This is a genomic window from Micromonospora sp. NPDC049204, assembly GCF_040647935.1.
In the GTDB taxonomy this organism is placed as follows: domain Bacteria; phylum Actinomycetota; class Actinomycetes; order Mycobacteriales; family Micromonosporaceae; genus Micromonospora.
The window spans coordinates 113,793-171,463 of record NZ_JBEZDC010000012.1; the positions used below are offsets into that span (position 1 = coordinate 113,793).

Below are 57,671 nucleotides of genomic sequence, written 5' to 3' on the forward strand. Positions count from 1 at the left end.
TTCGGCTTCGCGACCGCGCCGCTGATCGTCGAGGGCTGCGTGATGATGCGGGTGTGTCACCTGGACACCTGCCCGGTCGGCATCGCCACCCAGAACCCGGTGCTGCGGGAGCGGTTCACCGGCAAGCCGGAGTTCGTGGAGAACTTCTTCCTCTTCCTCGCCGAGGAGGTCCGGGGTTACCTGGCCGAGCTGGGTTTCCGGTCGATCGAGGAGGCGATCGGGCAGTCCGAGGTGCTCGACGTGGCCCCGGCGCTGACGCACTGGAAGGCGCACGGGTTGGACCTGGCGCCCGTCCTGCACCTGCCGGAGCTGCCCGCCGGTGCGGCCCGACGCGGGGTCCGCGCGCAGGACCACGGCCTGGAGCAGGCGCTCGACAACGAGCTGATCGCGCTGGCCCGTCCGGCTCTGACGGACGGGGCGCCGGTGCGGGTCGAGGTGGCGGTGCGCAACGAGCACCGCAGCGTCGGCGCGATGCTCGGCGGCGAGGTGACCCGTCGTTTCGGCGGCGCCGGCCTTCCCGAGGACACCATCGAGTTCGTGCTGCACGGCACGGCTGGGCAGTCGTTCGGCGCGTTCCTGCCGCGCGGGGTGACCCTGCGCCTGCACGGCGACGCCAACGACTACGTGGGCAAGGGCCTCTCCGGGGGCCGGCTCGTCGTCCGTCCGGACGCCGCCGCGCCGTTCCTCGACCCGGACGCCGCGCCGGGGCAGCGGGCCGAGGATCAGATCATCGCCGGCAACACCATCCTGTACGGGGCCACGGCGGGCGAGGTCTTCCTTCGTGGCCGGGTGGGGGAGCGGTTCGCGGTCCGTAACTCCGGCGCGATCGCCGTGGTCGAGGGTGTCGGCGACCACGGCTGCGAGTACATGACCGGCGGCACGGTGGTGGTGCTCGGCGCGACCGGCCGGAACTTCGCGGCCGGCATGTCCGGCGGCACGGCGTACGTGCTCCACCTGGATCGTTCGCGGGTCAACGGGGAGATGGTCGACCTGGCGCCGCTGGGCGAGCAGGAGCAGTCACTGCTGCACGAGCTGGTCCAGCGGCATGTGGCCGAGACCGGCTCGGCGGTCGCCGAGGAGTTGCTCAAGCGCTGGCCGGAGGCGGTGGCCGAGTTCACCGCGGTGGTACCCCGCGACTACCGCCGGGTGCTGGAGATCATGAAGGCCGCCGAAGCCGCCGGCCGCGACGTCGATGACGCGGTGATGAGCGCGCTCAGCGTGCCGTCCGCCGCGCCGGTGCCGCCCGCCCCGCGGGTGGCGGCCCAGGAGGTGGCACGTGCCTGACCCGAACGGTTTCCTGCGCTACGACCGGCGTCTGCCGGCCCGCCGCCCGGTGCCGGTGCGGATCAGTGACTGGCGCGAGGTGTACCCGCCGGCCGGCGAGGAGCTGGTCCGTGAGCAGGCCACCCGCTGCATGGACTGCGGCATCCCGTTCTGCCACGACGGATGCCCACTGGGCAACCGCATCCCGGACTGGAACGACCTGGTCCGCACCGGCAACTGGGACGCCGCGGTGGAGTCGCTGCACGCCACCAACAACTTCCCGGAGTTCACCGGCCGGCTCTGCCCGGCGCCCTGCGAGGCGGCCTGCGTGCTCGGCATCTCCGGCGGGCAGCCGGTGACCATCAAGCAGGTCGAGGTGGAGATCGCCGACGCCGCCGCGGCGCGCGGGTTCGTCCCTCGGCCGGTGCCGGCGCCGTCCGGTCGGTCGGTCGCCGTCGTCGGTTCCGGGCCGGCCGGCCTGGCCGCCGCCCAGCAGCTGGCCCGCGCGGGTCACGCGGTGACCGTGTACGAGCGGGACGACGCGATCGGGGGCCTGCTGCGGTACGGCATTCCCGACTTCAAGTTGGAGAAGCGGCACATCGACGCCCGGCTGGCCCAGCTCGCCGCCGAGGGGGTGCGCTTCCGCACCGGGGTGAACGTCGGGGTGGACGTCACCGCCGAGCAGCTGCGCGCCGAGCATGACGCGGTGCTGCTGGCCGCTGGTGCGTTGCAGGGGCGGGACACGCCGGAGACTCCGGGACGGGCGCTGCGGGGCGTACACCAGGCCATGGCGCATCTCGTCGCGGCGAATCGCGCGGTCGCCACCGCGGCCACCGGCGAGCCGGGCGTCCCGGCCACCGGCGAGGGCCGGCCGGCGCGTGCGCTGCTGCCGGACGGCACCCCGATCGACGCGGCCGGCAAGCACGTGGTGATCATCGGTGGCGGTGACACCGCGGCCGACTGTCTGGGCGTGGCGCACCGGCAGGGCGCCGCTGGCGTGCACCAGCTCGACCTGTACCCGCAGCCGCCGCAGGGGCGCGACGAGGCACGGGACCCGTGGCCGACCTGGCCGTGGGTGCTGCGCAGCTACCCGGCGCACGAGGAGGGTGGCGAGCGGGTCTTCGCCGTCGCGGTGCAGGAGTTCGTGGACGACGGCACCGGCCAGGTGCGAGCGGTGCGGATCGCCGAGGTGACCGTGGAGAAGCGCGACGGCCGGCGGGTCGTCACCGTGGTGCCGGGCTCCGAGCGGGAGCTGCCGGCCGACCTGGTGCTGCTGGCGATCGGCTTCGAGGGCACCGAGCAGCAGCCGTTGCTGGCCCAGTTCGGCGTGACCCGCAATCCCCGGGGCGCCGTCGACGCCCGCGACGACTGGCAGACCGACTCCGACGGGGTGTTCGTGGCCGGTGACATGCACCGGGGCGCGTCGCTGATCGTCTGGGCCATCGCCGAGGGGCGGGCGGCGGCCGCCGCCATCCACGGCTATCTGGGCGGTGTCGGTACGCTGCCGGCCCCGGTGGGTCCGGCCGCGCAGGCTCTCGCCGTTCGCTGAGGTGCGGGCGTCCGGTCGGTGGGGCGGTTCTGCCGCCGCACCGGCCGGGCATTCCCGCTGGTGAAGCCACTCACAAAGGTGGGCAAAGAGGTTTAGGCCGGCAAGACTTGCCGGCTGCCGAACCGCACTGCGATCGGCATGAATGATCATGCTGCCGATCGCTGGAGGTCCGTCGTGGCCAGAGGTGCCACCTTCGCCGCGCTGCGCCACCGCAACTACCGGATCTGGGCGCTCGCCGGTTTTGTCTCCGTCATCGGCACCTGGATGCAGGTCCTCGGCGTCAACTGGTACGTCCTGAAGGAAACCGGCTCCGCGACGTCCATGGGCTTCGCCGTGCTGCTCCAGGCGGCGCCCACGCTGCTGCTCAGCGTCTGGGGCGGTGTGCTGGCCGACCGCCTGCCCGCCCGTCCGCTGCTGATCGCCGCCCAGGTGGCCCACGCGACGCTCGCCGCCGGACTGGCGGCGGTCGCCCTGACCGGGGTCGGCGGCCTGCCGCTGATCTTCGCGATCTCCCTGGGCACCGGTGCCGTGTCCGCGATCGAGGGCCCGGTGATGGGGCGGTGGGCCGCCACCCTCGTCGACCGGGAGACGCTCGGCAACGCCCTGGCGCTCGGGTCCCTCACCAACTCCGCCGGGCGCATCCTCGGCATGAGCCTCGGGGCCGTCGTGGTGGCCGCCGTCGGACCCGCCCTGCTGTTCGGCATCAACGCGGCGAGCTTCGCCGCCGTGGTGGTGGCGCTGTTCGCGGTACGTCCGGGAACCCCACCGACGCTGACGGCGACCGGCCGAACCCACGACGGCGTCCGCGCCGGCTTCGCGTACCTGCGCGGGCAGCCGGTGCTGCTGCTCGCGCTCGCCCTGGCGTTCGTACTCGGCAGCCTGGGCCGCAACTACCAGGTGACGATGGCCGCGATGAGCGACGGGCCACTGCACGCCGGTGCGTCCGGCTACGGTGTCCTGTCGACCGTGTTCGCGGTCGGGACCGTGCTGGGCGCGCTCGTCGCGGCCCGCCGAGGTTCCCTGGGCTACCGGACCCTGGTCGCCGCGGGTCTATTCGCCAGCGGGCTGGAGATCGTCGCCGGCCTGGCACCGGGGACCTGGAGCTTCGCCGCGATGATCCTGCCGATCGCCGCCGCCGCGGTGGTCATCGACACCACCGTCGGCACCCGCGCCCAACTCGACACCGACGGCGCGATGCGGGGCCGGGTGCTCGCCGCGCTGGCGGTCACCGGCTCGGTCTCGGCCGCGGTCGGTGCTCCGCTGCTCGGCTGGCTCGCCGAACATGCCGGGCCGCGCCAGACGCTCGTGCTCGCCGGGTCCACCGCGGCGATCGCAACGGTGGCGGCGGCTGTCGCCCTGGACCGCCAGCACGCCCGCGCGGCCCTCGCGCTGGTCGCGCCACGGCCTCGTCATCCGGTACGGCGAGTGGCGTTCCGGGCCGCCCGCATCGTCCGACCCGCCGGGGCGGTGTGTGTCATCGCGCCCGCCGGCGTGGGGCTGGGCGCGTCCCGGCTCGGGGAGTTGGCCACGGCCGGACCGGCGGCGCGTCGCTGAGACAGCGGTCACCCCCGGTGGCCCGCGCACGGGACAGGACGACACGAAGATCATCGTTACGCTGCGATCATGGACATCGAGGAGCGGCTGCGACGGACCCGTCGGTGGCTGTGGATCGTGCTGATCGGGCTCTTCCTGAGCGGTGCCACCGCATTTCCGCTGGAGATCGAGGTGCGCTGGCTGCTGCGCGTACTGGACCCGCTCTCCGACCAGCTTCCCGCCCTGGTCGACTGGATCGAGCGGGTGCACACCGGGCTGGTGACGGCCGACGAGGACTACCCGTTCCTGCTCTACGGCACCGACTGGCTGGCGTTCGCCCACCTGGTGCTGGCGGTGGCGTTCTGGGGGCCGCTGCGTGACCCGGTGCGCAACGTCTGGGTCGTGCAGGTCGGCATGATCGCCTGCGCGGGCATCGTTCCACTGGCGGTGATCTGCGGCCCGATCCGGGACATCCCCTGGTTCTGGACGCTCATCGACCTGTCCTTCGCGGTCGGCGCGTTCCCGCCGCTCTGGTTCGCCTACCGGCACATCCGCGCCATCGAGGCGAGCACCGCCGGTGCGGTGACGCCGACGTCCTGAGCCGCGGGCTCCCCGCCCGTCGTCTTGCGCCGCCGTCACCCCTGCTGCTGCCGGCGCCGGCTCGGGGCGCGGTACTGGTGGCGGCCGCCTCTACCCGGCAGGACCACCGTGGACCGACGGAAGGGCCGCCGCGTCAGCGACGGCCCTTCCGGTCGGTGCCTGGTCTGCCTCTAGTGCGACAGCAGGTCGTGGGACTCGCTGATCTTGGCCCAGGACTTCGGTGCGGTCGGCGCGGCGGTGGCCTTTCGTGCGGTGGTGGCCACGTCGGGTCGGCCGGCGGTGAACAGCCAGGTGGTGAACAGGTCGTCCAGGTCCAGCCCGGAGATCTGTTCGGCGAGTGCCTGGAACTGCTCGATGGTGCCGTTGCCGTACCGGTGCTCGGCGGTCCAGGCCGGCAGGATCTCGAAGAACGCGTCGTCGCCGACGGCCAGCCGCAGCTGGTGCAGGGTCATCGCGCCCCGGTCGTAGACGGCGTTGTCGAAGATCCGGGCCGCGCCCGGGTCACCGGGCAGCACCTGCCAGAACTCGTCGTCGGCCGGGTAACTGGCGTAGGCGAAGTCGAACACCTCCTGCGCGGTGCCCTCGCCCTGCTCCTCGGACCAGAGCCACTCGGCGTACGAGGCGAATCCCTCGTTGAGCCAGATGTTGCGCCAGTCGGCCACCGAGACCGAGTCACCGAACCACTGGTGCGCGAGCTCGTGCGTCACCACGTACGTGTTGGCGCCGCGCCGCCAGAAGCCCGGCCCGTACACCGGTCGGGTCTGGGTCTCCAGCGCGAAGCCGATGCCGTCCACCGGACCGGCCACGCCGCCCTGCGCCTCGAACGGGTACGGGCCGAAGATCCCGCTCTCCCAGTCGACGATCTCGGCGGTCCGCTCGATGCTGGCCCGTGCGGCCGGACCGAGCGCACCCAGCGAGGTGCTGTAAGCGTTGACCACCGGCTGACCGCCGGGGGTGGTGTCGGTGACGATGTCGTACTGCCCGATGGCCAGGAAGGCCAGGTAGGGGGCGGTGGGGGAGGTGGTCCGCCAGATCCAGCGGGTGCGGTTGCCCGCCTCGGCGGCCGGCGGCCGCGGCTGCACGCCGTTGCTGATCACCTCGACGCCGGTGGGCACCGACACGGAGATGTCGAAGGTGGCCTTGTCCAGGGGGTGGTCGTTGCTCGGGAACCACCACCACGCCGACTCGGGCTCGTTGACCGCCATCGCCCCGTCGTCGGTCCGGGTCCACCCGGTGTAGCCGCCGACCAGGGTCTCCGACGGGACGCCGGCGTAGCGCACCACGATGGTGAGCTGCTGGCCCCGGGTCACCGTGCGGGTCGGGGTGACCACCAGCTCGTGGGCGCCCGCCGTGCTGGTGCTCGCCGCCCACCCGTTGACCCGCACCGACTCGACGTCGAGCAGGAAGTCCAGGTTGAACGCCGAGAGGTCCTGCGTCGCCGTGGCGAGGATCGTGGTGGTGCCACTGAGCTGGTCGGACGCCGGGTCGTAGCGCAGCCGGACGTCGTAGTGCTCGACGTCGTAGCCACCGTTGCCGTAGTCGGGAAAGTAGCTGTCGCCCAGGCCGGGTGCGCCGGGTTGCGGCGCGGCGGTGACGACGGGTCGGCCCCAACCGGTCGGGGCGGCCTGGGCGGGGGTGCCGGCGAGCATGGTGCCGGCGGTGGTGAGGGTCAGGGCGGCGGTGGCCGCCGTGAACATTCGTCGCACGGGGTGGACTCCCTCCATCGGGTGTTCGCCACGCCAACCTAATAGACAACCGTGAGCGTCGCCGGCCTGCCGCGCCCGACCTGCCGTCGCCGTCCCCGGTGGACCGTCGGCCACCGGTCACTGGCGTGCCTTGCGCCGCAAGGTCACACTGTGTGGATCGGAGGTGACGCGTGCCGCGGTCCGAGGTGCCCAAGCGGGAGTTGATCGGCCAGCGACAGTCGCCCGGAGGTCGGGACCGGCTGCCGGCCGGTGGGCTGGAATTCTTCGCGCTGCTCGCACGGCTGCTGCGGCGACCCCGCCGCGGTGACCGGAGACTGCCACTGCTCTGGCTGGTCCGTTCCGACACCTCGGATCTGATGGTGCCGCTGCGCCGATTCCTCGGTCAGGGGCCCCGGCGGCGGGTGCCGCACGCCGTGCTGGACGCCGACGCGCCGCCGGGCGCCGGGGACGTGCCGGCGCTGCTGCGCGAACTGCACCGACAGCTCTCCCTGGAGGCGTTCGGCGCCGCCCGGCTGCGCTTCCGGCACTACCCGCTCGCGGACTGGCTGATGCACCAGAGCCTCAGCTTCGGCGTCGACGCCGACGACAGCAGGGCGGCCCTGGTACGCCGGCTGCGGGATCGCCGGGGCACGCGTACCCCCGAGGCGCTGCCCTCCGGTGGTGACGCGGTCAGCATCGTCTCGCAGGTGCTGCTCTGGCTGGTCCGCCGCGCCGTGCCGAGCGTGGTCTTCCGGGCCGCCGTCTCCGGCCGGGTGCCGGTCATCGGGCGGCACTACAACTGGTTCATGCGCCAGCAGTACCTGGCGCCCCGGCAGTCGGTCACGTTCCTCGGCTTCGCCGAACGCCTCACCGCCGGGTGGCGCGACGGCGAGCAACCCGACCAGGTCAACAAACTGCTGCTGCACGCGTTCCTGGAGGACCTGCGGCAGGCGTACCGGCGTCGGCCGTGGCGTCCGTCGGACTGGCGGCGCACCGCGTACCCGGCGCTGCTGCTCGACCACGCCGCCCCCGGCAACGTCGGCGGCGAACTGGTCCGCCTGATCGGCGACGTCCGCACCGAAACGGGCCGCAACGACCCGCTGCTCATCGTCGTGTCCGGCGGGCAACCACCGCCGGAACTGCCCGAGCCGCACCCGCTGACCGAGGCCGACGAGGCGTACGACGAGTGGGCTGAGGCGCTGCCGGAGATGCGGCGGCTGCGCCGCCCGGCCGCCTGGCTGGTGGCGTTGCGCCCCGACGACTCCGACACCGGCCCGCCGTCGCGTGGCGGCATGCGACCGTTCTCCGCGCCCGACCCGCCCTGGTGGTCGCGGCGCTTCCTGCCGGCGGCGCTGTGCCTGGTGCTGGTGGCGGCGCTCGGTGTGTGGGCGGGCAGCCGGTGGGCGCCGGGGTGTCACCCGTCGCTGACCGGCGGTCGGGTCTCGGTCGAGGTGGTCGCCAGCGGCGAGTGTGTCGGCTACAGCGACAGCGCCGCGCAGGTGTTCAACGACGACCCCGGTCAGGAGGGTCTGCGAAAGATCCAGCGGCGCATCTTCGCGCAGAACCGCGCCGCCGAGGAGGTCTGGCAGCGCAGCGACCGACGCCGGCCCTTCCTGACCCTGGTCTACCTGGGCACGCTCACCGGCAATCGGACTCGCGCCGACGAGGAGTCGTACGTCTCCGAACGGGAGGAACTGGAGGGGATGGCGACCGCCCAGTACGCGTTGCTGAAGGAGTCGGCCGGCGCCGACGGTGCCGCGCTGCTGCGGATCGTCGTGGCCAACGGCGGCCGGCAGATGATCTACGCAGACCGGGCCGTGTCGATGCTGGCCGAGCTGGCCTCGGACGACCCCACGGTGGTCGGGGTGGTCGGCCTGGTGGAGAGCCGGACGAGCACCGCCCGAGCGCTGCGCGAGCTGAACAAGGTCGGGCTGCCGGTGCTGGCACCCACGCTCTCCGCCGACCGGATGGACGCCAACTCCCGCCTCTACCTGCAGATCTCCGCGTCCAACACCGATCAGGTGGAGATGGTCGACGCCTACGCCCAGCAGGTGCTCAAGGTCGACGAGGCGCACGTCTACTACACGACGTTGGAGGGCAGCACGCTCACCGAGGACCTCTACGTGGGCACCCTCGTCGACGGGCTGCGGCAGCGGTTCGGCGCCCGGATGACCCGGCTCGACGAGTGGCGCACCGGTGAGCGGCTGGTCGACGAGTGCGGCTACCCCGGGCTGCTCTTCTACGCGGGCCGCTGGTCGGAGTTCGACGGTTTCCTGCGGGCGCTGCGCGAGTGCGGCGGCAACCCGCCCCGGCACCTCGTCGCCGACGACTCGGTCAACCGCTACATGGCCAACCCGGGGCTGCGCGCCGCGGCCCCCGGCAACCTGCCGGTTACGTACGTCTCCAAGGCATCCCTGGCCACCTGCGCCGCGCTGCGGGTCGCCGAGGAGCGCCGCGACGACGCCCGAGCCAGTTTCCTGTCCTGGATCCAGGCCGACGACCTGCTGGATCCGCCGCGCTGCCGGCCGGACTCCGGGCACCAGGTCGGCGAGCGGGTCAGCCTCGCCTACGACGCGGCGATGATGATGATCCGGGCGGTGGAGAGCCTCGCCGCCCGGCTGCACCACGCCGACCCGCGACAACGGTGGGAGCCGACGTCGGTCAACCCGGTCGCCGTGCACGCGGAGGTGCTCCGGCAGAACGCTGGCCAGGGCTACCGGGGGGTGGCCGGGCTGATCCGGTTCACGCCCGAGTCGGGCGAGCCGGTCGACAAACGGCTGGCCCTGCTCCGGGTCGAGCAGGTGCCGCAGGTGGCGACCGCGCCGGTGGAGGTGTTCCGCTGCGGGCTGGCCGACGCGCCCGACCCCGTGCCGTGCGGCCCTGCCTGACGGGTCCGGCGGGACACGTCCTCGCAGGACTGTCCGGGTGCCACCGCCGTCCGTTAGGGTTCCTGGGACCAGACGGCCGTCGGCGTTGGGGGCAGAGGGTGGGCAGGCTCGCGTCGGCGTACGGGCAGGCGATCAACTCCCACCGGGCGGCCCGAGCGCACCTCGACGCCGCCCGGAACGCGCTCGGCACCGCACCGGCTACCGTCGCCCCGGCCGGCGTCGACGCGCTGGTCGCCCGCCTCGCCCGCCTCGGCGGCGCCCTGGCCACCCCCGCACCGGGCGTCACCCCGCTGATGGACGAACCGACCGCGGTACGGATCGGCGAGGCGTCCACCTCGGACGGCGGGTTTCCGGTGCTGGTCCCACTGGGCGGCGGCCACCATTTGGCCCTGGACACCGACGCCCGGGACCCGCGGGTCGCCGGGCTGCTGCGGGCGCTGGTGCTACGGCTGGTCGCCACCGCGCCGCCCGGTCAGGTCCGCGTCGCCGGGATCGACACCGCCGCGCTCGGCGCGACCTTCGGCCCGCTGCGACCACTGCTCGACGCCGGGGTGCTCGACCCGCCGGCCACCGCCGAGGCCGAGGTGGCCGCGCTGCTGGACGCCGCCGAGCGGCACGCCCGCGCCGCGCAGCACGCCCAGTCCGCCGCCCGGCACCTGCTGGTGGTGGTGGCCACCGCCGCGCCGCCGCCGCGCGAGCTGGCCCGGCTCGCCGCGCTCACCCATGCCGGCCCGGCCGCCGCCGTGTGCGTGCTGCTCGCCGGCCACCCGTCCCGGCTGCCCGGCGAGACCCCGACGCCGCTGGGCGGCACCACCGCGGTCCGGCTCGACCAGGGGTACGCCTACGTCGGCGACCCGCCCGGCACCCCGTTCAGCGCCGACGGCTCCGGTCTCGCCGCTCCCGTACTGCTCGACGGTGACCCGCCCGCCGCGTCGGTACGCGCGCTCGCCGAACACCTGGCCGCCGCCGCCCGCCGCTCCGACGCGTTGCCCTTCACCGACCTGCTGCCCGAGCGGCGCTGGGTCGAGTCCGCAGGCAACGGCCTGCGCACGGTGATCGGCCGGGCCGGCGGCGCCGCGCTGACGTTGGCCTTCGACGACGCCACCCCGCACTGGCTGGTCGGTGGTCGCACCGGCGCCGGCAAGACCGTCTTCCTGCTCGACGTCCTCTACGGACTGGCGGCCCGCTACTCCCCGGCCGAGTTGCAGCTCTACCTGCTCGACTTCAAGGAGGGCGTGAGCTTCACCGAGTTCGTGCCCACCAGCCGAGACCCGTCCTGGCTGCCGCACGCCCGTGCCGTCGGCATCGAATCCGACCGCGAGTACGGTCTCGCCGTCCTGCGCGAGCTGCGCCGGGAGGCGCAACGGCGGGCCACCGCGCTGAAGCGGCACGGCGTCACCAAACTCGCCGACCTGCCCCGGGACAATCCGCTGCCGCGCATCGTGGCGGTCATCGACGAGTTCCACGTGTTGCTCGCCGGCAACGACACGCTGGCCCGGGACTCCGTGGACCTGCTGGAGGAGTTGGCCCGCAAGGGCCGCTCGTACGGCATCCACCTGGTGCTCGCCAGCCAGAGCATGACCGGCATCGAGGCCCTCTACGGGCGGGCCGAGGCGATCTTCGGGCAGTTCGCGTTGCGGGTGGCGCTACCCGGCGGTGGCGGCGTGCTCGACCAGCTCAACACCGCAGCCGCGGCCCTGCCGATCGGCTCTGCCGTCATCAACACCGCCGCCGGGGCGGTCGGCGCCGACACGGTGCTGCGTTTCCCCGACGCGCACGCCGCGGCGGCGGACCTGGCCGCGCTGCGCCACGACCTGTGGCAGGCCCGGCCGGCGGGCTCGCGGGCACCTGCGGTCTTCCGGGGGTACGAGGCCGCGCGGGTCGAGGACGACCCCACGTTCGCCGGGTTGCGTCCCGGTGGCCGGCGTCCGATGGCCCTGGTCGGCCGGACCGTCGACGTGCACGGCACCACCGCGCTGTTCCTGATGGACGCCACCCCCGGCCGGCACCTCGCCGTGGTGGGCACCGCACCGGCCGGCGCGGACGTGCTGCGCGCCGCGACACTCAGCCTGGCCCGCCAGCACAACCCCGGCGATGTCCGGTTCCAGCTGGCCTCCCTGGTCAGCTCCGCCGCCGGTGTCGCCGACGACACCGAGACGCTGCTGCGGTCCGCCGGGCACCCGGTGCAGCGCCTCGACGCGGCCGGACTGCGCGACCGGATCGCCGCGCTGGCCGCCGAGCCCGCCGGTCGGGAGTACCTGGTGGTGTTCGGGATGGACGCCGCCGCGCCGGTCCTCGGGGCCACCGACCCGGGCACGTTCCGCTCCGGCCTGGACGACCTGCGCACAGTCCTGCGCCAGGGACCCGGGCAGGGTGTGCACCTGCTCGGTTGGTGGCGGGGGCTGCGCCGGCTCGCCGACGACCTCGGCGGCACCCAGAACCGCGACGACGTCGCCTGCCTGGTGGCGCTCAACGTGCCCGGGAGCGAGCTGGCCCTGCACCTCGGGACCCACGACCTGGCCTACACACCCCGCGCCGACCGGGCGCTGCTGATCGACCGGCACGACCAGCGCACCCGGCTGATCGTCCCGTTCGCCGGCGAGGGGGACGAGCCGGACTTCGCCGGCCGGGCGGACGAGCCGGACTTCGCCGGCCGGGCGGACGAGCCGGACTTCGCCGGCCGGGCGGACGAGCCGGACGGGGAGCGGTGACCGTGTCCTTCGAGGAGTACGCGGCGCTGGCCCGACAGCTCGCCGAGCAGCACCGAGCCGGGGAGCAGCACGCCGCCGCCGAGTCCGCGCGCCGCCGTGACCTGCACGCCGCCGTCGACTACCTGCACCAGCGGCTGACCGCCCAGGGGCAGCGCCTCGACCAACTCGGCCAGGCGATCGGCGTCGACCAGCCGGCCGCCGGACCCGCCCCGGGTCGTCCGAGCGAGACCGCCGCCTGGCCCGGCCCGCCGCCCAGCTCCGGCCCCGCCGCCGGCTCCGTCCCCGGCCCCGCTGCGGGGTTCGGTCCTGGCTCGGCCGTCGGGTCCGACCCGTTAACCGCGGCCGGAACCGGGGACGGGGCATCCGACGGCGCAGCCGGCGCGCCGGGGCGGGCGGGTGTTGGGGCGTACCCCCAGGTGCCGGCGGGGGAGGCGCGGCTGGCGTTGCCGACGGCGGCGAGCCCGACGGGCGCCGGGGTGCCGGCGCAGCGGGCGGCGGCGGTCGACCCGGTGGTGGAGCTGGAGTTGGCCCGGCGGATGGCCGACGAGGCCGACCGGCACGGGCAGCAGGCGGAGTTGTTGGCCCAGCGGCCGGCGCTGCTGCCGACGTGGTCGCCGCTGGCGCGGGCGGTCGCCGTCTACGTCGGGTGCGCGGCCGTCGCCGGGGTGGTCATGCTGGCCCTGGTGCTGGCCTCCGGGGTCGGGATGGTCGACGGGTTCACCCTCGGTGCGTGGACCTGCGCGGGGTTGCCGGCGGTGGCGTTCTTCGGCGGCTACCTGGTGCTGGGCCGTTGGGGGCGGCCCGCCATGGTCGCCGGCACCCCGCCGCGCTATCTGCCGCTCGGGTTCCTGATCTGTTTCCTGCTGGTGCCGATGGCCTACTGCGCCTACCTGCTGCTGGTCCGCGGCCTGCGCTGACCCCGACGCGTCCCCTGCGCAGGGTCCTTGCATGATCCACTCGAGATCACTGAAACCGGGTCATCGAGGCCGCTCGGATACCCCGATCTCAATGACTTCGTGACGATCATGGAGGGCTGCGGACGCGGCATACGCAGGTGTTGTGCTTACTGCCACATCCGGGGCCAAATCGAGTCAGGGGAGCTTGCGCCGGGGGACCAGTTGCCCTCTACGGTGCAGCTCAAGGCTCAGCACGGTGTTTCGACGACCGTGGTTCGGCAAGCCATCCTCGTCCTTCAGGCCCAGGGCTGGGTGCAGGGTGTTCACGGGCTCGGGGTGTTCGTCGCCGAGCGCTGAACCCGTGGACGCCATGCGATCTTGGAAGGAAAGTGCCCTTGGAGGGGCCGAATCCTTCCAAGATCTACCGTAGTGGGGTCCCTGATGCGCGATCAGGCGGTCGCGCTGGGTGCGCGGATCTCGTACGCTCCCTTGTGGTCTCCGCCGGTGCGGTGGTGGAGGCGATGGTCGATCACGGGGAGGTGCGCGTGAGCGCAGCACAGATCATCGCGAGGTTGGCGGCGGCGTCGCAGAAGCTGGACGAGGCGAAGGCCAAGACCGCAGCGGCAGCACAGGACGCAGCCGAGGCACGAGCACTCGTCGCCGGAGCGCTGGAAGGCGTTGCCGCTGGTCCACTGGTCGGGATGATCGACTCGTATCGTCAGGCGCTTGCGCAGGCGTCTCAGGGCGGCGACCCAGCCAAGCAGCATGTGCAGGAGACGATCGCCAAGGTCCGAGCGCTGGGAAACTGACCACGGGTGGTGGCAGCACAACCCGCCGTTCGCCCGTACGACCTGCGGTTCCACCGCCGGAGCCGCCTGTCCTGGAGCACGGCGCCTCGGTGCTGACCAGCGAGGTCAAGGCGTACGGCGACGGCGGTGACCTTCCGGTCATCCGCTTCCCTGGCTAGAGCGCCCGGTTAGGGCGCCCGCTCGATCACGACGACGGGGATCTCGCGGTCGGTGCCCTTCTGGTAGCGGGCGTACGTCGGGAAGACCTTCGTCATGACGGGCCAGAGCCGAGCCCGCTCCTCGCCCGTCGCCGTCCGCGCCCGCCCGGTAAATCGTTCCGCGCCGACCTGCACTTCGACCGTCGGGTCGGCGCTCAGGTTCAGATACCAGGCCGGGTGCGTGCTGGCACCTCCGTTGGACGCCACCAGCAGGTGGTTGTCGCCGTCGCGGCCGTACATCAATGCGGTGCGGCGCAGTTTGCCCGTGCGGCGTCCGCGCGTGGTGAGCAGCAGCGACGGTACGCCGTAGAAGGTGTCGCCGTCCGCGCCGTCGGTCTGCACGTAGCGCCGGATGTGCTCGGCGACCCACCCGACCGGGCTGTCCTCGATCGTCTCGTGCTGCTCCGGTGCCGTCACGGCATCGTCTCCTTCGTCGGGCCGGCTCGGAGGTGGGCCGGCTGGGAGGTGCGCCGGCCGGTTCGGAGGTGGGGCCGGTTCGGAGGCGGGCTGGTCGGAGGTGCGCCGCTCAGGACGTCGCGGTGGACTGTCCACTGCGGTCGGCCGGCCGGGTGCCCTGCCCGGGGCGGGTGGTCAGCACCTGGGGGCCGGCCTCGGTGATCGCGACGGTGTGCTCGGAGTGGGCCGTGCGTGAGCCGTCCGCGGACCGGATCGTCCACCCGTCCTCGTCAAACTTGATCTTGTCGGTGCCGCGGCAGAACCACGGCTCGATCGCGATCGTCAGACCGGGCTTGAGCGTCATGCCCCGGCCGGGGCGGCCCTTGTTGGCGACGTGCGGGGCCTCGTGCATGGTACGGCCGATGCCGTGCCCGCCGAACTCGTTGTTGACCTGGTAGCCGTAGCGGTGGGCGACCTCGCCGATGGCGGCGGAGATGTCACCGAGTTGGTTGCCCGGCTGTGCGGCGTCGATCGCGGCGGCAAGCGCGACCTCGGTGGCCTCGATCAGCTTGAGGTCCGCCGGGCTGGGGGTGCCGACGATGACGGACAGCGCGGAGTCGGCGACCCAGCCGTCGATCCCGACCGCCATGTCGATGCTCAGCAGGTCACCGTCGCGCAGCACGTAGTCGTGCGGCAGGCCGTGCAGCACGGCGTCGTTGACCGAGAGGCACAGGACGTTGCGGAACGGGCCGCGGCCGAACGACGGCGCGTAGTCCCAGTAGCACGACTCGGCGCCCCGCTCCTTGATCCGACGGCGGGCGTGGCGCTCGAGGTCCATCAGGTTGACCCCGACGGCGGCGACCTCCCGCAGCTCCGCCAGCAACTCGCCGACGAACTGGCCGGTCACGGCCATCCGTTGGATTTCCTCGGGGGACTTAAGCTCGATCACGACCAACCCTCCCTGTCCGTAGCGGTATATTTATACCACGCCTCGGCGCGTCCGCCCGGATGGCGTTGCTGGTCCGCGACGGCAGATCTATCCTGCTCACATGGTTCGCCCACCGCTCACCCCCGCGCAGATCGCCGCGGGTCAACGTCTCGGTGCGGCGCTTCGGGTCGCGCGAGGTGGCCGTCCCCTCGTCGAGGTGGCCCTGGCGGCCGGCATCTCGCCGGAGACGCTCCGCAAGATCGAGGTGGGTCGGCTCCCGGCGCCCGCGTTCGGCACGGTGGTCTGCCTCAGTGAGGTCCTCGGCGTCCAGCTCAGCGACCTGGCCGAGGTGTGGCTGGCCGACCTGCGCCTCCGCGAAGCGTCCTGAGGGCCGGCCGCGCGAGCACGACACCCACCGGCCAGCCGCGCGAGCGGCAAGCACACCGTCAGCCGCGCGAGCGCGGCAGGCAGCACTTCTTGTACTTGGTGCCCGATCCGCACCAGCACGCGTCGTTGCGGCCGGGCGGCCAGGCCCGTAGGTCGGGGCCGGTGAGCGAGTCGGCGTACTCGTCCTGGGTTTCCTCGTCGGTGGGGTCGCTGCCCTCGCTGTCGGCGAAGGCCGCCAGGTCGGCGACCGTGCCGACGGCCACACCCAGGTCCGCGCCGCCCATCGCGGACGCGTCGACGAGGGCGCGTTCGATCTGGGCGCGGTGCTCGTCCCACGTGGCGGGGTAGCTGTCGGCGAGGGTGGGCCAGCGCAACAGCAGCGCGGTGAACTCGGTCTGCGGCCAGAACAGCAGCGTCGCCGGGCCGTCGTCGAGGGCGTCGAGCGCGTGGTCGCTCGCGGCGCGCAGGCGGTCGGCGAGGTTGTCGTACTCGTCGTGCGGTAGGCCCTGTTCTTCGCGCAGGTCGTGGCGCTGCTGGGCCAGGCCGTAGATCATGGCGGCGGCCTCGTCCTGGGCGTCCTCGGATGCGTGCTGCTGGGTCCGGGTCCGTTCCAGGATGGCGTCCAGCGCCCCGGTGAGCCATTCCAGCGCCGTGTCGCTGTGGCCGGACTCGGCCAGCTCGTCGATCAGATACATGGAGTCGGGGTCGGTTTCCAGCAGCGGACGCAGGGCGGTCAGTTCGGCCATGCCCTCGTCGGTACGCCCGAGGCGCAGCAGCAGGCCGCCGCGCACCCCTCGCGCGTACGCGTTGTCGTCCGGCTGTTCGGCGACGGCGCGGGTGGCCAGCGCCAGCGCGTCGGCCAGGTCGCCGGCCTGCTCCAGGATGTCCACGGCGACCAGCAGGGCGTACCCGGTGTCGTCCGGGTCCGCGACGCGCCCCTCGTCGACGGCGCCCACCAGTTCGGCGACGAGCGCGGCCGGGTCCGGGCTCTCGAAGCCCAGGTTGCCGATCTCGTTGATGCGGTCGGCGGTCAGCAACTCGGACATGGGCGCATCCTGAAAGACGACGGGCGGTGGGTGGGGGAGCGGCCAGCGTACTCCGGAACATGGCGCGGCCCGGGCGGCGAACCGCCCGGGCCGTGTCACGAACGGTCAGCGGGTCGCGGGCATGGTGGCGAACTCGCCGGCTAGCTCCGACTCGACGATCGTCGCGGTGGACGGCCGGCGACCGGCCGACGCCCGCCGGGCGGACGGGACGGCGAGGGCCGCGAGCGCGGCGGCCAGGGCGATGGCCGTGAGGACGAGAAACCCGGTCGTGAAGCCGGCCTCCCGGGGCAGGCCGTTGGCCTGCGGGTGCGCGGTGATCACGCCGCTGACCACGGCGGCGCCGATCGCGCCTCCGATGGTGCGGATGTTGGCGTTCATACCGGTCGCCACGCCGGTCTGGCTGGCCGGCACACTGCCGACGATCAGGTTGGCCATCGACGCGAAGGCCAGACCGATGCCGAGGCCGACCAGGCCGCCGGCGATGGCGACCTCCCAGCGGGTGTCGTGCGCGGCGGCGAGCATCGCCGAGGCGGCCACGTTGAACGCGGCACCGGTGGCGAGCTGCGCCTTGGCGCTGAAGACGGACTGGAGTCGGCCGGCGACGAGGCCGGCGACGAACATCGCGACGAGCATCGGCAGCATGAGCAGACCGGCCTGGCTGATGCTCGCCCCGAAGCCGTAACCGGCGGCGGTGGGGGTCTGCACGAACTGCGGCAGGAACGCGTAGACGGAGAACATCGACGCGCCGTAGAGCAGGGCGACCAGGTTGGTGGTCCAGACTCCGGGCAGACGCATCATCCGCATGTCGATCAGCGGGTTCTTCGAGCGCAGTTCGGCGACCAGCCAGCCGACCAGCAGCACCACGGCGAGCGCCAGCAGACCGAGCACCCGGGTGGAGGTCCAGCCCCAGGTCGCGCCCTGGCTGATCGGCAGCAGCAGCGCCACCAGCCAGCCGGAGAGCAGCAGGGTGGCGCGCCAGTCGATGCGCCCGGGGGTCCGGACCGGCGACTCGGGGACGAACAGGTGTGCGGCCACGGCGGTCAGCCCGACCACGACCATCGGGATCCAGAACAGCCAGCGGTAGTCCAGCGTGGTGACGATCGGGCCGGCCAGCACGATGCCCAGGCCACCGCCGACGGCGACGATCGCCGAGATGGAGGCCACGGCCGTGGAGACCCGGGCGGCCGGAAACTCGTCGCGGATGATCCCGAACGACAGCGGGAAGACCGCTCCGCCGATGCCCTGCACGACCCGGGCGAGGATGAGCACGCCGATGTTCGGCGCGATGGCGGCCAGGAGGCAGCCGAGCGCGAGCGCGGCGAGCAAGACGACGAGCATCCGCTCCTTGCCGACCATGTCGCCGACCCGTCCGAGGATCGGCGTGAAGATCGACGCGGAGAGCAGGTAGGCGGTCAGGACCCAGGTCACGGTGTTCTGGGAGGTGTGCAGATCCTGCTGGATGGTCGGTAGCACCGGGGTGATCAGCGACTGGAGCATCGCGAAGAACCCGGCACCGGCCGCGAGCACGGTGAAGGTGAGCCGGCGCGAGCTGCGCCGGGAGGTTGCTGCCACGAGAGAAAACTCCCTGAGTACGTACTGAGGCCCGTCATCTGCGACGGGCAGGGCTGTCGGGTCCGGGCGATCGGGTGGCCAGGCGGCGATCGGGCGGACCCCGAGGTAAGCTAACCGGAGGCAGGCCTCCGGGGTTTCCGGAGGGGTGCCTCCACTAAGCTAGCGGAGGGTTGCCTCCGGATGCAACCAGGGTGAGGTGACGCACGTCATGACCAGCGCGGGGCAGGCGCCCGAGGTCTTCGCCCAGCGGCCCAAGCGGGCCGATGCACGGCGTAACTACGACGCCCTGATCGCGGCGGCGCGCGAGGCGTTCGCCGAGCACGGCGCTGCTGCCTCCCTGGAGGACGTGGCCCGGCGGGCCGGGGTGGGCATCGGCACGCTCTACCGCAACTTCCCCAGCCGACGCCACCTCTTCGAGGCCGTCTACGTCGAGGAGGTCCGGGCGCTGAGCCGCTCGGCCGAGGACCTCGGCGAGCTGCCCCCGTGGGACGCGCTCGTCGCCTGGCTGCACCGGTTCGTCGCGTACGTCGCCACCAAGCGGGCGCTCGCCGAGCAGCTGCTGCACGACTCGGAGATCTTCACCAGCTGCCGGACGGAGATCTACGCCGCCGGCGAGCCGCTGATGCGCCGCGCCCAGGATGCCGGCGTGGTCCGTGCCGACGTCGGCTTCGACGACGTGGTGCGTCTGATCAGCGGCCTCACCATGGCCCAGTTCCCGTCACCCGAGCAGCGCGACCGGGTGCTCGGCGTGGCCCTGGACGGGCTGCGCGCCACCGGGCGCTGACCCGACGTCAGCGGTCGACCAGCAGCAGCCACTCGTCGTCGAGCCGTTCCACCACCGTGCCCGTCGGCCAGCGGTGACCCGGGTCGACAACCGCCCTGGCCTGATCGACCTGCGGGGGCCGGCTGAACTCCGCGTCGCGGAAGCTGGTCATGCGGTGGAACCGGGACCGGCCGAAGTTCGCGGCGTCGGTGAAGCGGGCCCGGTCGAACAACGCCTCCGCGCCGAACACCGTCCAGCGGAACAACGCCATGCCCCGGAAGCGGACGGAGTGGAAGGTGGCCGACCGGCCGAACTCGGTGTGCTCCATCGACAGGGCAGCGTCGAAGACGGCCTCCTGAAAGGTGGCGGCGTCCTCGAAACGGGTCGCGTCGAAGCTGGTCGGCTGACCGAAGACCGTCCGGCGGAATGAGGTCAGGTCGGCGAAGGTGGACCGCCGACAGGACAGGCCACCGGTGAAGGCGGCCCCGTCGAAGCTGGCCACACCGCCGACGCGAGCGCCGTCCAGCAGGACCTCACCATCGGCCGCGAGCCCGTCGAAGGCCACGTCGCCGAAGGTCGCCGCCCCGAGCTGGAGACGCCCCCGGGCCGTCGCGCCCGCGAAGGTGGTCGTGCCGGTGAACGTCGCCGCCGTGAAGGTCGCGTCGACGAGCGTGCAGCCAGTGGCGTCGAAGTCGACGAGCGCGGCGCCGGTCAGGTCCAGCACCACCTCCGGCCAGTGGGCCGCGTCGTCCGCGCGCAGGTGCCGGGTGAGCACGCTCTGCGCGGTGCGCCGGACCTCCGTCTCGCGCGGCTCGCCGTCCGGCGCCGGCATCCGCAGGTACGCGCAGAGCACCGCCGTGATCGTCGGGCGCTGCCCCGGGTTGTCCTGACCGAGGCGCTCCAGCGCGTGCAGGCCGCCGAGGCGTACCGCCGCGCTGTCGTTGCCGAGCAGCTCGACGGCCCGGGTGTAGAGCTCGGTCAGCCGGCGCTCGGCCGCGTCGTGTTCGGCCGCACCGGAGTGCCGGTCCTGCTGGCGTTGCGCCGCCTCGGCCACCGACTCGGCGTGCGCCTGCACCCGGTCCCGGTGTGCCTGGTCGCGGGCGGCGACGCTCTCCTGGTGCCGTTGCGCGCGTTCGGCGATCCACTGGCGACGGGCGGCCAGCAGCAGGGCCAACCCTCCGCCGGTGCCGGCGACCACGGTCAGGCCGGTGCGGATCGCGTCGATGCGCAGCGTGGCGCGGGTGTCCGGCTGGCCGGCCCGGTCGGCCTCGGCGAGCAGCAGGTCGAGCACCAGCCAGCCCAGGGCGGCGGCGACCAGCAGACCGACCAGCACGAGCCACCACGGCATCACCCGTAACTGGCGCTCGGGAGGTTCGTCGGCGACCACGGCCACAGCATGCCATTCGCGCTCACCACCCGGGGGTGCGCGACGGTGAATGTCGGGTGGGCGACGTTCCTGGGAAAGGGGGTGCCGCACATCAGAGGTGCTCGATAGCCTGCTGCCGCTGTCCAGTTGGGACAGACGTGGCGTCCCAGAGGAGCAGCGCGCATGACCGAGCCGCACAGCGTGCCCCCGGAGGGCACCCCGCCGACCGTGCCGCAGCTCGACGTCCGGGCGGCCGAGCCACCGACCGCGGCCGCCCCACCACCCACCGGCGGGTTCGCCGACCGGCCGCCCGGCTATCCGAGTGCGCTGGTCTGGCTGCGCGCCGGGATCCTGCGGGACTGGCGGGGCGTGCTCGGCGCGTTCGTCGCCACCTGGTTCTACCTACCGCTCGCGCTGCTCCTGGCGTTCTGGAGCGGCCTCACCTTCGCCGTCACCGGGCTCTTCGTCGGCGGGTTGGGCGCCGATGACCAGGTGCCCCAGGTGCTGCGCGACGCCCCGCTGATCGGCTCCCTGCTGGAGGCGTTCCTGACCCGCTCCGGCGGGGTGCTCGGCGGCGTGACCGGCTTCGTCGCCGGGTTCCTGATCGGCTTCCTCGCCGTGCTCGTGGCGCCCTGGCTGGGTGCCGAAGACGGGGCGTTCACGGTGGTCACCGGTCTGGTCGGCACGGTGGCCGCGGCGGCGCTGATCGGGGTGCTCTACACCCTCTACCGGGTGCTGCTGGAACCGCGTCTGCTGGTGGTCTCCGGCGCCCGCCAGCCCAGCCGCCGGGAGTACGCGCGGCTGAGCCCCGTGCTGGGCGAGTGCGCCCGGCGGCTCGGCCTGCACAGCGTGCCCCGGCTGCTGATGGAGGACGACCCGGTCCTGAGCAACGCCCGCACGTACGCGCGGCACGTGGTGATCACCACCGCGGTGCTGACCGAGCCGGACGAGGAGGTCGCCGCGCTGTTCAGCCACGAGTTGGTGCACTGGCGCACCGGCGACGAGATCACCAGCGCCTTCGTCCGCGGTGTCGGCCTGCCGCTGACCCTCGCACACGCCCTGCCGACCTGGCTGATGCGGACGTTCCCGCACCCGGGCACCAACTTCGTGGTCTTCCTGTTCTTCTGGCCGGTGCTGCTCACCATGCGCTACGTGGTGCTGCCGCTGCACGCCCGCGACGTGCGGGCGGCCGAGTACCGGGCCGACCTCGGCACCGTGCTCACCGGGCACGTCGACGGGATGCGGCGCGTCCTGGAGCGGCGACTGTCCTTCGAGACCGGCCGCAGCGGCTGGGACGAGGCGGTCTGCGCCACCCACCCCCCGCACGAGCTGCGGCTCGACGCGCTGGAGCGGGCGTCGGCGCCCGCGGTGGCCGCCGCCGCGGACGAACCCGTCACCGTCGAGCGGCTGTTCGGCCACTCCGGCCCGGTGGGCACCCGCCGCACCTGGCTGCTGGTCGGCGCCCTCGTGCTGGCGGCCTGCGTCGGCACCGGCGGGCTCGGCGTGGTGCAGTGGGCGTTCTTCCGGCCGCAGGCGACTGTCGACGGATACTTCGCCGCGCTCGCCGACCGGGACAGCGACGCGGCGCTCGGCTTCCGGAGCGACGGAAGTGGCGTCACCGACCGCAAGCTGCTCGCCCAACTGGTGCGCGGCAAGGGTTATCGACCACCGACCGACGTCGAGATCACCAAGATGGACCGGGACGGCGACAGCGCCACCGCCACCGTGGCGTACCGGTTGGCCGGGGGGCGGCGCACCACCGAGGTCGCCCTGCGCCGCGACGACGAGGCCACCCTCGGGTTCTTCCACGGTTGGCAGGTGAGCGGTGGGCTGACCCCGCTCGACACCCCGATCGCCGGCCCCGGGGTGCAGCTCAACGGGGTGGCGCTGCCGGGCGCCGCCGAGGGTCCCGCACTGGTGCTGCTGCCCGGTGAGTACACCGCGACCGGCCCGGCCACCGCGCTCGGTGAGACGCCGAGCGAGATCGTGGCGGTCGCCCCGGGGCAGAGCACGGCGGCCCTCCAACTGGCCCCGGTGCTCAAGCCGACGGCCGGCGAGGCCGTCGAGGCCCAGGTACGCGCCTGGTTGGACGAGTGCGCCACGCAGACGGTCGCCGCGCCGCCGGGCTGCCCGTTCCGCTACTACCGCGGGTCCGCGCAGAAGGTCACCTGGAAGATCCTGGAGTACCCGAAGATCGCCGTCGAACTGACCGGCCCGGCCAGCGCACAGGTCCTCACCCCGAGCGAGAGCCAGGGCCGGGTGCAGGCCAGCGGCACCACCACCTCGTACCTCGGCACCAACACCCCGTTCACGGACGAGGACGAGTTCACCGTGGCGGGCGTCGCCACCGCCGACGGGGACACCATCGCCTTCCGCCCCGCCACCAACTGACCGGGAGAGACCGTGACCGACAGCGACACCGCCGCGCGACAACCCGTCCGGTTGACCATCAGCCCGCGGCACCGGCAGCCACCGCCGGTCGCCCTGCTCGACTGGATCCAGCGCAACCCGCAGTACCGGCCGGTGGTCCGCCAGGCCGGCGGCGGCGGGGGACGGCCGGGCTTCACCGACGCGGTGATCATCGCGGTGCTGGCGCAGGGGCTGCTCCCAGGCCTGTTCAACCTGTTGCAGTCCTGGGTCGACCAGCAGCGCACCGAGGCCAGCGTCCGGATCCAGGCCGGCGACACCGAGGTGGAACTACAGGTGAGTGGACGCACCGATTCGGCTCACCTGCTGGCCCAGGCGACCGAGGCGCTGCGGGCCGCCCGGGAGCCCGGCCCGGACGCCGCCGACTGACACCGGCGGCGTCCGCACCGGCGGGTCAGCTCGCCTTGGCCAACGACTCGAACTCGTCGTCGGTGAGCCGTACGTCGGCCGCGCCCACGTTCTCCTCGAGGTGCGCCACCGAGGACGTACCGGGGATCGGCAGCATCACCGGCGAGCGGCGCAGCAGCCAGGCCAGCGCGAGCTGCGCGGGCGACGCGCCGTGGGCGGTGGAGATGGCGTCCAGCGGGCCGCCCGGGCGGGCCAGCTCACCGGTGGCGATCGGGAACCACGGGATGAACGCGAGGTCGTTGCGCTCGCAGTACTCCAGCACGTCCTCGGCGCTGCGGTTGGCGAGGTTGTACAGGTTCTGCACGGAGGCGATCGTGGTGATCGCGCGTGCTTGCTCGATCTGCGCCACGCTCACCTCGGACAGCCCGATGTGTCGGATCTTGCCCTCCTGCTGCAACAGCGCCAACTCGCCCAGTTGATCGGCGAGCGGTACCTTCGGGTCAATCCGGTGCAACTGGTAGAGCGGGATCGAGTCCAGGCCGAGGTGGCGCAGGCTCAGCTCACACTGCTGGCGCAGATACTCCGGGCGGCCCACCGGACGCCAGTCGCCCGGGCCGGAGCGCGTCAGCCCGGCCTTGGTCGCGATGACCAGGTCGTCGGCGTACGGGTGCAGAGCCTCGCGGATCAACAGCTCCGAGACGAACGGCCCGTACGAGTCGGCGGTGTCGATGAACGTCACGCCCAGCTCGACGGCTCGGCGCAGGACCCGGACCGCCTCCGCCGGCTCCTTCGGGTCGCCCCAGACACCGGGGCCGGTGATCTGCATCGCCCCGTAACCGAGCCGGTTGACGGTGACGTCTCCGCCGATCCGGTACGTGCCGGACGCCTTCGCGGGCTGCTCACTGATGTTTGTCGCCATGGGTAGATCATCCCCCGCACGTCGACAGGCATGCCGCCCGTTGGCCGACTGTGTGCGTGGACACGCCGTGTGCGGTCGAGGCGGATTGCCGGCAAGCGCCCGGTACGACCGTGATGTCCGTGCGACGCTGGCGGGGCCCGTGCCGTTCGGCGCGGCGGCGGAGGGAGCACCCATGGCGGGAGTGCCGCAGGTCAACTTCGCGCTCGACACGTACGAGTGCATCGTGATCTATCCCGGCGCGGCCGGACGGGTCCTGCCCGCCGAGACCGTGCAGCGGTTGCAGGCCGAGCACGCCGAGCACATGCAGGCGCTCCAGCGAAGCGGCATCATCCTGGTAGCCGGTTCGGTGGACGGGCCGGCCCGCGAGCCGGAGCCACCGATCGGCTTCGGTCTGGCCCGCACCGGCAGCGTCGACGACGTCCGCAGCGTGCTGGAGGCCGACCCGGCGGTGCAGGCCGGGCTCTACCGGGTGGACGTGCTGACCTTCCTCTGCCCGGCCGGTTCACTGGAGTTTCCGCTGGTCAAGACGGAAAGCTGACTGGTCGGTCAATCGGTGGCTGTCGTGATGGCGACGGCGCTCGACGGCCTGCCGGTGTTACGGTCGCGCCCAGCGAGGGCCGCCGCCGGGGCGCACCCGGAAGCCATGGGTCGGCCCCGGTCGAGGAGTCGCCATGATCTCCGCCGCCACCCCCGATGTCGCGAGGGCCACCACCCGGCTGCGCGCCCTGTTCGGCGACCGCCTGTACGAGCCGGGTGATCCCGCGTACGCCACCACCACGACGCTCTGGAACGGCGCGGTCCAGCGCACACCCGTGCTGGTGGCGCACTGCCAGGACGCCGACGAGGTGGCCCACGCGGTCCGCATCGCCGCCCGCTGTCACCTGCCCCTGTCGGTCCGCTCCGGCGGGCACGACTGGGCCGGCCGGGCGCTGCGCGACGGCGGCCTGGTGCTCGACCTGACCGGTCTGCGCGCCGTCCAGGTCGACCCGGACGCGGCCACGGTGACCATCGGCGGTGGTGCCACGACGGCCGAGCTGCTCGCCGCCGCCCGCCCGTACGACCTGGTGGTGCCCACCGGCGTCGTCCGCGACGTGGGCATGGCCGGGCTCACCCTCGCCGGCGGGTACGGCCCGCTCTGTGGTCGGTTCGGTCTGACCCTGGACAACCTGCTCGGCGCGGAGGTGGTCCTCGCCGACGGTCGCCGGGTCACCGCCGACCCCCGGCACGACGCCGAGCTGTACTGGGCGCTGCGCGGCGGCGGTGGGAACGTCGGCGTGGTCACCGAGCTGCGTTTCCGCGCGCACCGGCTGCCCGGCGTGCTGGCCGGCATGATCATGTTTCCGCTGGCCGAGGCGCCGGCCGTGCTGCGCGGTTACGGCGCGCTCGTCGCCGAGGCCCCGGACGAGCTGACCGTGATGACCGGCTTCCTGCCCGGCCCGGCCGGCGAACCGGTGATCTTCGTCTGCCCGTTCTACAGCGGCCCGGACCTGGACGCCGGGCTGCCGTGGATGGATCGGCTGCGCGCTCTGGGCACCCCACTCGTCGACCAGATCGCCCCGATGCCGTACGCGGAAGCGCTGCGGATGTTCGACGGCGGCATGGTCGACGGCAACCACTACCTGTTGCGGACCCGCTGGCTGCCCGCACTCACCGACAGCGCGGCGGACGTGCTCGTCGACGCGGCCCGGCAGGTCAGCTCCCCGTTCTCGGCGCTGGCCGTGCACCACTTCCACGGCGCGGCCACCCGGGTCCGGCTCGCCGACACGGCGTTCGGCCTGCGCGGCGACCACCTGCTGACCGAGATCATCGCGGTCTGGCCGCCCGGCGAGCAGGCCGGGCCGCACCGCGAGTGGGCCGAGCGCACCTCGGCGGCGCTCGCCCCGCACGCCCTGCCCGGTGGATATCCCAACCTGCTCGCCCCGGAGGAGACCGACCGGGTCCGGCTCGCCTACGGCGCGAACTGGGCGCGGCTGCGCCGGGCCAAGCGCCGCTACGACCCGCGTGAGCTGCTCACCGCGGTGCCCACCCTGCCCCCGTCGGGGCACTGATGACGGGCCGTCGCCGGGAGCACCCCCACAGCGCATGGCACCGGAGGCGTACGATTCCCCGCGCGCGGTCGCCGTTGCCCGTCGCCACAACGTTCCCGGTGCGGTTCCGCCCGCCGGCCCGACGCGCGCCGCGCGTCGTTGGACACCTGTTCCGCTGCCTGCAATGGGTCGGCCCCGCGTCCGACCTGAAGGAGAGACTAGCCTGATGGGCGTGACACGCCGTGTGAAGATCGTCTGCACCCTTGGTCCCGCCACCTCGTCCCCGGAGCGCATCCGGGGTCTCGTCGAGGCCGGCATGAACGTGGCGAGGCTCAACTTCAGCCACGGCAGTCACGCCGACCACGAGGCGGTCTATCGACTGGTCCGGGAGGCGTCCGAGGCGGCAGGTAAGCCGGTTGCCGTCCTCGCCGACCTCCAGGGCCCCAAGATCCGGCTCGGTCGGTTCGCCGACGGCCCGCACGAGTGGCGTACCGGCGACTCGGTCGTGATCACCGGTGACGACATCCTCGGCACCAAGGAGCGGGTCTCCTGCACCTACACCAAGCTGCCGCACGAGGTGAAGCCCGGTGACCGCCTGCTGATCGACGACGGCCGCGTCGCCGTCGAGGTCACCGACGTCACCGGCAACGACATCCGCTGCCTGGTCACCGAGGGCGGCCCGGTCTCCAACAACAAGGGCGTCTCGCTGCCCAACGTGGCGGTCAGCGTGCCCGCCATGTCGGACAAGGACGCCGAGGACCTGCGCTTCTCCCTGGGCCTGGGCGTCGACCTGGTCGCGCTGTCCTTCGTCCGCTCGGCCGAGGACATCAAGCTCGTCCACAACATCATGGCCGAGGAGGGCGTGTACCGCCCGGTGCTGGCCAAGGTCGAGAAGCCGGAGGCGGTGGAGCACCTCGAGGCCATCGTGCTGGCCTTCGACGGCGTGATGGTCGCCCGCGGTGACCTCGGCGTCGAGATGCCGTTGGACCAGGTCCCCCTGGTGCAGAAGCGTGCCGTGCAGCTGTGCCGGGAGAACGCCAAGCCGGTCATCGTGGCCACCCAGATGCTCGACTCCATGATCGAGAATTCCCGCCCCACCCGGGCGGAGGCCTCCGACGTCGCCAACGCGGTGCTCGACGGCGCGGACGCGGTCATGCTCTCCGGCGAGACCAGCGTCGGCAAGTACCCGGTGCTGACCGTCAGCACCATGGCCAAGATCGTGACGACCACCGAGGCCGGCTCGATCGGCGTGCCCCGGCTGCAGCACGACCCGCGTACCCACGGTGGCGCGCTCACCGTCGCCGCCTCGTCGATCGCCCGCGCGATCAACGCCAAGGCCCTGGTCGCCTTCTCGCAGACCGGTGACACCGTCCGACGGCTGTCCCGCCTGCACTGCGACCTGCCGCTGCTGGCGTTCACGCCGGTCCCCGAGGTGCGCGACCAGCTCGCCCTCACCTGGGGCGTGGAGACGTTCCTGATGCCGTTCGTGCAGCACACCGACGACATGTTCCGCCAGGTCGACCAGGCGCTGCTCGGCCTCGACCGGGCCAACCCCGGCGACTACGTGGTCATCGTGGCGGGCAGCCCGCCCGGCACCCCCGGCTCGACCAACACGCTGCGCGTACACCAGCTCGGCTCGCTGGTCGACGCGGCGTCGGCGCGGGCGCTGCAGTGAGCGACGGTCGGGTCGCGGTCGGCCAGGCGGCGGTCGACCAGCTGCTGGAAGTGCTGGACCTCGACCCGACCGGCGACATGGCCTTCCGGGGGATGAGCCCCCCGGTCGGCCCACAACGGGTGTACGGCGGCCAGGTCGCCGGTCAGGCCCTGGTCGCCGCCGGCCGCACCGTCGACCCGGAGCGGTTCGTGCACTCGCTGCACGGCTACTTCGTCCGCCCCGGCGACCCGGCCGAGCCGATCGCGTACCAGGTGGAGAACATCCGCGACGGCCGGTCCTTCTCGGTCCGCCGCGCGGTCGCCCTGCAGCACGACAAGCCGATCTTCTTCATGTCGGCGTCGTTCCAGCGGGCCGAGGAGGGCCTGGACCACCAGGTCACGGCCCCCCTGGACGTGCCGCCGCCGCAGGACGTGCCGACGATGTCCGACCGGCTCTCCCGCTACCCGGAGCGGCTGGGCATGTGGGGTCAGATCCCGCGACCGATCGACGTGCGCTATGTCGGCGAGCCCGGTTGGGTCCGTCCCGGCGACCGGCCGGCCGACCCGCACCAGCGCGTCTGGATGCGCATCGACGGCAAACTGCCCGACGACCCGCTGCTGCACGCCTGCGCGCTCACCTACGCCTCGGACCTCACCCTGCTGGACTCGGTGCTCTCCGCACACGGTGAGGTGTGGGGGCCGGGCGGGCTGGTCGGCGCGAGCCTGGACCACGCGCTCTGGTTCCACCGGCCGTTCCGCGCCGACGAGTGGTTCCTCTACGACTGTCTGAGTCCGTCGGCGTCCGGCGCGCGGGGGCTGGCCACCGGGCGGATGTTCACCACGGACGGCCAGCAGATCGCCAGTGCCGTCCAGGAGGGCCTGCTGCGCCGCGTGGGCGCCTGACACCGTCGGTGGCGTCCCCGGCAGACCCCGGGCGGCGCTGACGCCCGTCAGGCCTGGTGGATGGCCTCGCCGGCGATCTCGATCTGCACCGTCTTGCCGACCAGGACCCCGCCGCTCTCCAGCAGGACGTTCCAGAGCAGGCCGTAGTCCTCGCGGTTGATCTCAGCCGTCGCGCTGAACCCGAAGATGTTCTGCCCGTACGGATCCTGACGGGCACCGCCGAAATTCACCTCCAGGTCGACAGCCCGGGTGATTCCTTTCACGGTCAACTCACCGGTCAGCACGAATCGCCCGGGGGTGCCCTCGGACTGCGGCGGGACAATCGGACTCCGCCCCCGTCCGCCGAGCCGGTGGCTACGCAGGCGGGCCCATTGGAAGATGGGATCCTCCTGGCCCTGCCATTTGATACCGGTGCTTCGATATTCGAGGGTGGGATAGCGCTCCACGTCGAGGAAGTCGGCACTCTTCAGATGTGTGTCCCGGTCGACACTTCCGGTGGTGATGCTGGCCGACATGATGGTCGACGTCACCGAGGAGAGCAGCGGGTCCTCCGCCACGAAGATCTGTGCGGTGGCCTCGGCGAACTCGCCGCGCACCGGGCTCACCATCATGTGCCGGGACAGGAAACCGATCCGCTTGTGCGCCTGATCGAGAAGATAGGTGCCAGCGACCGGGATGGTCATGCCATCCCAGGTGCGTGTGGCGATATCGGTCATCGTGTTGCCTTCCCCCCGATGTTTATCAATGTGCTGCCCGGCGCCGCTGCAACGGTCTGGCGGTCGCGCCCCCGCCCAGCATAAGGACGCGCCAGACCGGCATTCCGGCCCCCACCTCACGGTGGATCATGGCGCACTTTGACCGGTCCTCGTCGACTGCCGGAACCGGCGTGAATTGCGCGGGTCCCATCGATGCCTATCCGTTCGGCCGAGGGTCGCCCGCCCGGCCGGTTGACCGGGGGCTAACCTTGCCGACATGCGCCTCTCCGCCCGGGTCGACTACGCCCTCCGCGCGGCCGCCGAGCTTGCCGCGACGGCCAGTGGTCCTGGGCGCGGCCGGCCCGTCACGGCCGACCAGATCGCCCGTGCCCAGGAGATCCCGCCGAAGTTCCTGGAGAGCATCCTGCTGCAACTGCGCCGGGGCGGCATCGTGCACGCCCAGCGCGGCCCGGAGGGCGGCTACTGGCTGGCCCGCCCGGCCGAGGAGATCTCGCTCGCCGAGGTGATCCGGGTGATCGACGGCCCGCTCGCCCACGTCCGCGGGCAGCGTCCCGAGCAACTCGGCTACCACGGTCCGGCCCGCGCGCTCCAGGAGGTCTGGATCGCTCTCCGGGCCAGCGAACGGGAGATCCTGGAGTTGGTCAGCGTCGCCGACGTGGCCGCAGGCACCCTGCCCCCGCGGATCACCGAACTGGTCGCCGACCCGCGCGCCTGGATCTGACCACCGCCCCACCGTCCTGGTCTGGTTCGCCGGGCCGCCGTCCTGGCCTGGTTCGCCGGCGTCGCGCTGGCCTGGTTCGCCGGGCCGCCATCCTGGCCTGGTTCGCTGGCGTCGCGCTGGCCTGGTTCGCCGGGCCGCCGTCCTGGCCTGGTTCGCCGGCGTCGCGCTGGCCTGGTTCGCTGGCCCGCTGTCCTGGCCTGGTTCGCCGGCGTCGCGCTGGTCGCCCGCGCTGCGCGGCCGCGTCTCCGGCCGTTGCCGCGTCACGCCGCCGTGTGGCGCGGCGGTGTCTGCCGCGGCGCGGCTCGCATCGACCGTGGTGCGTCGGACGGCGGCGTCCCATCCACCGATCAGAGGCTTGACCGAGGCCGCCCCGTGCCGCATTGTCGACCAAGTCGATAGGAGATACCGAAAAGTCAGGGGGCGCTCGTGCGCAAGCTGCTGGTTCTCGCTCTGGTCGGGCTCGTCGCGCAGCTGATCGACGGCTCGCTCGGCATGGCGTACGGGCTGACCTCGTCCACTCTGCTGCTGGTCGCCGGGGTCGCCCCGGCCGCCGCCTCGGCCTCGGTGCACCTGGCCGAGATCGGCACCACGCTCGCCGCCGGGTTCGCGCACTGGCGCTTCGGCAACGTCGACTGGCGGGTGGTCACCCGCATCGCCCTGCCCGGCGCCATCGGTGCCTTCGCAGGCGCCACCCTCCTCAGCTCGATCTCCACCAAGGCGGCCGCGCCGTGGATGGCGGGCATCCTCTTCACGCTCGGCGCGTACCTGCTGGTCCGCTTCGCCCGACCGCTACGCACCGACCGCGTCGGCAGCCGGCTACGCGGACGTTTCCTCGGACCCCTGGGCCTGGTCGCCGGCTTCGTCGACGCGACCGGCGGCGGTGGGTGGGGTCCGGTGGCCACCCCGGCGCTGCTCGTCTCCGGGCGGATGGAGCCCCGCAAGGTGATCGGCTCGGTGGACACCGCCGAGTTCGTCGTGGCCGGTGCGGCAAGCGTCGGCTTCCTGATCGGGCTGGGCTCCGAGGGGTTCCTGCTCCCGACCGTCGCCGCGTTGCTGATCGGCGGGCTCATCGCCGCCCCGCTGGCCGCCTGGCTGGTGCGCATCGTGCCCGCCCAACTGCTCGGCGCGGCGGTCGGCGGCGTGATCGTGCTGACCAACGCCCGCACGCTGATTCGCTCCGCCGAACTCGACGGCCCGGTCCGCCCTGTCACGTACGCCCTGTTGGCCGCCGGCTGGCTGGCCGCCCTGGTGCTGGCCGTGCGCGCCCTTCGCCGCACTCGCCGGGCTCGCGCCGAAGCCGCCGAGGCCGCAGGCGCTCCCCCCGCCGTGGCCGTGCCCGCCGTGGCCGTGCCCGCCGTGGCCGTGCCCGCTGCGGCCGTGCCCGCCGTGGCCGTGCCCGCTGCGGCCGTGCCCGCCGTGGCCGTGCCCGCCGTGGCCGTGCCCGCCGCGAGCGCGCCCGCCGAAGTGCCCGTCGTTGCTTCCGCCGCCGCGGTCGCGGCCGATCTCGCCGCCACGGGTACGCCCACCACTCGCTGAACCCATCTGGGGGCAGCGGGATGAAGCGACGCCCGGTCAGACGTCGCGATCGCCACGGTCGAGCCACCAAGGTCACGCTCGATCGTGGATGTAGTGGCTTCCCCGCGCTTCGTGGCCACTACATCCATGATCGAGCATGACCTTGACGGTCGAGGACGTCTCGACACCCGCTCCCGGCCCCTTGAACGGGCACTCGCCAGAAAGATCCGCGCAACAACGGGGATGTTGCTGCCGCGCGCGCGTCGGAGGCAGCAACATCAGGGAAGTTGCGTAGATCTTGGTGCGGGGTGCGGGGTGCGGGGTGCGGGGTGCGGGGTGCGGGGTGCGGGGTGCGGGGTGCGGGGTGCGGGGTGCGCGCGGGGTGCGGGGCGCGGGATGAAGCGACGCCCGGTCAGACGTCGCGATCGCCACGGTCGAGCCACCAAGATCACGCTCGATCGTGGATGTAGTGGCCACGAGGCGTCGGGAGGCCACTACATCCATGATCGAGCACGACCTTGACAGCCGAGGACGTCTCGACACCCCCTCTCGGCCCCTCGAACAGGTGCTCGCCAGCAAGGGCGCGGGGTGCAGGGGTCACGCGACGACGACCCCACAGAACCTAGGGGGTGGGCAGGCTGTCGGCCGCCTCGGCGAGCAGTGTCCAGGCCTCGTCGACGTGCGCCTCGGTGCTCTGCGGCGAGCCGACCGCCAGTCGCAGCGTGTAGCGGTCGGCGATGCGGGTGTGCGTCAGGTACACGCGTCCGGTGGCGTTCACCGCGGCCAGTAGCGCGGCGTTGACGTCGTCGTCGGCACGCAGCCGGAAGCAGACCAGCGCGAAGGGGTGTGCTGTCGTCAGTTCGAACCGGTCGTCGGCACGCACCCGTTGGGCGAACCGCTCGGCCAACGCCACCCCGGAGCGGATGTGTGCCCGCAGCCCCTCGGCGCCGTACCAGCGCACCACGAACCACAGCTTCAGGGCGCGGAACCGTCGGCCCAGCGGCACCTGCCAGTCCCGGTAGTCGATCACCGCGCCGGATTCGGTTGCCGCGTTACGCAGATACTCCGGCAGCACGGTCAGCGCGTCGATCAACTCGGCGCGGTCGGCCACCCAGAACGCATTGCAGTCGAATCCGGTGAGCAGCCACTTGTGCGGGTCGAAGCAGTACGAATCGGCGTACTCCACGCCGGCGTGGGACCACCGCAGTTCGGGGCAGACGGCGGCGGAGCCGGCGTACGCGGCGTCCACGTGCAGCCAGATTCCGTACTCGGCGCAGATGGCTCCGATCTCGGGCAGCGGGTCGATCGCGGTGGTGGAGGTGGTGCCGATGGTCGCCACCACGATGGCGGGTACGTCTCCGGTGGCCAGGTCGGCCTCGATCGCCGCGCGGAGCGCGTCCGGCAGCAGTGCCTGGCTGTCCGGGTCCACCGCGATCGGACGGACGCCGTCGCTGCCCAGCCCGGCGATCCGCGCGGCCTTCTCGATGGAGGAGTGACCGTGCACGGAGGTGTAGGCGCGGTAGCGCCTGTCGAGGCCGGTGTCGCGCCAGCGGCCAGCACTGGCCCGGTGCAGCGCGGCCAGGGTGGCCACCAGGGTCGCCGAGGACGCCGAGTCCTGGATGACCCCACCGCCGGTGTCGGTGGAGCGGAACCGCTGCGGCAGGTCCAGCAGTTGGGCCAGCCAGTCCATCAGCACCGTCTCCAGTTCGGTGCAGGCGGGGCTGGTGGCCCAGAGCATGCCCTGGACGCCGAGCCCGGAGCTGACCAGGTCACCGAGCACGCTCGGGCCGGAGGTGTTGGCGGGGAAGTAGCCGAAGAAGCCGGGGTGCTGCCAGTGGGTCAGTCCGGGTAGGACGATCGAATCCAGGTCGGCGAGGACCGCCTCGACCGGTTCGCCGCCGACGGTGGGTGGTGCGGTCGGCAGAGCGGCGGCCACCGTGCCGGGGGGATCGGCGGGGGTGACCGGTCGTTGCGCGAGCGTCGTCCAGTAGTCGGCGATCCAGTCGACGACGGCGTGGCCGGCGCGACGGAACTCGGCGGGGTCCATGTGGGGAGCACTCATCCGAAGGAGTTGATCAGGCATCGATCGTCGGGGCAAGGGGAGGCCGGTGCGGCATCAAACAACGTTCATCGATGTTGCGGTTCGGAAAGCGCTTGCCCTACGATGCGCGGTGAGTCGGATCCGCGAGTTCCAGGGCGTTTCACCCCCGATCAGATCGCCGTCCGCCGCCGTAGCGGCGAGACGGGTCCACTGTGCGTTCCGGGCAGGGCCGGTGGGCCGCCGCGATCACCCGCGGATCCTCGGAGGCAGTCCATGCACCCGTCCAGACATCGGCTGATCCTGCTCGCCGGCACGACGGCCGCCGCCGTCGTGGCCGGCACCCTCGGCACGGTGGTCGCCTCGGCCGCCGCTGTCGGCTGCCGGGTCGACTACCAGATCACCAACCAGTGGCAGGGCGGCTTCGGCGCCAACGTCACCGTCACCAACCTCGGCGACCCGGTCGACGGGTGGGCTCTCACCTGGTCGTACCCCGCCGGGCAACAGGTCGCCCAGGCGTGGAGCGCCGCCGTCACCCAGTCCGGCGCCCAGGTCACCGCCCGTAACGTCGACTACAACGCCGCCATCGCCACCAACGGCAGCGCCGGGTTCGGCTTCAACGGTTCGTGGACCGGCAGCAATCCGGTGCCGACCACCTTCGCGCTCAACGGCGCCACCTGCACCGGCACCCCGGCCACCGACGGACCGACCACCCCACCGCCGACGACCCCACCGCCGACGACTCCGCCCCCGACCACGCCACCCCCGACCACGCCACCCCCGACGACTCCGCCTCCGACCACACCTCCGGCCGGGGCGAAACAGATGGAGAACCTGGACCGAGGGTTGGTCAGCGTCCGCTCCGGCAGCGGCAACCTGGTGTCCTGGCGGCTGCTCGGCACCGAGACCTCCGGGGTGGCGTTCAACCTCTACCGGGGATCAACCAGGGTCAATGCCAGCCCGATCACCGGCGCCACCACCTACCTCGACAGCGGCGCGGCGGCCGGCTCGGCGTACACCGTGCGGGCCGTGGTCGGCGGCGCCGAACAGGCGGCGTCGGCACCGGCGCTGCAGTTCGGCAACGGCTACCTGGACGTGCCGTTGCAGGTCCCGGCCGGTGGCACCACTCCCAGCGGGGAGAGCTACACCTACAGCGCCAACGACGCCTCGGTCGGGGACCTCAACGGCGACGGCAGCTACGAGATCGTGCTCAAGTGGGATCCGTCGAACGCCAAGGACAACTCGCAGTCCGGCTACACCGGGAACGTCTACGTCGACGCGTACACCCTGACCGGCACCCGGCTGTGGCGGATCGACCTGGGCCGCAACATCCGGGCCGGCGCCCACTACACCCAGTTCCAGGTGTACGACTACGACGGCGACGGCCGCGCCGAGGTGGCCATGAAGACCGCCGACGGCACCCGCTCCGGCACCGGCCAGCTCATCGGTTCGTCGTCGGCGGACCACCGCAACTCCGGCGGCTACGTGCTGGCCGGTCCGGAGTACCTGACCATGTTCAACGGCCAGACCGGCGCGGTGCTCTCCACCGTCAGCTACGACCCGCCGCGCGGCACGGTGTCGTCCTGGGGCGACTCGTACGGCAACCGGGTGGACCGGTTCCTCGCCGGCACCGCGTACCTGGACGGGCAGCGCCCCTCGCTGATCATGGCCCGGGGTTACTACACCCGCGCGGTGATCGCGGCGTGGGACTTCCGCAACGGCACGCTGACCAGGCGCTGGACGTTCGACTCGAACTCCTCCGGCAACGGCGCCGCTGCCGGCCAGGGCAACCACCAGCTCTCGGTGGCCGACGTCGACGCCGACGGCCGCCAGGAGATCGTCTACGGCGCCGCCACCATCGACGACAACGGTCGGTTGCTCTACTCGACGGGCAACGGGCACGGCGACGCGATGCACGTCGGTGACCTCGACCCGGGCCGCGCCGGCCTGGAGGTGTTCAAGGTCGACGAGGACGCCAGCAAGCCCAGCTCCTGGTTCGCCGACGCCCGTACCGGTCAGATCCTGTGGTCCACGCCGGCCTCCGGCGACAACGGCCGGGGTGTCTCGGCGGACATCTGGGCCGGCAGCCCCGGCGCGGAGTCGTGGTCGTCGGCGGTCGGCGGGCTGGCCAACACCAGAGGTCAGAACATCGGGCGCAAGCCGTCGTCGGCGAACTTCCTCGCCTGGTGGGACGGCGACCCGATCCGCGAGCTGCTGGACGGCACGAAGATCGACAAGTACGGCACCGGCGGCGAGACCCGGCTGCTCACCGGCGACCAGGTGGCGTCCAACAACGGCACCAAGTCCACTCCGGCGCTCTCCGGCGACATCCTGGGTGACTGGCGGGAGGAGGTGATCTGGCGAACCAGCGACAGTCGGGCCCTGCGCATCTACAGCACACCCACGCCGACCAGCACCCGGATCCACACCCTGATGCACGATCCGCAGTACCGGGTGGCGATCGCGTGGCAGAACACGGCCTACAACCAGCCGCCACACCCGGGGTTCTTCATCGGCGACGGAATGGCCAGCCCACCCACCCCGAATATCTACCTACGTTGATCTGACCCCTGGCGGACCCGAGCGGGGTCGCCTAGGGTGGCAGGCACCGGGCCGCAGCCGCGGAATCCGCTCAGCTCCGGCCCGGTGCGCCACACCGCGGCATTCCCGACCCGTCCCGACCGGGTATGCCGTACCACCACCGGCACCAACATTAGGCAGCATCGGGGTCGGCAGGGTGACGCTGACGTGAAGATCGTGTTTCATGCCCCCCGGTGCAGACCGCCCGCCACCTGCTCGGCGATCAACTCGTACGACCGCACCCGGTCGGCGACGTCGTACACCAGCGTGGTCAGCATCAGCTCGTCCGCGCCGGTGCGTTCCACCAGTTCGGTGAGCTGCCGGCGCACCGTCTCCGGCGAGCCCATCGCCTGACCGTCGCGGCGTTGCAGGACGAACTCCCGCTCGATCTCGGAGTACGGGTACGCCGCCGCCTCGTCGGGCGTCGACAGCGGTTCCGGCCGGCCGGAGCGCAACTTCAGAAACGACAACGCGCTCGGCCCCGCCAGCCACTCGGCCCGCTCGTCGGTCTCCGCGCACACCGCGTTGACCGCCACCATCGCGTACGGCTTGTCCAGCCACTGCGACGGTCGGAAGTTCTGCCGGTACAGGGCCAGCGCCGGCAGGGTGTTCGCCGAGCTGAAGTGGTGCGCGAAGGAGAACGGCAGACCGAGCAGGCCGGCGAGCTGGGCGCTGAAACCGCTGGAGCCCAACAGCCACACGGCCGGCTGCTCACCGTGGCCCGGGGTGGCGATGATCTGCCCCGGCTTCTCCCCGCTGAAGTAGTTCATCAGGTCGGCCAGCTCGCGTGGGAAACCCTCCGCGGACAGGCCCTCCATGGTGCGCCGCAGCGCCAGCGCGGTCACCTGGTCGGTGCCCGGCGCCCGCCCGATGCCCAGGTCGATCCGGCCGGGGTGCAGCGCCTCCAGGGTGCCGAACTGCTCCGCCACCACCAACGGCGCGTGGTTGGGCAGCATCACCCCACCCGAGCCGAGGCGGATCGTCGACGTGTTCGCCGCCAGGTGCGCCAGCAGCACGGCGGGCGCGGAGCTGGCGATCGCCGGCATGTTGTGGTGCTCGGCCACCCAGAACCGGTGGTAGCCCAACTCCTCGGTGCGGCGGGCCAACTCCGTGGTGGCCTCCAGGGCCGCGCCGACGGTGGTGCTCTTGGCGACCGGGGCAAGATCAAGAACAGACAACGGTACGGTGATCACACGGTCAGCCAACCCGTCTCCGGCCGGCTTTGTTCCGGCAAACGGGTTTTCGTCGGCCAGCTCACCCGCTGCTCAGCCCATCCCGCGCGCCTGCTCGAAGATCAGACTGGTCTGGGTGTGCTGCACCACCGGATCGACCGCGAGGTGGTCCAGCACGAAGTCGCGCAGCGCGTCACCGGACGCCGCCCGCACGTGCAGCACGTAGTCCTCCGCGCCGGCCACGTGGAACACCGAGACCACTCCGGGCAGCCGCACCGACCGGGCCCGGAAGGCATCCACCGCCGCCCGCTCGTGCGCGGTCAGCCGTACCGACACCAGCGCCTGCAACGGCAGCCCGAGCGCGGCCGGGTCCACCTCGGCGTGGAAGCCGCGGATCGCGCCCCGCTCGCGCAGCGCCCGGGTACGGGTCAGACACGTCGACGGCGCCACCCCCACCCGCTCGGCGAGGGCGTTGTTCGGCAGCCGGCCGTCCGCCGCCAGCTCGGTCAGGATCGCGCGGTCCACCTCGTCCAGGGCCGGATACGGCCGCACATCGTTCGGCTCAGGAGACATCCGGCCATCCTCACCCGAATCCTCCGTCGAAACCAATGCCCTGGACAGAATCATCTGCCGAACCATTGCTTCCCAAGCAGGAGATGTTCGACGCTACCCGGCATGACAGCGATGGACACCCGGGCCGTACACGCCGGTCGTGACGACCTCCGCGCCCTCGGCGTGCACGTGCCGCCCATCGACCTGTCCACCACCAACCCACTGCCCTCGGTCGACGACGGCGGCGCCGCGTACGAACAACTCGCCACCGGCGGCACCCTCCCCAGCGCCGGCGGCGCCGTCTACCAGCGGCTCTGGAACCCCACCGTCGCCCGCTTCGAAACCGCCCTCGCCGAGCTGGAAGGCACCGCGCAGGCCGTCGCCTTCGCCAGCGGCATGGCGGCCCTCACCGCCACCCTGCTCGCCGCCGCCCGCGACGACCGCCGGCACGTCGTCGCCGTCCGGCCCCTCTACGGCGGAACGGACCACGTCCTCGCCACCGGCCTGCTCGGCACCACCGTCACCTGGGCCCGCCCCGACGAGGTCGCCGCCGCCATCCGCCCCGACACCGCGCTGGTCATCGCCGAGACGCCCGCCAACCCCACCCTCGACCTGGTCGACATCGCCGCGCTCGCCGCCGCGGCCGGCGACGTCCCGCTGCTCGTCGACAACACCGTCGCCACCCCCGTCCTGCAACAACCCGCCCGGCACGGCGCCACCCTCGTCCTGCAACAACCCGCCCGGCACGGCGCCACCCTCGTCCTGCACAGCGCCACCAAGAGCATCGGTGGACACGGCGACGTCCTCGCCGGCATCGTCGCCTGCGACGCCGACTGGGCCGCGCGACTACGTCAGGTCCGCGCGGTCACCGGCGCGATCCTGCACCCGCTCGGCGGCTACCTGCTGCACCGCGGCCTGCAGACCCTGCCGCTGCGCGTGCGCGCCCAGCAGGCCAGCGCCGAGAAGCTCGCCGGCTGGCTCGCCGGCCACCCCTCCGTACACCGGGTGCACCACCCCTCGGCGCACGACCCGGCGGCGCTGGTCGGTCGCCAGATGGCCGGACCCGGCAGCCTGCTCGCCTTCGAGGTACGCGGCGGCGCACCCGCCGCGGCCGCCGTCGCCGGCGCCTGCCACCTCATCACGCACGCGGTGTCCCTCGGCGGCGTCGACACCCTCATCCAGCACCCCGCCTCGCTCACCCACCGCCCGGTGGACGGCGACGCGAAACCCGCGGCCGGCCTCCTGCGTCTCTCCGTCGGCCTGGAAGACGCCGAAGACCTCCGCGCCGACCTCGCCCAGGCCCTCGAAACGATCGCCTGATCAGCGCAGTTCGCGGTTACCCAGCACGCGCGTTGGCGAGCCCTCCCGGGCCACCCGCAGCATCGCCCGACCGATCCCGTCCGTGGTGGTGACCTGGTTGGGGAAAAGTCGGCGCAGCACCGGGACCAGCGGACTGGTCGCCGCATAGAGCACCCGGTACCAGCGCGTCCTCGACACCGCCCCGTACGTCGGCTGGATGAACCCCGGCCGGGCCGCGTACCCGTTGGGCAGCAGATCGATCACCGCGTTCTCGGTACGACCCTTGACCCGCGCCCACATCACCCGACCTCGCTCCGACGAATCGGTCCCCACACCCGAAACGTAGACGAACGTGGCCCGCGGGCTCACCTCCGCCAACAGCCGCGCCGCCGCGAGTGGGTAGTCGTAGCTGACCCGCGTGTACGCCGCCTCGTCCAGGCCCAGCGAGGACACCCCCAGGCAGTAGAAACAGGCATCCACGCCGGTCAACTCGGCGCGCAGCGGGTCCAACTCGCCGACGTCGGCGACCGTCAGCTCCCGCAGCTTCGGATCCTGCCGGCCGGTCGGCCGCCGGCCGATCGTCACCACCTCCCGCACGTCGTCGGCGAGCAGGCACTCCCGCAGCACTCCCTGGCCCACCATGCCGGTCGCGCCGAAGATGACCACCCGCATCAGTTCCCACCCCTGTCGTCGAACCCGCCACCGGCCATCCGCCCGCGCGTCTGCCAGGCTTCCACGATCGGGGTGATCCGCGCGGGTAGCGGTCAGTACTTCGGGCCGACGTGCCGGTCCAGGGCGGCGACCGCGCCGCGCCGCGCCACCGACAGCGAGTTGGGTCGGTTCATCCGCCAGGCGATGCCCAGCAGGTCGAGGCTCCACTGGCACAGCGCCATGATGTCGGCCGACTCGTTGACGAACATGTAGCGCGGGTAGACGTAGGACTTGCCGCGCACGGTCACCCGGTTGGCGAACCGGCAGCCGTCGGAGTGGAACAACCCACGCAGGAAGTCACCCGGATGCGTCGCGACGATGTCCCGTTGCCAATCGGCGAGAATGATTCGACGTTCGTGTTTCTTGCCGGGACCATGCTGCGGAAGCAGGCATGGCCAGTGCTTGCCGGAGCTCTGCACGCTGACGCAACCAGGCTGTTGGACGCGCTGGACCTTCGCCGCGAGCACCTGCCGCATGCTGACGTCGCACGCCTCGATCAAGCCCGGCCAACTGCTGCTACAAGCGATGCGCAGCACCGGTACCCGTGCGGAGGTGACGAGATGCCCGTCGCCCAGGTAGAGACCGAGCAGGTAGAGGTATGCAGACGGATCTGTCTGATTCTTGACCTCCGGCCGGCAGCGAAAGCAACGAAGCTCGCTGCTGGACCTTCTCGGCTCGACCTGGTGCTTGCACCAGCCCCTGACCGTCGGGTACGGAAGTCTCAGACGTCTGGCAACCTCGGCGACCGTACTGCCGGCGAGGTGCTGCTGCCGCGCACGAATGCGTAGTTCAGGTGGATGCACATGACGATTTTTGAACAGCCGTACGACACCTTTGGTGCCCCCGGTGGGATTCGAACCCACACTGTCGGAGGTTTGAGCTCCGCTTCTCTGCCGGTTGGAATACGGGGACGCTTGGCCGAATGCTCTGGTGGCCTCCCATAGGTTACCTACTACGCTGAGGGCGGCGACACCCGGTCGGGTTGGTGTCGGCTCATGACTGGTGGGGGTAGGGCTGGTGGCTGAGATGCCGACGGATGCCGAGCGCAGGCGCGTGTTGATCGCCGAGGACGAGGCGCTGATCCGGCTGGACCTCGCCGAGATGCTCGTCGAAGAGGGTTACGAGGTGGTGGGGGAGGCCGGGGACGGTGAGACAGCCGTCCGCCTCGCCGAGGAGCTGAAGCCGGATCTGGTCATCCTCGACATCAAGATGCCGATCATGGATGGGCTGGCCGCCGCCGAGCGGATCGCCGGCGCCCGGATCGCCCCGGTGATCATCCTGACCGCGTTCAGCCAGCGTGACCTGGTCGAGCGGGCGCGGGCGGCGGGCGCGATGGCGTACCTCGTGAAGCCCTTCCAGAAGAGCGACCTGGTCCCGGCGGTGGAGATCGCGCTGTCGCGCTACTCCGAGGTCGCGGCCCTGGAGGCGGAGGTCGCGAGCCTGACCGACCGCCTGGAGATCCGCAAGGCGGTGGAGCGCGCCAAGGGCGCGTTGATGACCACGTACGGGATGACCGAGCCGCAGGCGTTCAAGTGGATCCAGCGCACGGCGATGGACCACCGGATGACCATGAAAGAGGTCGCCGAGCGGATCCTCGCGGAGACCGCCGGCGGCGAGGTGTCGCAGCAGCCGACCGTCTGATCGTTGTCCGGGGCTCGGCGGCGGGCGATCGGATCGATAGCATCACCTGCGTGTCGGTCCGGCGTGTGATCGCGATGTTCGTGGTTGCCGTCGCGCTGCTCGCCGGCTGCCGGGCCACCGAGGACGAGCGCCCACCCGAACCGGTCCGCCCACGGTGGGAGAAGGCGGATCTGCCCGTGCCCCCGGGTTCCCCCGGTCGGCTCATCGTGCGCGATGTGACCGCCTGCGCTGGTCAGTGGTACGCGGTCGGCGCGGTGGGTGCCGCGGACGGCGGAACCCGGCCGGCGGCCTGGCGCAGCGCGGACGGCCGAGGTTGGGTGCCGCTGCCGTCGCGGCCGATCAGTTACTACGGCGAGCGCGCGATCCTCTATGCCGTCGGCTGTCACGAGGGCCGGATCGCCGTCGTCGGGGCCCGCTCGGGTGGTGCGCACGGCAATCCACGGGTGCGGACGTGGCGGCAGGACGCCGACGGCGGTCTGACCGAGGTGCCGGCGGAGTTCGAGCTGTACGGCGGACCGGACGCGGTCAGCGTCAGCCGCATCGCGGGCGGCGCCGGCGGGTGGCTGATCGCGGGTGCCCGGACGGGCGGCGCGGCGGTGTGGCGTTCCCCGGACGCGGCCGGCTTCGCGTTGGTCGACGACGCTCCCGGGTTGGCAAGTGATTCGAGGCTGACGACGATCGCCACGGATGCGCTCGCGGTACCCGACGGTTGGTTGGTCGGTGGCGCCGGCCGGCCGGCGGACCGGGCCGACCGTGATCCGTTCGTCTGGTCGGGGGAGGGCCGGACGTGGACGCGGCTGGCGTTGCCAGCGACGAACGCGGACGAGATCGTGCAGCGTCTCGTCCGGGTCGGTGCCGTCGTGCACGCCCTGGGAGTGCGGGGCAGCGGGTTCCAGGCGTGGGCGTTCGTGCCCGGCGCCGGGTCGCCGGGGACGGCGACGGGTGCGGGCGAGTGGCGGGCGGTCGCCGGATTCGGGGCGACGGGAACCGGGGCGGTGGCGGGGGTGGAGGCGGCCGCCGGCGGTGGTGACGTGTTGCTGGCGATGACGGTGGCGGCCGACGGACATCGGCTGTGGCGGTCGGCCGCGGATGGCGCGTCGTGGGTGCCGGTGGCGCTGCCGGTGGAGGTCTCCGCTGGTGGGGACACATCGGGGGCGGTTGCGACGCAGGACGGTCGGATGGTGGTCACCGTCGATGACGGGGTGGCGGCGAAGGTGTGGTTCGCGCCTTCCGGGCACGTCTGACGGGTTGTCGACATCCGCCGATGTGACATCTAAACGCGAGGTTCCCCCTCTCTGGTAACGGTTGAGTCAATGCCGCCTACGACACCTTACGGTGAGTAGTGCTTGTGGGATAACGTCCCGCCCCAGACCGGGTGAACGGTCCGGTCCGTTGTCGCCTTGGCGTTCTGCCAGGTGCCGGCGGGCTTCTGGACGGAGGAGGGGTTCCAGCCTTGAGGCAAAACTTCGTGCGCGTCCTCGGCAGCGTCGCCATCTTGGCGCTTGTTGCCGGCGGCGCCAGCGCATGTAAGAAGGACGAGGGCACGTCGGAAGGTTCCGCCAACAAGGCGTGCGACCTCAAGATCGGTTTCTTCGGCGCGCTCTCCGGCGCCGACGCCGGCCTGGTCACCCCGATGAAGCAGGGTGCCGACCTGGCCGTGGAGAAGTACAACGCGGAGAACGCGGACTGCAAGGTCACCGTTCAGGCGTTCGACTCGCAGGGCAAGGCCGACCTGGCCGGTGGCCTCGCGACCAGCGCGGCGGCCGACACGAAGATCGTGGCGATGGTCGGACCGGCGTTCTCCGGTGAGAGCGAGGTCGCGCTGCCGATCTTCGACACCGCGGGTCTCGCCGTCATCAGCCCGTCGGCCACGCGGCCGAGCCTCTCGGAGAAGGGCTGGAAGGTCTTCCACCGCGGTGTGGGTAACGACTTCTCCCAGGGTCCGGCGATCGCCAGCTACATCAAGAACGTGCTGAAGGCCCAGAAGGCCTTCGTCATCGACGACCAGTCGGCGTACGGCGCGGGTCTGGCTGACGAGGCCAAGAAGGGCCTCGGTTCGCTGATCATCGGCACCGACAAGGTCGTCGACAACGCGCAGGAGTTCGGTGCGCAGATCTCCAAGGTGAAGACCAGCGGCGCGACGGTGCTGTTCTACGCGGGTTACACCGAGGAGGCGGCGCCGTTCCTGAAGCAGCTGCGGGCTGCGGGCTGGACCGGCACGTTCATCGGCGGCGACGGCATCAACGACGCCAACATGCTGTCGGTGACCGGGCAGAAGGACGTCGAGGGCACCATCGCGACCTGCCCGTGTGGCCCCGCCACCGCGGCCAAGGGCACCTTCGTGACCGACTTCAAGGCCAAGTACAACGTGGACCCGGGTGTGTACGCGGACGTGTCGTTCGACCTGGCCAACATCTACCTCGAGGCGATCAAGGGCGGCAAGACCACCCGCGCCGACATCCAGGCCTTCCTCTCCACCTACAACAAGGCCGGTTCCGCCTCGGGCGTGACCTACAAGTGGGAGCCGACCGGCGAGCTGGACCCGGCGCAGGTCAAGGTGTGGGCCTTCAAGGCGAAGGCCGGTGCGTGGGCTCCTGACGTGGAGGTCCCGAAGGCCTGATCCCGTTGGGGGTCACAGGTTGAGGGCGTGACGAACAGAGCTGTTTCGAGGCGGCCGGGGTGTGTAACCCCGGCCGCGTCGACTCAGCGCAACACCCTTCGGAGCATCGGTGGACTTTGCAGAACTCGTCCGGGGCTTCCCGGAACTGACCACAACCGGGTTGGTGCAAGGAGCGATCTACGCGCTCATCGCCCTTGGCTACACCCTCGTCTACGGCGTACTTCGCCTGATCAACTTCGCGCACTCCGAGGTCTTCATGATCGGCACGTTCGGTGCCATCTGGACCTGGGCGGCCTTCGGGCTTGATAGCAACAGCGGCGCTCCGTCGGTGGGTAAGGCGCTGCTCCTCATCGCACTCGCGATCGTGGCGGCGGCGTTGCTGTCCGGCAGCGTCGCACTACTGATCGAGGTTACCGCATACCGTCCGCTACGGCGGCGCAACGCGCCACCACTGGCCTTCCTGATCACGGCCATCGGCGCGTCGTACGCGCTGATGGAGTTGATGGGCACGCTGACCCAGCGCCGCCAGGTCGGCTCGCCGGCTCTGCTGCCCTCCGACACGCTGTTCAGCATCGGTGGTTGGAGCGTCACGCCGGTGCAGATGCTGACGCTGAGCGTGGCCATCCTGATGATGGTCGGGCTGGACTGGTTCGTTAACCGCACCCGTTTCGGCAAGGGCATCCGCGCGGTCGCGCAGGACGCGAACACCGCCGCGCTGATGGGTGTCAACAAGAGCCGCGTGATCGCACTGGTCTTCGTGCTGGGTGGTCTGATGGCCGGTGTGGCCGCTGTCTTCAGTGACATGAAGAGCGGAAACACCCGGTACAACATCGGCTTCCTGCTCGGCCTCAAGGCGTTCTCCGCCGCGGTGCTGGGCGGTATCGGCAACCTGCGGGGCGCGGCGATCGGCGGCATTCTGCTGGGTCTGGTCGAGAACTACGGGTCGGCGCTGTTCGGCTCGCAGTGGCGGGATCTCATCGCGTTCGTGGTGTTGATCGTCCTGCTCATGTTCCGGCCGACCGGTCTGCTGGGCGAGTCGTTGGGGAGGGCGCGGGCATGACCGCTCTGCGAGAGCGTTGGCACTCCGCATCGAGTGCCTTCGGTCGGCGGGTCGACGGCCTGCCGAAGTCCGCCCGGATCACCGGGTTGCTGGCCTTCGTCGCCTTCCTCTACGTCCTGCCGAACAAGTGGTTCTACGAGTACCTGAACATTCCGGGTCTGTGGATCCCGCTGTACACGACGCGCAACGACATGGCGGCGGTGCTGTTCTACTGCGCGTGGATCGTGCTGCTGTCGCTCGGTCTCAACGTGGTGGTCGGGTACGCGGGCCTGCTGGACCTGGGCTTCTTCGGCTTCTTCGCCGTCGGCGCGTACACGGTGGCGTTGTTGACGTCGCCGGAGAGCAAGCTGATCACCGAGTACAACTGGCTGGAGAGCCCGTGGCCCTGGCTGGTCACGGTGCCGATCGCGGTCTCCCTGGCGTTCCTGTCCGGTGTGCTGCTGGGCGCTCCGACGCTGCGGCTGCGTGGTGACTACCTGGCGATCGTGACGCTCGGTTTCGCGGAGATGATCCGGATCATCGCCAAGAACCAGGACTGGATCTTCAACGGTGACCGGGGAATCCCGCAGGTGGCTCACCCGCCGGGCAAGAACCCGGACGGTAGCGCCATCTTCCAGTTCGAGTTCAAGCCGTACTACTGGCTGCTGCTCACCGTGATCATCGGTGTCGTCTTCCTGATCCGTAACCTGGCCAACAGCCGGGTGGGTCGGGCCTGGGTCGCGATCCGTGAGGACGAGGACGCGGCCGAGCTGATGGGCGTGCCGACCTTCCGGTTCAAGCTGTGGGCGTTCGCCATCGGCGCGGCGGTCGGCGGGTTGTCCGGCACGCTGTGGGCCGGCCAGGCCAACTTCGTCAACTCCTCGACGTTCTCGTTGGAGAACTCGATTCTGGTGTTGGCGGCGGTGCTGCTCGGTGGCGCGGGCAGCATCGGCGGTGCGATCCTCGGTGGCTTCCTGGTCATCTACATTCCGGAGTGGCTGCGGTCGGTGGGTGATGTCTTCGGCCTGCCGGAGACGGCTACCGTCTTCGGTAACGACTTCGACGTGAGCCCGACGTCGTTGCGCTACTTCATCTTCGGGATCCTGCTGATCATCGTGATGATCTTCCGACCGCAGGGTCTCTGGCCGAACCGGCGGCGCGCCGCCGAGCTCAAGGACCGGCAGAAGGAGGTGGCTGTCGTTGAGTGAGCCACGGATGGGTAGCGAGCGCGACGCCACCAGCGAGCGGGACATGGCGATCGATGCCCGGACGACGGTGGGTACCCCGCCCGAGACCTCGTCCACACCGGACGAGGTGGTCAGCGAGCCGACCCCGACCAATGGTCGTAAGCCGCTGCTGGAGGTCGACCACGTCACGCTGCGGTTCGGCGGCGTGGTGGCCCTCAACGACGTCAACTTCACCCTCTACGAGGGGGAGATCCTCGGGCTGATCGGCCCGAACGGCGCGGGCAAGACCACCTGCTTCAACGCGATGACGGGCGTCTACGCCCCGACGACCGGGCAGATCCGGTTCCGGGGCGAGAAGGTCAGCGGCCGTAAGCGGTTCCAGATCACCAAGATGGGCATCGCACGTACCTTCCAGAACATCCGGCTCTTCCCGGAGATGACGGCACTGGAAAACGTGCAGGTCGGCGCGGACGCCAACCACAAGACCAGCGTCCCGAGCGCCCTGCTGCGGTTGCCGCGGCACTGGCGGGAGGAGCGACAGGGCAAGGCGAAGGCCCGCGAGCTGCTGGAGTTCGTCGGCATCCAGGGCCGCGCCGGCGACCTGGCCCGCAACCTGTCGTACGGGGACCAGCGTCGACTGGAGATCGCTCGGGCCCTGGCCACCGATCCCACCCTGCTCTGCCTCGACGAGCCAGCCGCCGGCTTCAACCCCGCCGAGAAGGTGGCACTGCTGCAGCTGATCCGCAAGATCCGCGACTCGGGCGTCACCGTCCTGCTGATCGAGCACGACATGCGCCTGGTCATGGGCGTGGTGGACCGGTTGGTGGTGCTGGAGTTCGGGCAGAAGATCGCCGAGGGGTCGCCGGCCGAGGTGCGCGACGATCCCAAGGTGATCGCGGCCTACCTGGGAGGTGTCGAGGATGCTGCTTGAGATCGACAACCTGAAGCTGCTCTACGGTCGGATCGAGGCGCTGCACGGCATCAGCCTGCACGTGGACCAGGGCGAGATCGTGGCGCTCATCGGCGCGAACGGCGCCGGCAAGACCACGACCATGAAGGCGATCTCGGGGCTGCACGCCATCTCCGGCGGCAGCATCAAGTTCGAGGGCAACGATGTCAGCCGGCTCCGCGCCGACCTCCGGGTGATCCGGGGCATCGGGCAGTCACCGGAGGGACGTGGTGTGTTCCCCGGCATGACCGTGCTGGAGAACCTGGAGATGGGGGCCTACACCCGTCGGGACAAGGCCGAGATCACCAAGGACCTGTCCATGGTCTTCGACCTGTTCCCCCGGCTGCACGAGCGCCGGAAGCAGGCCGGTGGCACGCTCTCCGGCGGTGAGCAGCAGATGCTGGCGGTGGGTCGGGCACTGATGACCCGTCCGAAGCTGCTGCTGCTGGACGAGCCGTCGATGGGGCTGGCGCCCAAGTTGATCCAGCAGATCTTCGAGATCATCACGCGGATCAACGAGCAGGGCACCACCATCCTGCTGGTCGAGCAGAACGCCCAGCAGGCGCTCTCCCGGGCCCACCGGGGGTACGTGCTGGAGACTGGCCGGATCGTCAAGGAGGGCACCGGCGAGCAGCTCCTGCACGACCCGGCGGTCAAGGAGGCGTACCTCGGCGTCGCCTGAGTGACCTGTGTGGTGGCCGGTCATCCCGTGCGGGGTGGCCGGCCGTCGCCGTCGCGGCGGGCGTCCGTTCTGACGTCGGCGTCGCGCGGCGGGCTGTGCGTTTTGTCGTCGGCGCGCGTGGTGCCGCCGGCCAGGGTTGTCGGTAGGACGGGCTAGAGTCGCTGCCGTGACAGCTACGACACCGCGCCTGCTTCTCGTCGACGGACATTCCATGGCATACCGGGCTTTCTTCGCCCTGCCTGTGGAGAACTTCTCCACCACGACGGGTCAGCCGACCAACGCGGTGTACGGCTTCACCTCGATGCTGATCAACGTGCTGCGCGACGAGCAGCCCACCCACATCGTCGTCGCCTTCGACGTCTCCCGCCGCTCCTTCCGCACCGACAAGTACGCGGAGTACAAGGCCGGCCGCAGCGAGACCCCGACCGACTTCAAGGGCCAGGTCAGCCTGGTCAAGGAGGTCCTGGCGGCGCTCCAGATCCCGGTGGTGGAGAAGGAGGGCTTCGAGGCCGACGACGTCATCGCCACCCTGGCCTGCCAGGCGCGTGACCAGGGCATGACGGTGCTGATCAGCAGCGGCGACCGCGACGCGTTCCAGCTGGTCGACGACCAGATCACCGTCCTCTACCCGCGTAAGGGCGTCTCCGACCTGGCCCGGATGGACCCGGCGGCGATCGAGGCGAAGTACGGCGTTCCGCCACAGCAGTACCGGGACCTCGCCGCGCTGGTCGGCGAGACCAGCGACAACCTGCCCGGCATCCCGGGTGTCGGCCCGAAGACCGCCGCCAAGTGGATCACCACGTACGGCGGCGTGGAGGGCGTCATCGCCCGCGCCGACGAGATCAAGGGCAAGGCCGGCGACAGCCTGCGGGAGCGGCTCGCCGACGTGATCCGCAACTACGAGATCAACTGCCTGGTCTCCGACCTGGAGCTGCCACTGCGCCCGGAGGACGCCAGGTGGACCGGTTGGGACCGGGAGGCGGTGCACCAGGTCTTCGACACGCTGGAGTTCCGCATCCTGCGCGACCGTCTCTACCAGTACCTGGAGTCGGTCGAGCCGGAGGCCGAGTCCGGCTTCGACCTCACCGGCGAGGTGCTCACCGAGCCCGGCGCGCTGGCCGGCTGGCTCAGCACGCACGTCCCGGCCGGCACCCCGGTCGGGTTGGCGGTCAAGCTCGACACCGGCCCCAACCGTCGACACACCGCCTCGATCACCGGTCTCGCGCTGGCCACCGCCGGCGGCGCGGCGGCCTGGGTCGACCCCACCGGGCTCGACGCCACCGACGAGGGCGCCCTGGCCGCCTGGTTGGCCGACGCGCAACGACCCAAGGTGCTGCACGACAGCAAGCCAGCCGTGTTGGCCAGCGCCGCACACGGCTGGCAGCTCGCCGGCATCGTCCGCGACACCCAGATCGCCGCGTACCTGGCCCGCCCCGACCAGCGTTCCTACGACCTCACCGACCTGGCGCTGCGCTACCTGCACCGCGAGCTGCGGGTGGACGTCCCGGAGTCCGGTCAGCTCACCCTCGACGGGCTCGGCGACGAAGGCGTCGTCGAGCAGAACCTGATGCTCCAGGCCCGCGCGACCCTCGACCTGGCCGACGCGATCGACGCCGAGTTGTCCCGCGACGGCGAGCAGTCGGCCCGGCTGATGGCCGGGGTGGAGCTGCCGCTGATGCGGGTCCTGGCCACCATGGAGAGCACCGGCATCGCCGCCGACAACGACTATCTCCACGAGTTGGAGGCGCACTTCGCCGGTGAGGTCAAGACCGCCGCGCAGGGTGCGTACGAGGCGGTGGGTCGGGAGTTCAACCTCGGCTCACCCAAGCAGTTGCAGGAGATCCTCTTCACCGAGCTGGGCCTGCCGAAGACCAAGAAGATCAAGACGGGCTACACCACCGACGCCGACGCCCTGCAGTGGCTCTACGCGCAGCAGCCGCACCCGGTGCTGGCCCACCTGCTGCGCCACCGGGACGTGGCGAAGCTCAAGTCGACAGTCGACGGCCTGCTCAAGTCGGTCTCCGACGACGGCCGGATCCACACCACCTTCAACCAGACGGTCGCGGCCACGGGTCGGCTCTCCTCCACCGAGCCCAACCTGCAGAACATCCCCATCCGCACCGAGGAGGGCCGGCGCATCCGTCGGGCCTTCGTGGTGGGTGAGGGGTACGAGTGCCTGCTCACCGCCGACTACAGCCAGATCGAGATGCGCATCATGGCGCACCTCAGCTCGGACGACGCGTTGATCGAGGCGTTCAACTCCGGCGCCGACTTCCACGCCGCCACCGCCTCGTCGGTCTTCGGGGTGCCGCTCGACGAGGTCACCCCCGACCAGCGCCGCAAGATCAAGGCCATGAACTACGGCCTGGCGTACGGGTTGAGCGCCTTCGGCCTGTCCCAGCAACTCGGGATCAACACCGAGGAAGCACGTGGGCTGATGGAAAACTACTTCGCCGGCTTCGGCGGGGTGCGCGACTACCTGCACCAGGTGGTCGCCCGGGCCCGCCAGGACGGCTACACCTCCACCATCCTCGGTCGCCGCCGCTACCTCCCCGACCTGGTCAGCGACAACCGGCAGCGCCGGGACATCGCCGAGCGGATGGCGCTCAACGCCCCGATCCAGGGCTCCGCGGCCGACATCATCAAGGTGGCGATGCTGCACGTCGACACCGCGCTCGGCGAGGCCGGGCTGCGCTCGCGGATGCTGTTGCAGGTGCACGACGAGCTGGTCTTCGAGGTCGCCCCCGGCGAGCGGGAGGCGTTGGAGGCGTTGGTCCGGCACGAGATGGGCGGGGCGTACCCGCTGTCGGTGCCGTTGGAGGTGTCGGTCGGCGAGGGCCGCGACTGGAACAGCGCTGATCACTGACCTTGTGTTGGTTGCGGTGTGGGGGTTCCGGGGCAGCCCGACCCACTCCGGGCGGTCAGGCTTGATCCCTGCGTGGGTCGGGCTGCCCCGGAACCCCTGACCGGGTCATCCTGGTCCCGGCCATTGGCATGGTGGGCGCTGGCCAGATCAAGCGAGCCCACCCGTGCCGCCCACCCGTGCTGCCCACCCGTGCCGCCCACCCGTGCTGCCCACCCGTGCCGCCCACCCGTTTCCGCTCGCCTGTGTCCGCCCGTGCCGCCACCCTCGCCGGGGCACCGGCTGTCGGCGCTGGCGCGGTGCGCCTCGTAGCAAGATCTGTGCAACTTCGGGGAAAGTGCTGGGTCGAGGGGTTCTGAGGCAGCAACTTCGCCGAAGTTGCGGATCTCGCCGCGGAGTGCCGTGGTGGGGACGGGCCCACGGGCTACTTCATCGGGTCGTGGCCCCAGTTCATCAGGGACCAGCGCCATTTGGTGTCGCGGACGTTGCCGGAGGGGCGCTGCGCCATGTGTCGGCGTACGTAGCCGACCACCTTGCGCATGTGCTTGTAGTCGCCCTCGGACAGGTCGCCCCGTTTGCGGCGGAGCAGGTTGATGATCTTCCGGCCGGATTCGTGTCCGACGGACTCGCCGCCACCGGCGCGACCGCCCTTGTGCCAGCCCACCTGCTTCGACTCGTCGGTCTCCAGCCACGTGGACAGCTCCCGGGGCTTCATGTTCACCGCCTCGGTGAACTCCCGATAGGTGTCCCGGCCCTGGTCGTCAGCTCTGCTCATGACGCAGCGCCTCGGGTCGGTGGGCCACGTCGCGGCCCGTGCCGTCACTGCGGACCCGGTACTGCGGGTCGTCGGGGGCCGCGTTCACCGCCCGCCCACTGATCCGCGTCCGCTCGGTGATCGTGTCCTGTACCACGCCGTACGCGCGGCTGCCGTGGGCCGACCAGGAAACCTGGTCGCCTCTGCGGAATCGCTGCTCGGCCATGCTCCTCGGCTACCCGACACCGGCGCGGCGAAACGGCCGTTCCGGCGACACGCTACGGGGTGATCTCGGCGATCGGCAGTTTGATGTCGAACGGCTCGGCCAGCTCGATCACGTCGGCGCCGTCGGCGACCAGCTCGTACTGCCGCTCACCGCCGGGACCCACCCGGTCGCCGATCCGGTACGCGTAGACGTGCACCGGGTCCTGCTCGATGCGCCAGTAGAAGGGAATGCCGGCGGCGGCGTACTCGCCGGGCTTCGCGAATCGGTCGATCCGTCGCGTCCCCGGCGAGACGATCTCCACGGCGAGGACCACGTCCGCCGGACGCAGCAGCGACCGGCCGGACGGCACCTCGGCCCGGCACAGCAGGACGTCCGGTTGTCGGCTGGCGTTGAAACTGAGCCCGACTCCGACGGCCTGAGCGATGCGGAGGTCAGCTGGCACACGCGAGTGCAGCCACATGCGCAGGAGGAACGAGATGTCTTGATGGCCCAGGGTGGGGGAGGGTGTCACCTGGATTACTCCGGCGACGAGTTCGACGCGGGGGGCGTCGTCCGGCAGGGTGAGCAGGTCCTCCAGCGTGTAGTCGGCACGCTGCTGCCGCATCGGGTCCGGACACCAGGGGCCAGGTGATGTCGGGATGGGCTCGGCGCTCATGGGACGAGCCTACCGGTGGTCGATGCGACGCAGGGCGGACTGCGGGTGCGACGCGCTCACTGCGCGGGCTTGTCGGTGACGAAGATGGCGGTGCCGGGGAAGAGCCGACCGCGCAGCGGGCTCCACTGCCCCCAGAGGCCCTCGTGCCCCTCCGGCCATTCCGGCTCCACCAGGTCCAGCAGGCGGAAGCCGGCACCGACCAGCTCCCGGATCCGGTCGCCGAGGGTGCGGTGCTGCTCGACGTACGTGGCGACGCCGGACTCGTCCTGCTCGACGTAGGGGGAGCGGTCGAAGTACGAGTGCACGGCGGTCAGCCCGCCCTCGCCAGGGTCGTCGAGGAAGATCCACCGCATCGGGTGGGTCACCGAGAACACCCACCGCCCGCCGGGGCGCAGCACCCGGTGCACCTCGGCGTGCAGGGTCGCCGAGTCGTCCACGAACGGGATGGCGCCGAAGGCGGTGCAGGCGAGGTCGAACGACCGGTCGGCGAACGGCAGGGCGAGTGCGTCGGCCTGCACCAGCGGTACGCGTACCCCGGTGCGGTCGGCGGCCTCGGCCGCGTGCCGCAACATGCCGGCGGACAGGTCGAAGGCGACCGGCCGGGCACCCTGGGTGGCCAGCCAGCGGGCGGCGGCGGCCGCACCGCAGCCGACCTCCAGCACCCGTCGGCCGGGCAGGTCCCCGAGCAGCCGGGCGTCGGCCTCGCGCAGGCCCTCCGGGCACCAGACGAAGTCCACGTCGCCGAGGAACGCGCCGTGCTCAGCCTGGTAGTCGTCGGCGTCGGTGTCCCACCAGCCGCGGTTGGCGCGCCGGGCCTCGGCGTCACCCACCCGGCGCCGGGTGACCCGGCTGTCGTCATCCACGCGCTCACGCTAGGCCCCACCCACCCGTTGGGCGCGGCGGCGCGTCCAAGATCTGCGCTACTCCTTACGTGGGTGCCCTTGATCGACTCGGTTTCCGTGTGCTCGAGGTGTCCGGGCCGTTGGGACGTCCCGGAGGTCGAGTCGATCAAGCGCGGGCCGAGGCGACTCCTGAGGCTGCTGTGACGCACGAGACAGCAGGGGTCTTTTCCGGGCGATTGTTCGTCTTTCGCAGGTCACCGCGCGGAGAGAAGCCGGGAGGGCTTGCACGCTGTGGTAATGCGCACGGTAGGCTAGACGATGCGCTCGCGGATCGCGTTGCCTCGGCAGGGAGCAGGTGCGCGGTCGTCGGAGCCACATCATGATCTCACTAGGCGATCGTTCGGTGTGCCCGGCGGCGGATCCGCTGGCGCGAACAGGTCACTGCGACACAAGCCTGCTGTGACAACCCACCGACCGGAGCAACCGCCCACATGACGAGCAGCATCGAGGCCCCCTCGAGCGCCACCCGGGTCACCCACGACGATCTCGGTTCCGAGGAGGCATTCCTCGCCGCGATCGACGAGACCATCAAGTACTTCAATGACGGCGACATTGTCGAAGGCACCGTCGTCAAGGTCGATCGGGACGAGGTCCTGCTCGACATCGGCTACAAGACCGAGGGTGTCATCCCCTCTCGGGAGTTGTCGATCAAGCACGACGTGGACCCCGCCGAGGTTGTGACGGTTGGCGACCACATCGAGGCCCTGGTCCTCCAGAAGGAGGACAAGGAGGGTCGTCTGATCCTCTCCAAGAAGCGGGCACAGTACGAGCGGGCCTGGGGCACGATCGAGAAGATCAAGGACGAGGACGGCGTCGTCCGCGGTTCGGTCATCGAGGTGGTCAAGGGCGGCCTCATCCTCGACATCGGGCTGCGGGGCTTCCTGCCCGCGTCCCTGGTCGAGATGCGTCGTGTGCGCGACCTGCAGCCGTACGTCGGGCGTGAGCTCGAGGCCAAGATCATCGAGCTGGACAAGAACCGCAACAACGTGGTCCTGTCCCGCCGGGCCTGGCTGGAGCAGACGCAGTCCGAGGTGCGCACCGAGTTCCTCAACAAGCTGCAGAAGGGCCAGGTCCGCAAGGGCGTCGTGTCCTCGATCGTCAACTTCGGCGCCTTCGTCGACCTTGGCGGCGTCGACGGTCTGGTGCACGTCTCCGAGCTGTCCTGGAAGCACATCGACCACCCGTCCGAGGTTGTCGAGGTGGGCCAGGAGGTCGAGGTCGAGGTCCTGGACGTCGACCTGGACCGCGAGCGCGTCTCGCTGTCGCTGAAGGCGACCCAGGAGGACCCGTGGCGGCAGTTCGCCCGCACCCACGCGATCCAGCAGATCGTGCCGGGTAAGGTCACCAAGCTGGTGCCGTTCGGTGCGTTCGTCCGGGTGGACGACGGCATCGAGGGCCTGGTCCACATCTCCGAGCTGGCCGAGCGCCACGTGGAGATCCCGGAGCAGGTCGTCCAGGTCGGCTCCGAGGTCATGGTCAAGGTCATCGACATCGACCTGGAGCGCCGCCGGATCTCGCTGTCGCTCAAGCAGGCCAACGAGGGCTTCGTCGAGGGCGAGGAGCACTTCGACCCGACCCTCTACGGCATGGCCGCGACGTACGACACCGAGGGCAACTACATCTACCCGGAGGGCTTCGACCCGGAGACGGGCGAGTGGCTCGAGGGGTACGACAAGCAGCGCGAGACCTGGGAGAACCAGTACGCCGAGGCTCGTCAGCGCTGGGAGGCCCACACCAAGCAGGTGCAGACCTCTCGGGCCGCCGACGCCGAGGCTGCCGCCAACCCGACTCCGGTCGTTCCGGCCGCTGGCGGCACCGGTGGCGGTGGCACCACCTCCTCGTCCAGCCCGGCCCCGAGCCGGCAGGCCGAGGAGCCGGCCGGCACGCTGGCCACCGACGAGGCGCTCGCCGCACTGCGGGAGAAGCTCGCCGGCGGTAAGTGAGCCGCTGAACGACTGAACGACGACGGGCCCCGCCCCTCACGATCCACGGATCGTCGGGGGCGGGGCCTTCGCCGTTCCCAGGCGACCACCGGACCTCGTCGCCCGGGTCGTCGCGGTGCCGGACGATGATGTGGATCTCCCCGACGAGCAGGGCTCGCAAGATCGTGCTCGATCCTGGATACAGGGGCCTCGAACAACCAGGACACCACTACAACCTGGATCGAGCACGATCTTGCGCGGGGCGCGGGGCGCGGGGCGCGGGGCGCGGGGCGCGGGGCGCGGGGCGCGGGGCGCGTCGGTCGCGGGGCGTCGGGGCGGAGGCCGCGTCGGTCGCGGGCACGATCGTGGCGGGTTTGGCGGCAGGGCTGGTGATCCGGTTGACTGGTCGGGTGCTGAGGGTGGGGTTGACCGGCGGAATCGGGTCGGGCAAGAGCGCGGTGGCGGCGCGACTCGTCGAGCGGGGAGCGGTGCTCATCGACGCCGACCGGGTGGCCCGAGAGGTCGTCGCACCGGGCAGCGAGGGGCTGGCCGAGATCGTCGCCGCCTTCACCGACGCGGTGCTCGACGCCGACGGCGCGCTGGACCGTGCCGCACTGGGCGCGGTGGTGTTCGCCGACGAGACCGCCCGCCGGCGGTTGGAGTCGATCACCCACCCCCGGGTTCGGGCCCGTACCGCCGAACTGGCCGCCGCGGCACCTCCCGACGCGATCGTCGTCAACGACGTGCCGCTCCTGGTCGAGGCGGGTCTCGCGCCCACGTACCACCTGGTGGTCGTGGTGCAGACGGCCGTGTCGACCCGACTGGAACGGCTGGTGCGCGACCGGGGGATGAGTCACGCGGAGGCCGAGCGGCGGATCGCCGCCCAGACCGACGACGCCCGTCGCCGGGCGGCGGCCGACGTCGTGCTCGGCAACGACGGAAGCCTGGCGGCGTTGCACGACGCCGTCGACACGCTCTGGCGGCAACGGCTGCGGCCCTACGAGGACAACCTGCGTCAACGGCGGGTGGTCCCGCCGGGCGAAGACGAACCGGTGGGGACCGACGCGAGCTGGCCGGAGCAGTACGCGCGGCTGGCCGCCCGGATTCGGCACACCCTGGGCTCGGACGCCCTCCGGATCGACCACATCGGCTCGACTGCGGTGCCCGGCCTCGCCGCCCAGGACGTCATCGACGTGCAGGTGGCCGTCTCCAGCCTCGCCGACGCCGACGGGGCGCTGGCCGACCGGCTGGCGAACGCCGGGTTCCCGCGGGTGCCGGGGCAGTGGTGGGACGACCCGCGCCCGGCCGGCAGCGGTCGGTGGGAGAAGCGGCTGCACGGTAGCGCGGACCCGGCTCGTCCCGTTCGCCTGCACGTGCGGCTGGACGGGTCGCCAGGCTGGCGGTACGCGTTGCTGATGCGCGACCACCTGCGGGCCGACCCGGATCAGCGCGCCGCGTACCTGCAACTCAAGCGGGACCTGGTCGATGCGGCACCCGCCGCCGGCGACTCCGGCACGGCCCGGGACCCGTGGTTCGACGAGGAGTACCTGCGGGCCGACCAGTGGGCCGCCCAGACCGGCTGGCGGCCCTGAGCTCAGCGGGCGCCGGCCCGAGGTTTCGCAGCGGGTCGGGGCACCGGGGCCAGTCGGGGCACCGCGGCCGGTTGGAGATCCAGTTGGGCCCACGCGTTGCCGCTGGTGTGCAGCTCCAGCCGCCGAAGCGACCCGTCACGGTCGACCCAGTAGCGCAGCCGTGCGCCGGCCGGACCCACCTCGACGACGTCCACGGTCCGGCCGGCGGTGACGTCCTCGCGTATCCGCACGGCCGCACCGCGTGGCCCGACCGACCCGGCGGCCACCGCCGCGTCGACGAGCCGGCCCACGTCGTCCCCGACGGATCGGGAGACCCGCCACGGTCCGGCCGGGGGTGCCAGGGGTGGTCGGCCCGGTGCCTCCGCCGTGCCGCCACCACCGGCCGCCGCCGGCAGGTCCGCCCGGGCCAGCCCGGCGGCGTCGCGTCGCAGCAGGGTCCGACGATCCGGTACGCCCAGGTCGGCAACCG

General features: G+C 71.7%; 48 protein-coding genes, 1 tRNA gene and 1 pseudogene (2 of these 50 cut by a window edge). 31 read left to right on the forward strand and 19 right to left on the reverse strand.

Annotation, left to right across the window (positions count from 1 at the left end; translation table 11 throughout):
* From gltB to AB0A90_RS22670, 4 genes are all read left to right on the forward strand, one after another.
* A protein-coding gene (gltB, locus tag AB0A90_RS22655; protein ID WP_357251434.1) for a glutamate synthase large subunit crosses the window boundary here: on the forward strand, positions 1–1,284 show its final stretch. It extends 3,402 nt beyond the left edge of the window; only the last 1,284 of its 4,686 coding nucleotides appear in the window; its start codon lies off the left edge, out of view; its stop codon occupies positions 1,282–1,284.
* Positions 1,277–2,812, forward strand: coding sequence for a glutamate synthase subunit beta (locus tag AB0A90_RS22660; RefSeq protein WP_357251189.1), 1,536 nt, complete (start codon positions 1,277–1,279; stop codon positions 2,810–2,812). The genes gltB and AB0A90_RS22660 overlap by 8 nt, the downstream gene beginning before the upstream one ends.
* Positions 2,813–2,986: 174 nt before the next feature.
* Positions 2,987–4,366: an MFS transporter gene (locus tag AB0A90_RS22665; RefSeq protein WP_357251192.1), complete on the forward strand. Its 1,380-nt coding sequence runs from the start codon at positions 2,987–2,989 to the stop codon at positions 4,364–4,366.
* Positions 4,367–4,435: 69 nt separating this feature from the next.
* Complete coding sequence (locus tag AB0A90_RS22670) at positions 4,436–4,945, forward strand: hypothetical protein (protein WP_357251195.1); 510 nt, start codon at positions 4,436–4,438, stop codon at positions 4,943–4,945.
* A 170-nt stretch (positions 4,946–5,115) separates the two neighbouring features.
* On the opposite strand, the gene AB0A90_RS22675 is transcribed toward AB0A90_RS22670, so the two are convergent.
* Positions 5,116–6,651 carry a M1 family metallopeptidase gene (locus tag AB0A90_RS22675; protein WP_357251197.1) on the reverse strand — a complete coding sequence of 512 codons (1,536 nt, stop codon included), beginning with the start codon at positions 6,649–6,651 and terminating at the stop codon, positions 5,116–5,118.
* Between the two features lie 170 nt (positions 6,652–6,821).
* On the opposite strand from AB0A90_RS22675, the gene AB0A90_RS22680 reads away from it, so the two are divergent.
* The 5 genes from AB0A90_RS22680 to AB0A90_RS22700 all read left to right on the forward strand — a co-directional run bounded on the left by AB0A90_RS22680 (position 6,822) and on the right by AB0A90_RS22700 (position 13,934).
* Positions 6,822–9,518 (forward strand): hypothetical protein, encoded by a 2,697-nt coding sequence (locus AB0A90_RS22680; protein WP_357251199.1) that lies wholly within the window; start codon positions 6,822–6,824, stop codon positions 9,516–9,518.
* A 98-nt stretch (positions 9,519–9,616) separates the two neighbouring features.
* A complete protein-coding gene (locus tag AB0A90_RS22685) occupies positions 9,617–12,229 on the forward strand; it encodes an FtsK/SpoIIIE domain-containing protein (RefSeq protein ID WP_357251202.1) in 2,613 nt (870 codons plus the stop codon).
* A gap of 2 nt (positions 12,230–12,231) precedes the next feature.
* Complete coding sequence (locus AB0A90_RS22690; RefSeq protein ID WP_357251205.1) at positions 12,232–13,146, forward strand: hypothetical protein; 915 nt, start codon at positions 12,232–12,234, stop codon at positions 13,144–13,146.
* Between the two features lie 108 nt (positions 13,147–13,254).
* Entirely contained in the window at positions 13,255–13,482 is a 228-nt protein-coding gene (locus AB0A90_RS22695) for a winged helix-turn-helix domain-containing protein (RefSeq protein WP_357251437.1), read from the forward strand.
* A 164-nt stretch (positions 13,483–13,646) separates the two neighbouring features.
* A complete protein-coding gene (locus AB0A90_RS22700; RefSeq protein ID WP_231394634.1) occupies positions 13,647–13,934 on the forward strand; it encodes a DUF6244 family protein in 288 nt (95 codons plus the stop codon).
* Positions 13,935–14,101: 167 nt separating this feature from the next.
* On the opposite strand, the gene AB0A90_RS22705 is transcribed toward AB0A90_RS22700, so the two are convergent.
* Positions 14,102–14,548, reverse strand: coding sequence for a nitroreductase family deazaflavin-dependent oxidoreductase (locus AB0A90_RS22705; RefSeq protein WP_357251207.1), 447 nt, complete (start codon positions 14,546–14,548; stop codon positions 14,102–14,104).
* A 109-nt stretch (positions 14,549–14,657) separates the two neighbouring features.
* Entirely contained in the window at positions 14,658–15,476 is an 819-nt protein-coding gene (map, locus tag AB0A90_RS22710) for a type I methionyl aminopeptidase (protein ID WP_357251209.1), read from the reverse strand.
* Positions 15,477–15,576: 100 nt separating this feature from the next.
* Between map and AB0A90_RS22715 the strand changes: the two genes are divergently transcribed.
* Positions 15,577–15,843: a helix-turn-helix transcriptional regulator gene (locus tag AB0A90_RS22715; RefSeq protein WP_357251211.1), complete on the forward strand. Its 267-nt coding sequence runs from the start codon at positions 15,577–15,579 to the stop codon at positions 15,841–15,843.
* 58 nt (positions 15,844–15,901) lie between these two features.
* On the opposite strand, the gene AB0A90_RS22720 is transcribed toward AB0A90_RS22715, so the two are convergent.
* Both AB0A90_RS22720 and AB0A90_RS22725 read right to left on the reverse strand, forming a co-directional pair.
* The gene (locus tag AB0A90_RS22720; RefSeq protein WP_357251214.1) at positions 15,902–16,888 is read right to left on the reverse strand and encodes an SEC-C domain-containing protein; all 987 of its coding nucleotides are present in this window, start codon (positions 16,886–16,888) and stop codon (positions 15,902–15,904) included.
* 105 nt (positions 16,889–16,993) lie between these two features.
* Complete coding sequence (locus AB0A90_RS22725) at positions 16,994–18,460, reverse strand: MFS transporter (protein WP_357251216.1); 1,467 nt, start codon at positions 18,458–18,460, stop codon at positions 16,994–16,996.
* Between the two features lie 208 nt (positions 18,461–18,668).
* Between AB0A90_RS22725 and AB0A90_RS22730 the strand changes: the two genes are divergently transcribed.
* Positions 18,669–19,244, forward strand: a complete 576-nt coding sequence (locus AB0A90_RS22730; protein WP_357251219.1) for a helix-turn-helix domain-containing protein — start codon at positions 18,669–18,671, stop codon at positions 19,242–19,244.
* 7 nt (positions 19,245–19,251) lie between these two features.
* On the opposite strand, the gene AB0A90_RS22735 is transcribed toward AB0A90_RS22730, so the two are convergent.
* Entirely contained in the window at positions 19,252–20,610 is a 1,359-nt protein-coding gene (locus AB0A90_RS22735) for a pentapeptide repeat-containing protein (RefSeq protein WP_357251222.1), read from the reverse strand.
* Positions 20,611–20,772: 162 nt separating this feature from the next.
* On the opposite strand from AB0A90_RS22735, the gene AB0A90_RS22740 reads away from it, so the two are divergent.
* Both AB0A90_RS22740 and AB0A90_RS22745 read left to right on the forward strand, forming a co-directional pair.
* The gene (locus tag AB0A90_RS22740; RefSeq protein ID WP_357251225.1) at positions 20,773–22,980 is read left to right on the forward strand and encodes a M48 family metalloprotease; all 2,208 of its coding nucleotides are present in this window, start codon (positions 20,773–20,775) and stop codon (positions 22,978–22,980) included.
* A 12-nt stretch (positions 22,981–22,992) separates the two neighbouring features.
* Positions 22,993–23,385, forward strand: coding sequence for a hypothetical protein (locus AB0A90_RS22745; protein WP_357251228.1), 393 nt, complete (start codon positions 22,993–22,995; stop codon positions 23,383–23,385).
* Between the two features lie 25 nt (positions 23,386–23,410).
* Here the strand turns inward: AB0A90_RS22745 and AB0A90_RS22750 are convergent, their stop codons facing one another.
* Complete coding sequence (locus tag AB0A90_RS22750; protein ID WP_357251230.1) at positions 23,411–24,283, reverse strand: aldo/keto reductase; 873 nt, start codon at positions 24,281–24,283, stop codon at positions 23,411–23,413.
* 172 nt (positions 24,284–24,455) lie between these two features.
* On the opposite strand from AB0A90_RS22750, the gene AB0A90_RS22755 reads away from it, so the two are divergent.
* From AB0A90_RS22755 to AB0A90_RS22770, 4 genes are all read left to right on the forward strand, one after another.
* Positions 24,456–24,821 (forward strand): YciI family protein, encoded by a 366-nt coding sequence (locus AB0A90_RS22755; RefSeq protein ID WP_088949307.1) that lies wholly within the window; start codon positions 24,456–24,458, stop codon positions 24,819–24,821.
* Between the two features lie 133 nt (positions 24,822–24,954).
* Positions 24,955–26,331: an FAD-binding oxidoreductase gene (locus AB0A90_RS22760; protein ID WP_357251234.1), complete on the forward strand. Its 1,377-nt coding sequence runs from the start codon at positions 24,955–24,957 to the stop codon at positions 26,329–26,331.
* Positions 26,332–26,536: 205 nt separating this feature from the next.
* A complete protein-coding gene (pyk, locus tag AB0A90_RS22765; protein WP_357251236.1) occupies positions 26,537–27,985 on the forward strand; it encodes a pyruvate kinase in 1,449 nt (482 codons plus the stop codon).
* Entirely contained in the window at positions 27,982–28,866 is an 885-nt protein-coding gene (locus AB0A90_RS22770) for an acyl-CoA thioesterase II (RefSeq protein ID WP_357251239.1), read from the forward strand. Before pyk ends, AB0A90_RS22770 begins: the two co-directional genes overlap by 4 nt.
* A gap of 47 nt (positions 28,867–28,913) precedes the next feature.
* On the opposite strand, the gene AB0A90_RS22775 is transcribed toward AB0A90_RS22770, so the two are convergent.
* The gene (locus AB0A90_RS22775; protein ID WP_357251242.1) at positions 28,914–29,582 is read right to left on the reverse strand and encodes a YceI family protein; all 669 of its coding nucleotides are present in this window, start codon (positions 29,580–29,582) and stop codon (positions 28,914–28,916) included.
* Positions 29,583–29,838: 256 nt separating this feature from the next.
* Between AB0A90_RS22775 and AB0A90_RS22780 the strand changes: the two genes are divergently transcribed.
* Together AB0A90_RS22780 and AB0A90_RS22785 are read left to right on the forward strand one after the other, a co-directional pair.
* On the forward strand, positions 29,839–30,303 hold the full coding sequence (locus tag AB0A90_RS22780; RefSeq protein WP_357011130.1) for an Rrf2 family transcriptional regulator: 465 nt from the start codon (positions 29,839–29,841) through the stop codon (positions 30,301–30,303).
* Between the two features lie 426 nt (positions 30,304–30,729).
* Positions 30,730–31,839, forward strand: coding sequence for a sulfite exporter TauE/SafE family protein (locus AB0A90_RS22785; RefSeq protein WP_357251245.1), 1,110 nt, complete (start codon positions 30,730–30,732; stop codon positions 31,837–31,839).
* A gap of 601 nt (positions 31,840–32,440) precedes the next feature.
* On the opposite strand, the gene AB0A90_RS22790 is transcribed toward AB0A90_RS22785, so the two are convergent.
* On the reverse strand, positions 32,441–33,880 hold the full coding sequence (locus AB0A90_RS22790) for a pyridoxal-dependent decarboxylase (RefSeq protein WP_357251248.1): 1,440 nt from the start codon (positions 33,878–33,880) through the stop codon (positions 32,441–32,443).
* 252 nt (positions 33,881–34,132) lie between these two features.
* Here AB0A90_RS22790 and AB0A90_RS22795 point away from each other — a divergent pair, with 252 nt between their 5' ends.
* Positions 34,133–36,418 carry a cellulose binding domain-containing protein gene (locus AB0A90_RS22795; RefSeq protein ID WP_357251251.1) on the forward strand — a complete coding sequence of 762 codons (2,286 nt, stop codon included), beginning with the start codon at positions 34,133–34,135 and terminating at the stop codon, positions 36,416–36,418.
* Positions 36,419–36,618: 200 nt separating this feature from the next.
* On the opposite strand, the gene AB0A90_RS22800 is transcribed toward AB0A90_RS22795, so the two are convergent.
* A complete protein-coding gene (locus AB0A90_RS22800) occupies positions 36,619–37,641 on the reverse strand; it encodes an LLM class flavin-dependent oxidoreductase (RefSeq protein WP_357251254.1) in 1,023 nt (340 codons plus the stop codon).
* 60 nt (positions 37,642–37,701) lie between these two features.
* Positions 37,702–38,181, reverse strand: coding sequence for an Lrp/AsnC family transcriptional regulator (locus AB0A90_RS22805; protein WP_124815755.1), 480 nt, complete (start codon positions 38,179–38,181; stop codon positions 37,702–37,704).
* A 111-nt stretch (positions 38,182–38,292) separates the two neighbouring features.
* Between AB0A90_RS22805 and AB0A90_RS22810 the strand changes: the two genes are divergently transcribed.
* Positions 38,293–39,480 carry an aminotransferase class I/II-fold pyridoxal phosphate-dependent enzyme gene (locus AB0A90_RS22810; protein ID WP_357251441.1) on the forward strand — a complete coding sequence of 396 codons (1,188 nt, stop codon included), beginning with the start codon at positions 38,293–38,295 and terminating at the stop codon, positions 39,478–39,480.
* On the opposite strand, the gene AB0A90_RS22815 is transcribed toward AB0A90_RS22810, so the two are convergent.
* From AB0A90_RS22815 to AB0A90_RS22825, 3 genes are all read right to left on the reverse strand, one after another.
* On the reverse strand, positions 39,481–40,131 hold the full coding sequence (locus AB0A90_RS22815; protein WP_357251257.1) for an NAD-dependent epimerase/dehydratase family protein: 651 nt from the start codon (positions 40,129–40,131) through the stop codon (positions 39,481–39,483).
* Between the two features lie 92 nt (positions 40,132–40,223).
* On the reverse strand, positions 40,224–41,033 hold the full coding sequence (locus AB0A90_RS22820; RefSeq protein ID WP_357251260.1) for a transcriptional regulator: 810 nt from the start codon (positions 41,031–41,033) through the stop codon (positions 40,224–40,226).
* Positions 41,006–41,082, reverse strand: a tRNA-Leu gene (locus tag AB0A90_RS22825). The genes AB0A90_RS22820 and AB0A90_RS22825 overlap by 28 nt, the downstream gene beginning before the upstream one ends.
* Positions 41,083–41,187: 105 nt before the next feature.
* Between AB0A90_RS22825 and AB0A90_RS22830 the strand changes: the two genes are divergently transcribed.
* The 8 genes from AB0A90_RS22830 to polA all read left to right on the forward strand — a co-directional run bounded on the left by AB0A90_RS22830 (position 41,188) and on the right by polA (position 51,154).
* Positions 41,188–41,811 carry a response regulator gene (locus AB0A90_RS22830; protein ID WP_088991522.1) on the forward strand — a complete coding sequence of 208 codons (624 nt, stop codon included), beginning with the start codon at positions 41,188–41,190 and terminating at the stop codon, positions 41,809–41,811.
* A 50-nt stretch (positions 41,812–41,861) separates the two neighbouring features.
* Positions 41,862–43,055 carry a hypothetical protein gene (locus AB0A90_RS22835; protein WP_357251263.1) on the forward strand — a complete coding sequence of 398 codons (1,194 nt, stop codon included), beginning with the start codon at positions 41,862–41,864 and terminating at the stop codon, positions 43,053–43,055.
* A 209-nt stretch (positions 43,056–43,264) separates the two neighbouring features.
* Entirely contained in the window at positions 43,265–44,431 is a 1,167-nt protein-coding gene (locus AB0A90_RS22840) for a branched-chain amino acid ABC transporter substrate-binding protein (protein ID WP_357251266.1), read from the forward strand.
* Between the two features lie 109 nt (positions 44,432–44,540).
* Complete coding sequence (locus tag AB0A90_RS22845; protein ID WP_357251269.1) at positions 44,541–45,491, forward strand: branched-chain amino acid ABC transporter permease; 951 nt, start codon at positions 44,541–44,543, stop codon at positions 45,489–45,491.
* Positions 45,488–46,678, forward strand: coding sequence for a branched-chain amino acid ABC transporter permease (locus AB0A90_RS22850; RefSeq protein ID WP_357251272.1), 1,191 nt, complete (start codon positions 45,488–45,490; stop codon positions 46,676–46,678). The genes AB0A90_RS22845 and AB0A90_RS22850 overlap by 4 nt, the downstream gene beginning before the upstream one ends.
* Positions 46,679–46,721: 43 nt before the next feature.
* Positions 46,722–47,588 (forward strand): ABC transporter ATP-binding protein, encoded by an 867-nt coding sequence (locus tag AB0A90_RS22855; protein WP_357251444.1) that lies wholly within the window; start codon positions 46,722–46,724, stop codon positions 47,586–47,588.
* Positions 47,578–48,288: an ABC transporter ATP-binding protein gene (locus tag AB0A90_RS22860; protein WP_357251275.1), complete on the forward strand. Its 711-nt coding sequence runs from the start codon at positions 47,578–47,580 to the stop codon at positions 48,286–48,288. Before AB0A90_RS22855 ends, AB0A90_RS22860 begins: the two co-directional genes overlap by 11 nt.
* Positions 48,289–48,454: 166 nt before the next feature.
* Positions 48,455–51,154 (forward strand): DNA polymerase I, encoded by a 2,700-nt coding sequence (polA, locus tag AB0A90_RS22865; protein WP_357251278.1) that lies wholly within the window; start codon positions 48,455–48,457, stop codon positions 51,152–51,154.
* Positions 51,155–51,578: 424 nt separating this feature from the next.
* Here the strand turns inward: polA and AB0A90_RS22870 are convergent.
* From AB0A90_RS22870 to AB0A90_RS22885, 4 genes and pseudogenes are all read right to left on the reverse strand, one after another.
* Positions 51,579–51,926 (reverse strand): annotated as a pseudogene (locus AB0A90_RS22870) (DUF3140 domain-containing protein); the annotation flags it as partial.
* Complete coding sequence (locus tag AB0A90_RS22875) at positions 51,913–52,131, reverse strand: DUF2945 domain-containing protein (RefSeq protein ID WP_357251280.1); 219 nt, start codon at positions 52,129–52,131, stop codon at positions 51,913–51,915. The gene AB0A90_RS22875 and the pseudogene AB0A90_RS22870, both read right to left, overlap by 14 nt.
* A gap of 52 nt (positions 52,132–52,183) precedes the next feature.
* Entirely contained in the window at positions 52,184–52,786 is a 603-nt protein-coding gene (locus AB0A90_RS22880; protein WP_357251283.1) for a Uma2 family endonuclease, read from the reverse strand.
* Positions 52,787–52,842: 56 nt separating this feature from the next.
* Positions 52,843–53,649 (reverse strand): class I SAM-dependent methyltransferase, encoded by an 807-nt coding sequence (locus tag AB0A90_RS22885; protein ID WP_357251286.1) that lies wholly within the window; start codon positions 53,647–53,649, stop codon positions 52,843–52,845.
* Between the two features lie 470 nt (positions 53,650–54,119).
* Here AB0A90_RS22885 and rpsA point away from each other — a divergent pair, with 470 nt between their 5' ends.
* Both rpsA and coaE read left to right on the forward strand, forming a co-directional pair.
* Positions 54,120–55,631 (forward strand): 30S ribosomal protein S1, encoded by a 1,512-nt coding sequence (gene rpsA, locus AB0A90_RS22890; protein WP_357069728.1) that lies wholly within the window; start codon positions 54,120–54,122, stop codon positions 55,629–55,631.
* A 389-nt stretch (positions 55,632–56,020) separates the two neighbouring features.
* Positions 56,021–57,202, forward strand: coding sequence for a dephospho-CoA kinase (gene coaE, locus AB0A90_RS22895; RefSeq protein ID WP_357251289.1), 1,182 nt, complete (start codon positions 56,021–56,023; stop codon positions 57,200–57,202).
* Between the two features lie 2 nt (positions 57,203–57,204).
* On the opposite strand, the gene AB0A90_RS22900 is transcribed toward coaE, so the two are convergent.
* A protein-coding gene (locus AB0A90_RS22900) for a hypothetical protein (RefSeq protein ID WP_357251292.1) crosses the window boundary here: on the reverse strand, positions 57,205–57,671 show its final stretch. The gene runs 1,018 nt beyond the window's last position; 467 of the gene's 1,485 nt are visible here — the last part of the coding sequence; the start codon falls outside the window, past its right edge; it ends in the stop codon at positions 57,205–57,207.

Coding starts and splice junctions, on each gene's coding strand:
- AB0A90_RS22760 (WP_357251234.1), top strand. CDS start 24,955: ATGATCTCCGCCGCCACCCCCGATGTCGCGAGGGCCACCACCCGGCTG.
- AB0A90_RS22860 (WP_357251275.1), top strand. CDS start 47,578: ATGCTGCTTGAGATCGACAACCTGAAGCTGCTCTACGGTCGGATCGAG.
- AB0A90_RS22855 (WP_357251444.1), top strand. CDS start 46,722: ATGGCGATCGATGCCCGGACGACGGTGGGTACCCCGCCCGAGACCTCG.
- pyk (WP_357251236.1), top strand. CDS start 26,537: ATGGGCGTGACACGCCGTGTGAAGATCGTCTGCACCCTTGGTCCCGCC.
- AB0A90_RS22755 (WP_088949307.1), top strand. CDS start 24,456: ATGGCGGGAGTGCCGCAGGTCAACTTCGCGCTCGACACGTACGAGTGC.
- AB0A90_RS22805 (WP_124815755.1), bottom strand. CDS start 38,181: ATGTCTCCTGAGCCGAACGATGTGCGGCCGTATCCGGCCCTGGACGAG.
- AB0A90_RS22780 (WP_357011130.1), top strand. CDS start 29,839: ATGCGCCTCTCCGCCCGGGTCGACTACGCCCTCCGCGCGGCCGCCGAG.
- AB0A90_RS22730 (WP_357251219.1), top strand. CDS start 18,669: ATGACCAGCGCGGGGCAGGCGCCCGAGGTCTTCGCCCAGCGGCCCAAG.
- AB0A90_RS22775 (WP_357251242.1), bottom strand. CDS start 29,582: ATGACCGATATCGCCACACGCACCTGGGATGGCATGACCATCCCGGTC.
- AB0A90_RS22700 (WP_231394634.1), top strand. CDS start 13,647: ATGGTCGATCACGGGGAGGTGCGCGTGAGCGCAGCACAGATCATCGCG.
- AB0A90_RS22880 (WP_357251283.1), bottom strand. CDS start 52,786: ATGAGCGCCGAGCCCATCCCGACATCACCTGGCCCCTGGTGTCCGGAC.
- AB0A90_RS22695 (WP_357251437.1), top strand. CDS start 13,255: ATGGAGGGCTGCGGACGCGGCATACGCAGGTGTTGTGCTTACTGCCAC.
- AB0A90_RS22750 (WP_357251230.1), bottom strand. CDS start 24,283: ATGGCGACAAACATCAGTGAGCAGCCCGCGAAGGCGTCCGGCACGTAC.
- rpsA (WP_357069728.1), top strand. CDS start 54,120: ATGACGAGCAGCATCGAGGCCCCCTCGAGCGCCACCCGGGTCACCCAC.
- AB0A90_RS22740 (WP_357251225.1), top strand. CDS start 20,773: ATGACCGAGCCGCACAGCGTGCCCCCGGAGGGCACCCCGCCGACCGTG.
- AB0A90_RS22815 (WP_357251257.1), bottom strand. CDS start 40,131: ATGCGGGTGGTCATCTTCGGCGCGACCGGCATGGTGGGCCAGGGAGTG.
- AB0A90_RS22670 (WP_357251195.1), top strand. CDS start 4,436: ATGGACATCGAGGAGCGGCTGCGACGGACCCGTCGGTGGCTGTGGATC.
- AB0A90_RS22850 (WP_357251272.1), top strand. CDS start 45,488: ATGACCGCTCTGCGAGAGCGTTGGCACTCCGCATCGAGTGCCTTCGGT.
- AB0A90_RS22720 (WP_357251214.1), bottom strand. CDS start 16,888: ATGTCCGAGTTGCTGACCGCCGACCGCATCAACGAGATCGGCAACCTG.
- AB0A90_RS22790 (WP_357251248.1), bottom strand. CDS start 33,880: ATGAGTGCTCCCCACATGGACCCCGCCGAGTTCCGTCGCGCCGGCCAC.
- AB0A90_RS22795 (WP_357251251.1), top strand. CDS start 34,133: ATGCACCCGTCCAGACATCGGCTGATCCTGCTCGCCGGCACGACGGCC.
- AB0A90_RS22810 (WP_357251441.1), top strand. CDS start 38,293: ATGGACACCCGGGCCGTACACGCCGGTCGTGACGACCTCCGCGCCCTC.
- AB0A90_RS22875 (WP_357251280.1), bottom strand. CDS start 52,131: ATGGCCGAGCAGCGATTCCGCAGAGGCGACCAGGTTTCCTGGTCGGCC.
- AB0A90_RS22715 (WP_357251211.1), top strand. CDS start 15,577: ATGGTTCGCCCACCGCTCACCCCCGCGCAGATCGCCGCGGGTCAACGT.